Origin of the sequence: Gracilinema caldarium (assembly GCF_029265695.1) — a bacterium.
Classification (GTDB): domain Bacteria; phylum Spirochaetota; class Spirochaetia; order Treponematales; family Breznakiellaceae; genus Gracilinema; species Gracilinema caldarium_A.
Genome location: NZ_JAJUHW010000009.1, coordinates 1 through 57,030, shown reverse-complemented (window position 1 = coordinate 57,030; position 57,030 = coordinate 1). Strand labels below are relative to the sequence as shown.

The 57,030-nt window shown below is 51.8% G+C and carries 51 protein-coding genes (1 of these 51 only partly in view); 21 read left to right on the top strand and 30 right to left on the bottom strand.

The genetic code is table 11. The annotated features are described in order from the left end of the window. Positions 1-1,231, top strand: partial view of an MFS transporter gene (locus Q7P68_RS04815; protein WP_304223497.1) — the 3' portion only. It extends 218 nt beyond the left edge of the window; 1,231 of the gene's 1,449 nt are visible here — the last part of the coding sequence; the start codon falls outside the window, past its left edge; the stop codon is at positions 1,229-1,231. A 198-nt stretch (positions 1,232-1,429) separates the two neighbouring features. Here Q7P68_RS04815 and Q7P68_RS04810 read toward each other — a convergent pair whose 3' ends face one another. The 9 genes from Q7P68_RS04810 to Q7P68_RS04770 all read right to left on the bottom strand — a co-directional run bounded on the left by Q7P68_RS04810 (position 1,430) and on the right by Q7P68_RS04770 (position 11,126). Further along, positions 1,430-1,888, bottom strand: a complete 459-nt coding sequence (locus tag Q7P68_RS04810) for a MotA/TolQ/ExbB proton channel family protein (RefSeq protein WP_304223494.1) — start codon at positions 1,886-1,888, stop codon at positions 1,430-1,432. Positions 1,889-2,038: 150 nt separating this feature from the next. Beyond that, positions 2,039-2,422: a hypothetical protein gene (locus Q7P68_RS04805; protein WP_304223491.1), complete on the bottom strand. Its 384-nt coding sequence runs from the start codon at positions 2,420-2,422 to the stop codon at positions 2,039-2,041. After that, positions 2,406-2,951: an RNA polymerase sigma factor gene (locus Q7P68_RS04800; protein ID WP_304223489.1), complete on the bottom strand. Its 546-nt coding sequence runs from the start codon at positions 2,949-2,951 to the stop codon at positions 2,406-2,408. The genes Q7P68_RS04805 and Q7P68_RS04800 overlap by 17 nt, the downstream gene beginning before the upstream one ends. Before the next feature lie 51 nt (positions 2,952-3,002). Next, positions 3,003-4,319: a fucose isomerase gene (locus tag Q7P68_RS04795; RefSeq protein WP_304223486.1), complete on the bottom strand. Its 1,317-nt coding sequence runs from the start codon at positions 4,317-4,319 to the stop codon at positions 3,003-3,005. A gap of 7 nt (positions 4,320-4,326) precedes the next feature. Next, positions 4,327-5,220, bottom strand: coding sequence for a carbohydrate ABC transporter permease (locus Q7P68_RS04790; RefSeq protein ID WP_304223484.1), 894 nt, complete (start codon positions 5,218-5,220; stop codon positions 4,327-4,329). Further along, positions 5,217-6,113: a carbohydrate ABC transporter permease gene (locus Q7P68_RS04785; RefSeq protein WP_304223481.1), complete on the bottom strand. Its 897-nt coding sequence runs from the start codon at positions 6,111-6,113 to the stop codon at positions 5,217-5,219. The genes Q7P68_RS04790 and Q7P68_RS04785 overlap by 4 nt, the downstream gene beginning before the upstream one ends. A gap of 1 nt (position 6,114) precedes the next feature. Beyond that, a complete protein-coding gene (locus tag Q7P68_RS04780) occupies positions 6,115-7,380 on the bottom strand; it encodes an ABC transporter substrate-binding protein (RefSeq protein ID WP_304223479.1) in 1,266 nt (421 codons plus the stop codon). 123 nt (positions 7,381-7,503) lie between these two features. After that, positions 7,504-9,804 carry a hypothetical protein gene (locus Q7P68_RS04775; protein ID WP_304223478.1) on the bottom strand — a complete coding sequence of 767 codons (2,301 nt, stop codon included), beginning with the start codon at positions 9,802-9,804 and terminating at the stop codon, positions 7,504-7,506. A gap of 101 nt (positions 9,805-9,905) precedes the next feature. Next, entirely contained in the window at positions 9,906-11,126 is a 1,221-nt protein-coding gene (locus Q7P68_RS04770; protein WP_304223475.1) for an ROK family transcriptional regulator, read from the bottom strand. A 291-nt stretch (positions 11,127-11,417) separates the two neighbouring features. On the opposite strand from Q7P68_RS04770, the gene Q7P68_RS04765 reads away from it, so the two are divergent. Continuing rightward, on the top strand, positions 11,418-11,663 hold the full coding sequence (locus tag Q7P68_RS04765) for a type II toxin-antitoxin system CcdA family antitoxin (protein WP_304223473.1): 246 nt from the start codon (positions 11,418-11,420) through the stop codon (positions 11,661-11,663). After that, the gene (locus Q7P68_RS04760; RefSeq protein ID WP_304223470.1) at positions 11,663-11,980 is read left to right on the top strand and encodes a CcdB family protein; all 318 of its coding nucleotides are present in this window, start codon (positions 11,663-11,665) and stop codon (positions 11,978-11,980) included. The genes Q7P68_RS04765 and Q7P68_RS04760 overlap by 1 nt, the downstream gene beginning before the upstream one ends. A 12-nt stretch (positions 11,981-11,992) precedes the next feature. Here Q7P68_RS04760 and Q7P68_RS04755 read toward each other — a convergent pair whose 3' ends face one another. Next, positions 11,993-12,715: a tRNA threonylcarbamoyladenosine dehydratase gene (locus Q7P68_RS04755; protein WP_304223468.1), complete on the bottom strand. Its 723-nt coding sequence runs from the start codon at positions 12,713-12,715 to the stop codon at positions 11,993-11,995. Positions 12,716-12,887: 172 nt separating this feature from the next. On the opposite strand from Q7P68_RS04755, the gene Q7P68_RS04750 reads away from it, so the two are divergent. The 5 genes from Q7P68_RS04750 to Q7P68_RS04730 are packed head-to-tail and all read left to right on the top strand — an operon-like array spanning position 12,888 to position 17,387. After that, positions 12,888-13,799: a transketolase gene (locus tag Q7P68_RS04750; protein ID WP_304223467.1), complete on the top strand. Its 912-nt coding sequence runs from the start codon at positions 12,888-12,890 to the stop codon at positions 13,797-13,799. Continuing rightward, positions 13,799-14,740: a transketolase family protein gene (locus Q7P68_RS04745; protein WP_304223465.1), complete on the top strand. Its 942-nt coding sequence runs from the start codon at positions 13,799-13,801 to the stop codon at positions 14,738-14,740. Before Q7P68_RS04750 ends, Q7P68_RS04745 begins: the two co-directional genes overlap by 1 nt. 60 nt (positions 14,741-14,800) lie before the next feature. Then, entirely contained in the window at positions 14,801-15,289 is a 489-nt protein-coding gene (locus Q7P68_RS04740; protein WP_304223462.1) for an RpiB/LacA/LacB family sugar-phosphate isomerase, read from the top strand. Beyond that, positions 15,286-16,614 carry an iron-containing alcohol dehydrogenase gene (locus Q7P68_RS04735; RefSeq protein WP_304223460.1) on the top strand — a complete coding sequence of 443 codons (1,329 nt, stop codon included), beginning with the start codon at positions 15,286-15,288 and terminating at the stop codon, positions 16,612-16,614. The genes Q7P68_RS04740 and Q7P68_RS04735 overlap by 4 nt, the downstream gene beginning before the upstream one ends. Continuing rightward, positions 16,611-17,387, top strand: coding sequence for a sulfite exporter TauE/SafE family protein (locus tag Q7P68_RS04730; protein WP_304223457.1), 777 nt, complete (start codon positions 16,611-16,613; stop codon positions 17,385-17,387). Before Q7P68_RS04735 ends, Q7P68_RS04730 begins: the two co-directional genes overlap by 4 nt. Positions 17,388-17,392: 5 nt before the next feature. On the opposite strand, the gene Q7P68_RS04725 is transcribed toward Q7P68_RS04730, so the two are convergent. Both Q7P68_RS04725 and cysK read right to left on the bottom strand, forming a co-directional pair. Continuing rightward, a complete protein-coding gene (locus Q7P68_RS04725; protein WP_304223455.1) occupies positions 17,393-17,827 on the bottom strand; it encodes an RrF2 family transcriptional regulator in 435 nt (144 codons plus the stop codon). A gap of 15 nt (positions 17,828-17,842) precedes the next feature. Next, positions 17,843-18,778, bottom strand: coding sequence for a cysteine synthase A (gene cysK / locus Q7P68_RS04720; RefSeq protein ID WP_304223452.1), 936 nt, complete (start codon positions 18,776-18,778; stop codon positions 17,843-17,845). A 163-nt stretch (positions 18,779-18,941) separates the two neighbouring features. Here cysK and Q7P68_RS04715 point away from each other — a divergent pair, with 163 nt between their 5' ends. The 3 genes from Q7P68_RS04715 to Q7P68_RS04705 are packed head-to-tail and all read left to right on the top strand — an operon-like array spanning position 18,942 to position 22,515. Further along, complete coding sequence (locus Q7P68_RS04715) at positions 18,942-19,862, top strand: phosphatase PAP2 family protein (protein ID WP_304223450.1); 921 nt, start codon at positions 18,942-18,944, stop codon at positions 19,860-19,862. A 21-nt stretch (positions 19,863-19,883) separates the two neighbouring features. Continuing rightward, positions 19,884-21,170, top strand: coding sequence for an HD-GYP domain-containing protein (locus Q7P68_RS04710; RefSeq protein ID WP_304223447.1), 1,287 nt, complete (start codon positions 19,884-19,886; stop codon positions 21,168-21,170). Then, complete coding sequence (locus Q7P68_RS04705) at positions 21,163-22,515, top strand: M18 family aminopeptidase (protein ID WP_304223445.1); 1,353 nt, start codon at positions 21,163-21,165, stop codon at positions 22,513-22,515. The genes Q7P68_RS04710 and Q7P68_RS04705 overlap by 8 nt, the downstream gene beginning before the upstream one ends. A gap of 95 nt (positions 22,516-22,610) precedes the next feature. Here the strand turns inward: Q7P68_RS04705 and Q7P68_RS04700 are convergent, their stop codons facing one another. Beyond that, on the bottom strand, positions 22,611-25,295 hold the full coding sequence (locus Q7P68_RS04700) for an SUMF1/EgtB/PvdO family nonheme iron enzyme (RefSeq protein ID WP_304223443.1): 2,685 nt from the start codon (positions 25,293-25,295) through the stop codon (positions 22,611-22,613). 274 nt (positions 25,296-25,569) lie between these two features. Beyond that, positions 25,570-26,415 carry a UTP--glucose-1-phosphate uridylyltransferase gene (locus tag Q7P68_RS04695; RefSeq protein ID WP_304223440.1) on the bottom strand — a complete coding sequence of 282 codons (846 nt, stop codon included), beginning with the start codon at positions 26,413-26,415 and terminating at the stop codon, positions 25,570-25,572. Between Q7P68_RS04695 and Q7P68_RS04690 the strand changes: the two genes are divergently transcribed. Beyond that, the gene (locus tag Q7P68_RS04690; protein WP_304223437.1) at positions 26,414-26,584 is read left to right on the top strand and encodes a hypothetical protein; all 171 of its coding nucleotides are present in this window, start codon (positions 26,414-26,416) and stop codon (positions 26,582-26,584) included. The genes Q7P68_RS04695 and Q7P68_RS04690 overlap by 2 nt on opposite strands. Here Q7P68_RS04690 and Q7P68_RS04685 read toward each other — a convergent pair whose 3' ends face one another. Next, a complete protein-coding gene (locus Q7P68_RS04685; RefSeq protein ID WP_304223434.1) occupies positions 26,585-27,946 on the bottom strand; it encodes a hypothetical protein in 1,362 nt (453 codons plus the stop codon). A gap of 119 nt (positions 27,947-28,065) precedes the next feature. Here Q7P68_RS04685 and mnmE point away from each other — a divergent pair, with 119 nt between their 5' ends. From mnmE to Q7P68_RS04670, 3 genes are all read left to right on the top strand, one after another. Beyond that, the gene (gene mnmE, locus Q7P68_RS04680) at positions 28,066-29,577 is read left to right on the top strand and encodes a tRNA uridine-5-carboxymethylaminomethyl(34) synthesis GTPase MnmE (RefSeq protein ID WP_304223431.1); all 1,512 of its coding nucleotides are present in this window, start codon (positions 28,066-28,068) and stop codon (positions 29,575-29,577) included. 9 nt (positions 29,578-29,586) lie between these two features. Beyond that, complete coding sequence (gene mnmG / locus Q7P68_RS04675) at positions 29,587-31,497, top strand: tRNA uridine-5-carboxymethylaminomethyl(34) synthesis enzyme MnmG (protein ID WP_304223428.1); 1,911 nt, start codon at positions 29,587-29,589, stop codon at positions 31,495-31,497. A gap of 114 nt (positions 31,498-31,611) precedes the next feature. Next, positions 31,612-31,842, top strand: a complete 231-nt coding sequence (locus Q7P68_RS04670; RefSeq protein ID WP_304223426.1) for a glutaredoxin domain-containing protein — start codon at positions 31,612-31,614, stop codon at positions 31,840-31,842. On the opposite strand, the gene Q7P68_RS04665 is transcribed toward Q7P68_RS04670, so the two are convergent. Genes Q7P68_RS04665 through Q7P68_RS04655 form a run of 3 tightly spaced genes read right to left on the bottom strand, consistent with a single transcriptional unit; the run spans position 31,839 to position 34,725 of the window. Next, a complete protein-coding gene (locus tag Q7P68_RS04665; RefSeq protein ID WP_304223422.1) occupies positions 31,839-32,546 on the bottom strand; it encodes a hypothetical protein in 708 nt (235 codons plus the stop codon). The two genes, Q7P68_RS04670 and Q7P68_RS04665, sit on opposite strands and share 4 nt — an antisense overlap. Before the next feature lie 30 nt (positions 32,547-32,576). Beyond that, on the bottom strand, positions 32,577-33,914 hold the full coding sequence (locus Q7P68_RS04660) for a DUF8086 family protein (RefSeq protein WP_304223420.1): 1,338 nt from the start codon (positions 33,912-33,914) through the stop codon (positions 32,577-32,579). A gap of 22 nt (positions 33,915-33,936) precedes the next feature. Then, positions 33,937-34,725 carry a hypothetical protein gene (locus tag Q7P68_RS04655; RefSeq protein WP_304223417.1) on the bottom strand — a complete coding sequence of 263 codons (789 nt, stop codon included), beginning with the start codon at positions 34,723-34,725 and terminating at the stop codon, positions 33,937-33,939. Between the two features lie 66 nt (positions 34,726-34,791). Here Q7P68_RS04655 and Q7P68_RS04650 point away from each other — a divergent pair, with 66 nt between their 5' ends. The 6 genes from Q7P68_RS04650 to Q7P68_RS04625 are packed head-to-tail and all read left to right on the top strand — an operon-like array spanning position 34,792 to position 40,422. Further along, entirely contained in the window at positions 34,792-36,210 is a 1,419-nt protein-coding gene (locus Q7P68_RS04650; protein WP_304223414.1) for a TP0584 family protein, read from the top strand. Between the two features lie 23 nt (positions 36,211-36,233). Next, on the top strand, positions 36,234-37,979 hold the full coding sequence (locus tag Q7P68_RS04645; protein WP_304223412.1) for a peptide ABC transporter substrate-binding protein: 1,746 nt from the start codon (positions 36,234-36,236) through the stop codon (positions 37,977-37,979). A 13-nt stretch (positions 37,980-37,992) separates the two neighbouring features. Next, the gene (locus Q7P68_RS04640) at positions 37,993-38,493 is read left to right on the top strand and encodes a CarD family transcriptional regulator (RefSeq protein WP_304223410.1); all 501 of its coding nucleotides are present in this window, start codon (positions 37,993-37,995) and stop codon (positions 38,491-38,493) included. A 3-nt stretch (positions 38,494-38,496) separates the two neighbouring features. Beyond that, positions 38,497-39,222 (top strand): IspD/TarI family cytidylyltransferase, encoded by a 726-nt coding sequence (locus Q7P68_RS04635; protein ID WP_304223407.1) that lies wholly within the window; start codon positions 38,497-38,499, stop codon positions 39,220-39,222. Continuing rightward, a complete protein-coding gene (ispF, locus tag Q7P68_RS04630) occupies positions 39,219-39,701 on the top strand; it encodes a 2-C-methyl-D-erythritol 2,4-cyclodiphosphate synthase (RefSeq protein ID WP_304223403.1) in 483 nt (160 codons plus the stop codon). Before Q7P68_RS04635 ends, ispF begins: the two co-directional genes overlap by 4 nt. Next, the gene (locus Q7P68_RS04625; RefSeq protein WP_304223401.1) at positions 39,688-40,422 is read left to right on the top strand and encodes an endonuclease III domain-containing protein; all 735 of its coding nucleotides are present in this window, start codon (positions 39,688-39,690) and stop codon (positions 40,420-40,422) included. The genes ispF and Q7P68_RS04625 overlap by 14 nt, the downstream gene beginning before the upstream one ends. A gap of 2 nt (positions 40,423-40,424) precedes the next feature. Here Q7P68_RS04625 and Q7P68_RS04620 read toward each other — a convergent pair whose 3' ends face one another. The 12 genes from Q7P68_RS04620 to Q7P68_RS04565 all read right to left on the bottom strand — a co-directional run. Next, a complete protein-coding gene (locus Q7P68_RS04620; RefSeq protein ID WP_304223398.1) occupies positions 40,425-43,553 on the bottom strand; it encodes a SpiroCoCo family coiled-coil protein in 3,129 nt (1,042 codons plus the stop codon). Between the two features lie 7 nt (positions 43,554-43,560). Continuing rightward, entirely contained in the window at positions 43,561-44,229 is a 669-nt protein-coding gene (locus Q7P68_RS04615; protein ID WP_304223395.1) for an HAD family hydrolase, read from the bottom strand. Next, a complete protein-coding gene (locus Q7P68_RS04610) occupies positions 44,226-45,227 on the bottom strand; it encodes a hypothetical protein (RefSeq protein ID WP_304223393.1) in 1,002 nt (333 codons plus the stop codon). The genes Q7P68_RS04615 and Q7P68_RS04610 overlap by 4 nt, the downstream gene beginning before the upstream one ends. Positions 45,228-45,245: 18 nt before the next feature. Further along, positions 45,246-45,650, bottom strand: a complete 405-nt coding sequence (locus Q7P68_RS04605) for an ExbD/TolR family protein (RefSeq protein WP_304223391.1) — start codon at positions 45,648-45,650, stop codon at positions 45,246-45,248. Positions 45,651-45,652: 2 nt separating this feature from the next. Continuing rightward, positions 45,653-46,270 carry a MotA/TolQ/ExbB proton channel family protein gene (locus Q7P68_RS04600; RefSeq protein ID WP_304223548.1) on the bottom strand — a complete coding sequence of 206 codons (618 nt, stop codon included), beginning with the start codon at positions 46,268-46,270 and terminating at the stop codon, positions 45,653-45,655. A 12-nt stretch (positions 46,271-46,282) separates the two neighbouring features. After that, entirely contained in the window at positions 46,283-47,920 is a 1,638-nt protein-coding gene (locus tag Q7P68_RS04595) for a hypothetical protein (RefSeq protein WP_304223390.1), read from the bottom strand. Next, positions 47,917-50,877, bottom strand: a complete 2,961-nt coding sequence (locus Q7P68_RS04590; RefSeq protein ID WP_304223389.1) for a tetratricopeptide repeat protein — start codon at positions 50,875-50,877, stop codon at positions 47,917-47,919. The genes Q7P68_RS04595 and Q7P68_RS04590 overlap by 4 nt, the downstream gene beginning before the upstream one ends. A 43-nt stretch (positions 50,878-50,920) precedes the next feature. Next, positions 50,921-52,306, bottom strand: a complete 1,386-nt coding sequence (locus Q7P68_RS04585; protein ID WP_304223386.1) for a hypothetical protein — start codon at positions 52,304-52,306, stop codon at positions 50,921-50,923. Between the two features lie 30 nt (positions 52,307-52,336). Continuing rightward, positions 52,337-53,395: a LacI family DNA-binding transcriptional regulator gene (locus Q7P68_RS04580; RefSeq protein ID WP_304223384.1), complete on the bottom strand. Its 1,059-nt coding sequence runs from the start codon at positions 53,393-53,395 to the stop codon at positions 52,337-52,339. Beyond that, complete coding sequence (locus tag Q7P68_RS04575; protein WP_304223382.1) at positions 53,388-55,313, bottom strand: alpha-amylase family protein; 1,926 nt, start codon at positions 55,311-55,313, stop codon at positions 53,388-53,390. Before Q7P68_RS04575 ends, Q7P68_RS04580 begins: the two co-directional genes overlap by 8 nt. 19 nt (positions 55,314-55,332) lie before the next feature. Further along, complete coding sequence (locus Q7P68_RS04570) at positions 55,333-56,190, bottom strand: carbohydrate ABC transporter permease (protein WP_304223379.1); 858 nt, start codon at positions 56,188-56,190, stop codon at positions 55,333-55,335. Beyond that, positions 56,187-57,030, bottom strand: an 844-nt coding sequence (locus Q7P68_RS04565) for a carbohydrate ABC transporter permease (RefSeq protein WP_304223376.1), incomplete at its 5' end; no start/stop codon positions are given. The genes Q7P68_RS04570 and Q7P68_RS04565, both read right to left, overlap by 4 nt.

Below are 57,030 nucleotides of genomic sequence, written 5' to 3'. Positions count from 1 at the left end.
AACGAAGAGCCGTTTTGGAAGGCGCCGAGTTTATTTTCTTGCCGGCATAGTTCCGGTCTTTGTCAGTTTTTGGATGCTTTGGATAAACCTTCGGTTTCCGAGCCAAGTAACAACCTTTGTGTATTACCTGGCGAGCTACATTGTATTCTGCACTGTCTATACCATAGTGATGGTACCCTATTCTTCGCTGCCGGCGGAAATGAGCGGCGACTACAAGGAACGGGCCCGGCTTTCCGGTGCGCGGATGCTCTTTTCTCAGCTTTCTGCCTTGATTGCAGGAACCATCCCAGGCTTTTTAGTAAAAAACCTGTATCGGGATAATCCGTCCCAGGGCTTTTTTTTAGTAGGCCTTCTTTTTGGTATACTCTACGCCCTCCCCTGGATTGTTGTGTTCCTGGGGACCTGGGAAGAACCTGTGCCCGATGCTCCAGGGGGAAAGGGACGAAATGGGGCTCAAAATACCGCAGGGCTCCTCCAGTCCTTTAAGGATCTTAAAAGTCTCCTTGCCTGCCGTTCATTCAGGCTCCATATCGGCATGTATCTCTTGGGGTACACTGCCCTGGATATACTTTCCGCTTCCTTTGTCTATTTTGTTACCTACTACATCGGCCGGGGCAGCATCTACAACCTTTGTCTTGGGTCCATGCTGATTGCCCAGCTCATTTCCCTGCCGCTCCATATTATGCTGGCAAACCGGATCGGCAAGGGAAGGTCCTACGCTGTCGGAGCGGGAATCGTATTTCTTGTAGCCCTGTTCTTAATTACCTTAAGGCCCGAAAGTCCTGCCATACTGCTGATTATCGCCTCAGCCATACTCGGCTTGGGGCTGTCTCCGGTGGTAGCCATGCCCTGGGCTATGCTGCCAGAGTCTTCCGATGCGGATGAACTCACGAACCATATTGAACGGGCAGGCAGTGTGGCCGGCGTGTTTACCCTGTGCCGTAAGCTAGTCCAGGCCTTTACGCTGTGGGTCTTTGGGCTTTTGCTGCAGGGAATCGGCTACAGCGCTGGGGCAGCACAGCAGTCATCCGCCGCAATTGAGGGGATTAGACTCATTTTTGTGTTCGGGCCCCTTGTCTTTGTCGGCCTTGGAACCATACTGGCCATTCGCTACCCGATAACCCCACAAACCTTTGCCCTTATGCGGAAGGCTCTGGAGGCAAACCGGCTCGGCCAAGATTTTTCCTGCACCGAGCTGGAAGGGATGAAACTTAAAAAAATAACAGGATAGTCGGCTGTGCACGCAGCTGTGCGGCTGTGCAAGGTTGTGCGCGCGGCTGTGCAAGGTTGTGCGCGCGGCTGTGCAAGGTTGTACGCGCAGCTGTGCGGTTGCGCGCAGCTGTGCGGCTGTGCAAGGTTGTGCGCGTGGCTGTGCGGTTGCGCGCGGCTCCAGGCAATCACAGATTGGCCAAGTTTCCGCTATAATTCATCAATCTGCTCTAGAAGCGCTCAATTTTTTCTGCAGCAACGCTCTCATGGGAATAACGATGATAAGCTGAAATAAGAGAGCATACAGCACCGAAAGAAGGGCAACCGCCAGGTTCGGCCCAATCATGGATTTATCTGCCAGGTATTTCAACATGATAATGATGCCCAAAAAGAATCCGCCGAGTCCTGACATGGTAAAATACCGGCCCATGGCGGTAAAAAACGCGTCAGCCCAGGCCAACTCATCTGTTCCGGCCTTATCTGCAAAGGCCAGAGCAAAGGCCTTGCCCATTTCGCGGAAGGTCCAGCCGGTTCGCAGCAACGCCAAGGTTCCCAAACCGACAATGATGAATGATAGCACATCCAAAAAAATCCAAAGGTTGCCTCCGCTCCCCCATACGCAGAAGGATAGGATCGTAAAAAATACGATTAAACCAACCAGATACCGAATTATATTCATACTCCGCTCCTAAAAAATAAAAATTGAGTCAATTTCAAAAGTCGGTCACAACGCTTCGCGTTTTGAAATTGGCTTTGCAATTGCGCGCGGCTGTACACGATTGTGCAGCCACATGCAGTCGCGCGTAACCGCTGCGCCTAATCGCAGCTTTCAAGGTCTCATTTCTATCCGCCGCTGAGATCTGTTGTTTTCTATGATGAACGTCAATCCATGATCCAGCTCCTGTGATAGTTCAGAAAACATTTCATGGACCCTCTGGAACTCTCCTTCATCCCGTAATTGTTGGGCAAGGGCTCCTGAGGAAGTATTGCCGGTCCAGTAAACGATAAGAAGCGAAGCGGCTACCGCTAAAAGGGCCTGCAGTGCCCCTTCGAGGACTGCCGTTGATTTCTTTCCTTGGTCTTTCACCTCCTTGTGCATGGAAATAGTATCTAATAACATATGCGGTGGAGCCGCTTGAGATGCATCCTGTACAGCCTGACAAAAATAGGCCTTGAGCGCCTCTTCCGCTTTGTTGTTATATGCCGAATTCATCTTGCCACCTCCGCGCAAGTTTTTTGCGAATAGCATGGAGCCGCCATTTAATCGTGCCTTTTGGTAGACTGAAAATACGAGCCAGCTCTTCTATGGGCAGCTCTTCGTAATAAAACAGGTAGGCCAGTTCCCGATCTGGGTCAGATAAGTCTTTTAGAAAGGTCTGAATAAATTCTAGTTCTTCATTTTTTATAAGTTGATGTTCGGGCTTAACATTTTTTAGATCCGGCATCATATCCAATTCTGCGGATAAGGCCCCATCTTTTTTAACATCATGGGATGAGCTTTTGCGCAGCCTATCAATGGCGGTACGGCGGGCAATGGTAAAAACCCAGGCCCTGCAGTCCTGGCCGTCCAAAACCTTGGCCCTATTCTGCCAGACCTTGTACAATGTATCTGCGGCGATTTCTTCCCGGTCTTCATAGTTTAAGGCAGCAAAGGACCGAAGATACACACATATGCGGCCATAATAGCTGTTCCAGACCGCTTCCGGTGTTCGAATAGGCGCTCTATCTAGCACGTTTTTCATACACTAGTATATACGTAAAAAATGAGCGCCGGTTGGAGAAAAAACGAAAAATTATCGCACTATTTCCCAGCCTTCGATGTGGGCTAAAATTTCAAAGGGTTTCACAAAGGTGCCGTATACCACCGATGCATGGTGGGCGATGCCGTTGTTCACCACCGTGGCAAGCACATCTGCTACATTGCGGTCAAAAACGACCTTCATGTAGGTCCCTTTAAGGAGCTTATCCATGGGGACCGCCCGGGCGGTATCCAGAAGCATACGGAATTTGCCGTCACAGGTATCGAGCCTCAGTATGGAGAGGTCCCCGCTTTTCAACACAAAGTCGGCAGTAACGCCCTTGCCCCCTGCAAAATAGGTATCCAAAGAACGTACACAGCGACCGTCCCACAGGTTGCAGGGGGCCACCCCACAGTGCCAAAAGAGGGCAAAATTCTGTTCCAGGTCTATCTGAGAAAAATCAAAGAGGAAGGGCGTCTCGGCCCCCACAGCCCGGTGGGCCAGCATGGAAAGGGCCCCCTCCACATCTCCCTCGCAGGCGAGGATACGGTCCTCAGCCTGGAGGAGACTCATGGCCGCACAGGGGCTAATACCATAGGTGGCGGCAAATTCGGGCCAGCACCGTATAGCCAGGGCCGTAAGCCGCTTTGCAGTAAGGAACGCGTCGAGTTTTGCTGACAGGGCCGCCACCTTATCAAGTTGGGTATCGCTAATGCCTGAGACATCAAATAGACCCTGCAGCTGGGACTTTCGCCGGGCGACTTCTTTATCTGGCACCGGATAACTAAACACCTCATCCAGCTCAAAATGATCGACCAGCACTCCCAGCTGGTTATAAAGAGCCAGGTCTGCGGTGCTCAGATTAAAGAAGCCGTGGGCCCGGTACCCGATAATACCTACCCGGGCGGTCGAAAGGGCCACGCGGACCCGGATAGCATCGAGCCAGTCCTGGTCCATATCGGGCCGGACCACGACCCGGTAATTCCGGATGCCGCCCTTGTACAGGTTCGACGCATTGAGGTTCGCACCGCAGACCGAATTGAGCCTGATTTTACCGCCGTCGTAGGGCAGTTCCGGCAGGGCCCAGAGCAGTATGGGCTTTTTTACCTGTTTGGCGATTAAAAGCGCCAAATGCCCCAAATGGAAGGTGCCGGAAATGATTGCCACCGCATCAACCCGTTTTTCCGCTAAAAGGGCCGCAGCTGCCTCGGCATCTTCCACTTCTATAATTAATTCTTCGGGGGCCACAAGGGTAACCGCTTCCAGCTTTGCAAGCTCCTGCCTGAGCTGTTTCCAGATTTCCCCCGCTGCTTTCCAGTCATAGGTCTTCCGCGCGAGGCAGACCACACCGAGAGTAATATGTTGTTTCATGGTACTACTATCCTTTGACCGCTCCGGCGGTCAGTCCAGAAATAATTCGGTTGTGGAGCATCGTATAGAGGGCGATGCTCGGAATGATCGATATCATAATGGCGGCATACATGGAGGTATAATCCGTCACGAATTGGCTTGTAAAAAAGCGGATACCCAGCTGCAATGTCCGGCTTGAAGATGAACTGGTGAGAAGCAGGGCCATAATAAACTCGTTCCAGGCATAGATAAAACAGAAGGTTCCGGCGGTCACAAGGCCTGTCTGGGCCAGGGGCAGCACAATCTTGGTATAACGCTGCAAAATTGAGCAGCCATCGATCACCGCAGCTTCTTCCATTTCTTTTGGAATGGAGCGCATAAAGGCGGTTACCAGGAACATGGATACGGGTATGTTGATGGAACTATACACGATGATGAGGGCTAAGAGGTTGTCGTAGAGCCTTGCTTTGGTAATGAGGGTAAAATAGGGCACCATAAAGGAGATGATGGGAACCAGAACTCCTGCGGTAAGCACGGTATGGATCGCATCCCTGCCCCGGAACTGTTCCCGGGAAAGCACAAAGCCCGCAAGACTCGTCACAAAAAGGTTCAGGAACACCGCCCCGAAGGCTACATAGATTGAGTGGAGAAACAAAGCCGGCAGGTTTGCCATTTTAAGAGCGTTGCCGTAGTTGCCCCATTGCGGAACCTTTGGCAGGGTAAAGGGCGAAACCTGGAGTTCCAGGTTTGTTTTAAGAGAAGAGATAAAAAGCCAAATAAGCGGAAAGGCTGCGATAAGAAAGAAAAAAACCAGAACAAGGATAACGCCAGCCTTGCCGAGGGCAGTACCGATCATTGTAAGAACCTGAGAGTTCCTGATGCTCTGTTCTTCAGAACTGTGATGTGTTTGCAAGGCCTTCATTGAGCAGCCTCCGACATGGGATCATTTTTAGAGAGAAGTGCCCGGATGGCCACAATAAGCACCGTGCCAAGAAGTATTAAAATTGCACCAATAGCGCTCGCTTCGCCATAGCGGAAGGCGTCCATTTTATTGTAAAGCTGGATACCCATGGTGGTGGTCGCATAGGCTGGCCCTCCTCCGGTCATCAGAAAGGTAGCTTCGAAATGCCGCATCCCGTAGGCCATGGCCAGGGTAATGCTCGTGACCAGGGTCCCCGTAATCATGGGAATCGTAATTTTAAAGGTCTGTTGAATGACTGAAGCCCCGTCGATCTCCGCTGCCTCATAAAGACTGTCTGGGATAGTGGTAATGGCGGCGAGAATGATGATCATAAAGTAGCCGATGTACAGCACCGATTGGGTAATCACCGCGGGCAATGCGGTAGCCGTATCGCCGAGCCAGTTGTGGGGCCCCAGGCCCGCAAGGGCTAAGAGCCCGTTGAGGAGCCCATAAGAGGGGTTATAAATGGCCTTCCAGAGCATTGCCAGGGCTACCGCAGAAATAACGTTAGGAAGGAAATAAAGGGTCCGCAGGAACTTCCAGAAGCGGACCTTGCGGGCCAAAATGAGGGCCACCAGGGTTGCCAGGGGAATTTGAATGAACCCTGAGGCAAAGGCCCAGATAAAGTTGTTTCGGATTCCCAGCTTAAAGGTCGCATCGGAAAAGAGGCGGCCATAGTTTTCTAAGCCCACAAAACGGGCTGATGAAATGCCGTTCCATTCCATCAAACTGGTAAATCCGATAAAAAACAAGGGGTAGATAAAAAAGGCAGCATACAAGACCAGGACGGGAGCGAGAAAAACCACTATTCCCAGTCCGTTGCGGCCTGAAGGACCGCTCCCGCCCCGTCTCATATTACCGTTTCTCCTTTGCAGCGACGGCTTTCATGAATTCTTCGGGAGTAGCCTGGCCCAGAGCCATTTTTGCAAGCTGCTGACCGAACTCGGCAACCACCTCGGCCCCCCGGGCACCTTCCAAATGCATCACATTAAAGGATGATGAATTTGATAGTTCGTAGAACTGCTTCATGAGGGGATCCACCGCATCCGCATCGGTGAGATTAAAGGATACGGCGAACATGGCACCGGATGAAAGGGCAATCCGCTTTACGTTTTCCGGTTTGGTCATCCACTTAAGAAAGGCAATCTGGGCGGCTTTTTTAGCCGGATCCTTGGTGTTGCCCGCGGCAATATTCGCCTGAAGGAAACCGATCATAGCGTTCTTGTTAGGCCCTGCCGCAGGGGCGGGGGCGACCTTTGTATTCGCAAAAACTTCGGGGGCTTCTTTTTTCACCCTGCCGATATACCAGGGGCCGTTGGAAAACAGGGCTGTCCGGCCAGCCAGAAAGTGACCGCCGGAGACACCCGCATCGCCGCCCACCGCATCGGCAGTGGTATAGCCATTTTCGTACATTTTTTTAAGAAGAGCCGCGGCTTTAACAAAGACAGGATCAGTCAGGGGCTTATCCCACACTTTTGGGCCGCCGAGGGAGGCTGCAAAATGGGAGAACCAGAGCATGCTGGTCCAGGCATTGGTACCGCCGGTCATCTGGCTTGCGGGAGTAATGCCAGCAGCCTTTAATTTATCAAAGGCAGCCCACATTTCATCCACCGTCTTAGGATAGCTTACCCCTGCTTTTTTAAGGAGCGCTTCGTTATACCAGATGGGAGTAATGGCTATTTCATAGGGGATAGATTTCATCACACCGTTGATGGTGGCCTGTTCCAGGGTACCGGACTTAAAAGATGCTTTCCAGTCACCGCTAATTTCTTTAGAAAAATCCATGAGCAGGTCAGACTTATAATATTCTGCGGTGGTTGGATTAAGTTTGAGGGTGAATATATCAGGTACTACCCCCGCGGCAATGGATGTTCGAATTTTCTGTTCATAGCCATCGTAGTCAGGCTGGGGTTCAATTTCAACCCGGATCTTGCCCGCATTAGCCGCATTAAATTCGTTAACCAGTTTTTCCACTTCTGCGGCCTTGGAATCCTTGCCGACCCAGATGCAAGGCCACTTAAGCACCACTTCCTTGGAACTCGAGTCTTTCTGTCCCTCTGCCATGGCAAAGAAAGAAACAGCCAGCAAAAGGATGCCTATGATTCCTACCGTTCGTTTCATACCGAACCTCCTTTGATTACTTTCACTAAGTAAGTAAAACACGGATATGGCTAGCTGTCAATAAAAAAAGGCCGCCCGGCGGTTTATCCGGGCAGCCTGCCTTTGTTACAGTTCATCAATCTATTAAATATCCTTGCCCGCACCGCTGCTGAGCCTGTTACCCGCCGAATCCCAGGCGTCCACAGCATAGGTACGGCCAAGTTCGTCCTTATACCACCGTATATGAGCAGCACCGGAATAATCATTAATGAGCTTGCCGTCGGGACCATAAAAAAACAGTTCTTCTAAATATCCATTTTTATCATATTTGTACACCTGGCGGTGGATGCCATCCATGCCAAGCACCGGCTTATTTCGTGCGTCAAAATAGGATAGCTCCGCAATATCCCCGCGGTCAGTATAGGACATTTTTCGTTTATGATAGCCCGCAAGACTGTTCACCGCTTTTCCGGCAGCATCGTAAAAGGCATCCGCCACAATCATGCCATTTACAATAGTACTCTGTATCGATGCATACCCAAACAGAGACACGATGGGTTTACCCTCACGATCGAGGTTTTCATAGACAAATAGGTCTTTTCCGAACTTTTTTCTTTGCATCCAGCTATTGTCAAAAATTTTACTGGGCTGGACTTGTGCATTTATATATGATATTTCGACACTATAATTAGAGCCATTCTCGGTATGCTGTTCCAGAGTTCCATGGACACCCAAAAATTGGGAACATGCCGGATTCCCGTCCTTATCAAAATAGCGATACTCGTACCGGTTTATACGATTTTTACTCCCCATAGCAGTACCGGCTGTCTCGGAATACCAGACTTTTGCATAGCCAAAATAATTTTCGCTTAACTGGCCTCGGTCATCATAATAAGAATCTTCGAATCCCTGGGGTGAAATCCTTCGCTCTATACTCCAGGCACCAGAAGAATGAAACACCCTTCTGCCATCCCGGTCATAGAACGTAAAGGTAAGCCTGCGGAGACCTTTTGCTTGTTCATCTTCAGACCCTTGTAAGGTTTCTACTTTCATGAGGGCAAAACCGCTGTCATTGGAGACTAAACGTCCCGATGCATCCTCCCACCGCCATATTTCTGTTCTGCCTTCTCGAATAATGATAATTCGTGCAGCATCCTGCAGGGCATAGCCCACCTGCAGATGCCCTTTATTAAAATACTCAACAGCCATAAGGGATCCATCAGCGCCGTATGAAAACCGGTATGCCGCCGTTGCAAGGGCCTCTTGCTCAGGTAACGGAATATAGCCCCTATATTGGTTACCGGCAAAGGAATCGCATTCACGATACCAGATCGTTTTGACCGCCCCTGGCACAGAAAGCGCTGCGGCAGTCCCTTTTTCTATTTTAGCTGGCTCCGTATAACTGAGCATTGACGGTTCGGGAGCCCAGAATGCATTGCAATCAAGCTGTGCCTGGCGGTGATCGAGAAGTGGCGGCTCCAAATGTTTATAATAGCTCCGAACAAGATCCATTGTTTTATAGGTACTATTAACCAAATTTTGAATTTCCTTGTTATTCGGCGGTATTACCCGGCTGATAACCAATAATATCCACGGATCTGTCATCAGGATGGTCCGTGCAATGATGCCGTCTTCTACCTGTTTTGGAGTCAAAGCAAAGCGGGTAAATAAGCCCTTTTTTATATTATCCACCAAATCCACAGGTATATCATTCATCGTATTGAGCATGCTCATGATCTGTTGGTAGGAAGAAAGTTTGCTAAGAATTGAAAGAAAATGATAGGCGTAGTTCATGGAAAAGCCATACAGATTGCGCGCAATACTAACAAAATTGTCGTTTTTAGCAGAATCAATAAGCCAAGTATGCCAATTATTTGCAATGGGTGAATTGTTATTAAAGAAAACTATTTCATTTAAGTAGATAGATTCAACGAAGTTTCCTGTCATAAGGGCAGAAAATTCGTATAAGACATTTCTGCCGTTAAAGTACAATGTAGGGAATGCAGCTTCTTTCAGATAGTAGAGAGCGGCAACGGCTCTAAGAAATGAAGCTTTGAGCAAAGCCGGTTCTTTGGCTAGATATTCAAGATCGGCGGCGTTAATAACCAGGGCAGACTGAGTGTCATCGATCCTGGCAGGCCAAAAACCGGGGCTGGGGGGCCGAGCTTCTATAATGCGGCATACCAAATTTCCTTTGTTTTTATTTTCTTTGTAATAGTTAAAGAGGTATTCGAATTCCTTATATCGGCCAGCCTCAGTAATATCCTTAGACAGCTCGGTTACGAGCGTTTCAGCATCGAAATTCGACGTGACAGGGACAGATCCCAAGCTGAACCAAGGAACCACCTTATCCCACATTTCTATACTTTGCTGAAGATAGGCAGCTAATTCCGGGCTTGTCTCTGCGGCAGGAAAAGCAGTTACAATAAGCCATAATAAGCACATCAAACCCCATACTTTTCTGTTCATCGATTGTCCCTTTATGAATTAGATTCTAACACCCAGCGGTCAGTATAACAGGAACAGAAAAGGGAACAAGATGGGTATCAGGGTTTTAGAAACTGTTCGATTACTAAATCGGTGGCCCCCCGGCCAATCCGGTGGGAATCATACACATCGGCCACAATTGTAATGGCCTGGTCCGATCCCTGACAGAGGTCCACCAGGCGCCGATTTAGTTCCTCCTGTAAAAGCCGGGCATAACCGGAGAATCGGCTGATGATAAGGTACCGTTCGGGAGAAAAAAGGGTATGAATGTTACGGACCGCGAGTTCAAAGATGTGCAGGGGCTCTTCCAGGGCTGAGCGGATTTTTGGACCTATTTCCGAATCAATAAGCTTGTCCAGTTCGGAAAGAGACTCTATCGGGTATACCCGGCGGATAAAGGGAAGCACCGCATCCTCGGCAATATAGGCTTCTAGGCAGCCCTGACCGCCACAGGTACAGTGGGGGCCCTCGCAATTAAAGGAAAGGTGTCCTACTTCCAGGGCTGTTTTCCCGAGCACCGTAAAGGGTTGGGAACCTTCCAGGTAGGCGCCGCCGACTCCCGAACGGACGAGGAATGCAAAGAGGCTTTTGGCGCCCCGGGCCGCGCCGTACTTTAATTCTGCCAGTGCGGCAAGGCTTGCGTTGTTATGCATATAGACAGGAACGTCATAACGTTTCTGCAAAACCGAAACCAGGGGAAAATTGGCAAGTTTGGCGATCCGCGGATAAGAGAGGATGAGACCCTTTTCCAGGTCTATGCGGCCCGGGGCGCCAATGCCAAAGCCCAGGAGCCGCGACGCATCGATACCACTCTTTTTAAGGGCCCGTTTTATGAGCGTCTGAAGGGCCGTAACAAGGGTGTCTGCATCCAAAGGATCGGGGAATTCAAGTTCATCAATAAAACGGATCTCTCCTGAAAAATCGCTTACCGCGAGGGTAGCCGAACGGGACCAGAAATCAATGCCAATGCTGTACAAGGCATCGGGAACTACTTCGAAATACTGGGGTTTTCGTCCTTTTTTTTCTTCACCGACGAGGGAAGATGAGCTGTTTGGGTCCTTGCGATTTTGAGCCAAGGGCCGGGAATCTTCGGCTTGCACAGGCCGGATAAGACCCTCTTTTTCTAGTTCGGTAAAAATACGGAATACCGTAGGAGCCCGTAATCCCGTTAAGGCCACCACTTCCGACTGGGAGATATACTTGCGGCTTTGGACCAGGGCGAGTATAATTTTGGCATTGCGCTCCCGAATGTCGGCGCTTCGTAAGGGAACTCCACTCATAGTTACTTCCAGTAAATAAGTATAAGCCTATAGTAAATCTCTTTTCGCAAAAAGTACAGCCTTCTAGCCAATTGCAAAAGTCGGTCACTTTTGCAATTGGCTTTGCGATTGCTTGCGGTTGCATGCTATTTCATATAAAAAACATGCAACCGTCGCGATAAATCGCAAACTTCAAGGTAGTTCTTTCAAAACTTCCTGAGTTTTGAAAGAACCTCTTATATAAGCCAATTTCATTGACATATATATATTATGCGCATATATTATATACATCTAGAGCCAAGGGAGTTTGCAATGTCTTTAACGTATAACATTCATGCACCCAAAAAACCAACAAACCTCACCGTTAATAGCGATTTATTAAAACAAGCAAAGGAATACAAAATTAACATATCCGCAATACTTGAATCCGCTCTCGCGGAGGCCCTAAAAGAAAAAAAAAGAGAGCGTTGGAAAGAAGAAAACAAAGAAGCTATAGCCTATTATAATTCTGCACTTGAAAAGTATGGTTTATTTAGTGATGAAATGAGGACCTTTTAATGTCCCAGTATCATATATATGCAAATTTGAATGAAACGTCCAAAAAAATATACCCTTATTTACTTGATGTACAGTCATCAATCTTATCTGACCTGGAAACTAGAATAGTTATTCCGCTGGCAAGTAAAGAGATATTTGAAAAAGGCATCATAAAAAATTTAAATCCAATAATTTTTATTAACAATAAAGAGTTTATACTTTTGACACAACAGATGGCAGGTGTCCCCGTATCACAGTTAGGTTCATCAATCGGGGAGTGCATATCATATCGACAGGATATACTTTCTGCCATAGATTTTTTAATTACAGGCATATGAGCTACCAAACCTTTACCGAGATACAAGGTCCCGGACAACCCAGGAGGCCATGAGGAGGCCTGCAGCAGGGGGCACAAAGGCGGTGCTGCCTGGAAGGTGCCGGCCTGGAGTGCCAGATTCGGTAAAGGCCCGCTCTCCGTTTGCAAGCTGTGCCGGCATCTCCCGGGAATAAACTACCCGGAGGGTCTTGACTCCCCGTTTTTTAAGTTCCCTCCGCATAACCCGGGCCAGAGGACATACACTGGTTTCGTAGATATCAGCCACTTCGAGCCGTGAGGGATCGAGCTTATTGCCGGTCCCCATGGAGCTGATAATTGGGATGCCCAGCGTCTGGGTACGCTGAATAAGATCGAGCTTGGCGCTTACCATATCGATGGCGTCGACCACATAGTCGGGCTTTATATCAAAAAAGGAAGCGCCGTTTTCGGCTGTATACTGTTCATGCCGTATTTCCACCTGGGCGGCGGGATTGATATCGAGGATTCGTTCCCGCATGACCTCCACTTTCGGCTTACTAATAGTAGAATATAGGGCCAGCACTTGCCGGTTAAGGTTCGTTATGGAAACGGCATCACAGTCAACTAAGAGAAAGGAGCCGATGCCTGATCGTGCTAAGGCCTCTGCGGCCATGCTGCCTACCCCGCCGAGGCCGAATATGGCGACACGGCATTTTGATAAAAGTTCTAGTGCATCGGAGCCTAAAATCAATTCGGTGCGTACAAACTGTTCACCCATGGGGCCGATGCTAGGGAAAAAGCAGCGTCCGGTCAATAGTCGCTTTGCAACCGCAAGCAATCGCAGTTTTTAAGTTGGCTCTTTACAAACTCACCAAGCGATGATAGGCTACTTTTACTTACTTACTGTAAGTAATTGAAAAGCGAACATAGCATATCATTGGAGTACCTATATGACACATGAGGAACGGCGGGATCTGGAAGCCTTTGCTCGGAACATCCGCTACCATACAATTAAGTCTATTGGGACACTGGGGGTCGGTCATATTGGCGGTGCCATGTCAATCGTAGAAGTGCTGGCTGTTTTGTACAGCGGGCATTTGAAGCATGATCCAGCAAATCCCACCTGGCGGGAACGGGACCGGCTTGTCCTTTCTAAGGGCCATGCGGGACCCGCCCTCTATGCAGCCCTCGCGCTGAGGGGCTTCTTTCCCCTGGACTGGCTCTTAACACTGAATCAGGGCGGGACCCGCCTTCCAAGCCACTGCGACCGCACGAAAACCCCCGGCGTGGACATGACCACAGGGTCCCTCGGCCAGGGCCTTTCCGCCGCCTGCGGCATTGCCTACGGTAACCGGATGGACCATATCGATGCCTATACCTTTGCCATTATCGGCGACGGCGAAAGCGACGAAGGCCAGAATTGGGAGGCTGCCCTTTTTGCGGCCCACAACAAACTAGACCGGCTCATTGTGTTTACGGATTACAACAAAATGCAAATAGACGGTTATACGGCGGACATCCTCGACCTGGGGGATATAGAAGGCAAATGGCGGAGTTTTGGCTGGCGGGTGCTCCGGGTCGATGGCCACAATGTGGATGCCTTGGATGCGGCCATCACACTGGCTAAGATCGGCAGAGACCAGCCCACCATGATTATCCTCGATACCATCAAAGGCAAGGGATGCAGCTTTGCCGAGGGAAACCTGGGAAATCACAACATGAATGTGAGCAAAGAACAGATGGAAGCCGCCCTGGCAGCCCTCACAGCCATTTCGGACTTCGCAGCCCTTGAAACACCACACGGACCGCAAGGGCTGCAAAACAAGGACGCTCAGGCCGTGACAAGCCAGGAGGGAAAGTAATGGACACAAAAGAAATGCGCACCGTTTTTATTAATACGCTTGTCGAATCTGCGCGAAAGGATGAGCGGATTGTTCTTATTGATGCAGACCTGGGTAAGGCCGGCGCCACGGCATCCTTTGCCCAGACCTTTCCTGAGCGGCACATCAACGTGGGGGTGTCGGAGGCCAATATGATCGGAGTTGCCGCGGGCCTTGCAAGCATGGGAAAAATTCCGGTAGCCCAAACTTTCGGCTGCTTTGCAAGCCGCCGCGTCTTTGATCAGTTTTTTATTTCCGTCTCCTATGCAAAGCTGCCGGTAAAGTTAGTTGGGACAGATCCGGGGATTTCCGCCGCCTTTAACGGCGGCACCCACATGCCCTTTGAGGACCTGGGAACCATGCGGCTCATACCGGGCCTCACCATTGTGGAGCCTTCGGATCCGGTCTCCCTGGCAGCCCTGCTGCCCCAGCTGCTTGATCTTGATACTCCAATCTACCTCCGGCTCTACCGTAAGCCCCTGCCGGCCCTGTACCCGGAGAACGCGCCTTTCCGTATCGGGAAAAGTAAGGTACTGCGCCAGGGAGGTCCGGGCTCCATTCTGATTATCGCCCTGGGAGGCATTATGGTGAACGAGGCCCTTGAGGCTGCCAAAATCCTCGAAGGCCGTGGAATTTCAGCCACGGTTATCGACACCCTGACATTAAAGCCCCTGGACAAGGATGGCCTGCTATCGGCGATGAAAGGCGCCCAGGCAGTGCTGAGCTGCGAAAACCACCAGATTCACGGCGCCCTGGGGAGCGCGGTGGCGGAGCTCATGGCCGAATACCGGATCAGCCTCCCCTTTGCCCGTGTTGGCATTCGGGACGAGTTCGGTCAGGTCGGGACCGAGCAGTGGCTTAAAACCCACTATAAACTGGATAGCGCTTCCATCGCCGAGGCAGCGGCAGAACTACTTAAATAGAAAGAACGGCAGGATCCGTTCATCAATATGGATCATCAATATGGATAAGGAGTACCTACTATGAATGAGAAAATTACCCTGGCCCTTGCAAGCGATCTTTCAGGATTTCCCCTTGCCCGGGAAATCGTAAAGCACCTTACAGAAAACCATCCGGAGATTCACCTTATTGATTATGGCATCATGAGCGCTGACAAGCCTGAACCCTACTTTATCCAGGCCCCCAAGGTTGCCAAGGCAATCCAGCGGGGGGAGGCCCAAAAAGGTATCCTCATCTGCGGCACCGGCCAGGGTATGGCTATTGTGGCAAACAAGCACAAGGGTGTTTATGCTGCGGTGGCGGTGGATATTTTTTCCGGAGAGCGGGCAAAGATTATCAATAATGCAAACGTCCTGACCATGGGGGGCTGGATTACGGCGCCATTCCTGGGCTGCCAGATCGTGGATGCCTGGCTTTCCATGTCCTTTACCCAGAAAATGGAATTTAAAAAGGACTTCCTTACCAACGCTTTTAACCAGGTAGTGGCTCTGGAGGAAGAAAACTTTAAATGATAGGCGCCATTGCTTCCCCGACAAAGATTATTGAGACCCCTTGTTTTTCCGCCGAAGGGCTGGATGAGGCCCTGGTTTACTGTACTGCGAGCGCCGGTTCTGAACCGGTGCTTTGTATCGTAGATCCGCGGCCCTTCCCGCTGCGGGACCGGGCCTTGGCCGACTTAAACCGGCTTTGGAAACTCCAGATTCTGGACCAGGTGGTCCCGAACCCCACCAGCGCTGACATTATGGATATGGCGGCCAAGGCCCGGCGGGAGCGGCCCGCTGCGGTCATCGGTATTGGGGGCGGATCCACCCTGGATTCGGCCAAGGCGGTGGCCATGCTGCTGGACAGCCCTGGCGATCTGGATGAATACCTGGGCCCCGAAGCGCCCCTTAAACCCCAGGAACGGAAGGTGCCGCTGATCCTTATACCAACCACCACCGGCACAGGTTCGGAGGTTACCCGCTTCGGGGTATACACCGCCCGGTCTGGCAGGAAGTACACCCTGAACAGCCCGGTCCTCCAGGCGGAGGCCGCCATCCTTTCGCCTGACCTCGTGGCTGACCTGCCGCCCCCCCTCGTGGCCGCCACGGGCTACGATGCCTTAACCCACGCGCTGGAAACCCTCTGGAACAAAAATGCCACCGCCCTGTCGGACCGGCTCGCTCTCGAAGCCTCCGCGGCGGTGCTTGCAAGCCTGGAACCGGCCTGGCGGGCCAGTGTGGCACGGGAAGCGGAGCGGGAGAGACATAAGGAGCGGCCACAGCCGGAAGCGGGAGGCGGCACAGGAGCAGCGCCGGCATCAAAAGAAGCGTCCGCTTTGGCTGACCTGCAGCGGGCAGCCACCCTGGCGGGCATTGCATTTAACAAAACCGGCACCGCCGCGATCCATGCCCTGTCTTTTATTCTTTCAGAAGAATGGCACCTGAGCCATGGTGCAGCCTGCGCTTTTTTTACCCAGAACATTTTTGACCTCAACATGGGAGATCCGGCGGTACGGGGAAAATTCCTCATCCTGGCTAAACGGGTATACCAAGAAGCGCACCAAGAAGCAAACGCTGGCGGCCGGCCGGAGAGCCCCACATCTCGATTAAGCGACGAAGCGTATATCCAATATCTCAGGGACCGGCTTGTGGAGCTTAAATACCTTATGGGCCTCCCGGATCGGTTCTCAGACATTCCCGGCTTTACAGGCGCCGCAGGGCCAGATGGTTCGGTGGATCGGGAAGCGGTGGCAGCTCTCTTTGATAAGGCTCAGAGCGATTTTAAGCTTAAAAACAACCCCGTGCCCTGTACTCAGGACCTGGTGCGGCAGCTTGTACGGGAGAAGCTTTCATGAGCCCCCTCGTGTTTGCCCTGGTGGGCCTTACGGTACTTATCACCCATGCCCTGGAAGCGATCACCGGCTTTGGCTGCACGGTCCTCGCCCTGCCCTTTGTTACCACCCTCGTGGGGGTCAAAACCGGTGTGCCCATACTTGCAACCCTGGCATGGATACTGGCCCTCTATATTGTCATAACCAAATGGAAGTTCATCAATTTTAAGGAATTTTTTGTCATTGTTTTTTTTGTGGGGCTCGGCCTTCCCTTTGGCATCATGGCCTTTAAGAGCTTTGATCCGCGGCTTCTTAAAAAACTTTTAGCCCTCTTTATCATCGCCAGCGCTGGCTGGCAGGTCTACCGCCGCTTTACTCGGCCAAACCAGGAAAACGAAAACTGCCCCGCTGCCCCGGAAGGAGCCCTTGGGAAAAGGCTCCGGAGCCGTATTACTTACTACCTGCTCCTCTTCGCAGGCGGCATGGTACACGGCGCCTTTGCTTCAGGGGGCCCCTTGGTGGTGCTTTACGCTTCTAAAACGCTCCCCGACAAGGGAAGTTTCCGCGCAACCCTCTGCCTGCTCTGGACCACGCTCAACACGGTGCTGCTTATCAATTACATCCGATCTGGCGTTTTTACAGCCCCAATTTTGAGCGGAACCGCAGGGATGCTCCCCTTTCTCGCAGCGGGCATTTTTATCGGGGAAAAGATTCACCATAAGGTTGATGAAATTCTCTTTGGTAAAATTATTTTTCTCGTGCTTCTTGCCACGGGCTTTTTTATGCTTATTGCATAAAAGCGCTAAATAACCCAGTCACCGTAGCCCGCATAGTGCTGCCCCTCCTGGACAAGATCCTGGAGGGTTAGCCCTTTAAGCGTTGTTTCAAGCCTTCCTGCAACAAGACCCTGCAGGGTCTTAAGAGCATTGGAAAGCACCTCTAAAGAAGCGGAGCCTGAAAGGGCTTCCATCTGAAGGAGTTCCCCTTCGAGGGCAGCCAGGGCCTCGAAGAGGTTGATTTCCTCAGGAGAACGGGAGAGATAGTAGCCCCCCTGGACGCCCCGGCTTGCAAGGACAAGCGGAGAAGCCCGGAGGGTCAGCATAATTTGCCCGATATATTTTTCCGTGGTCCCCGTTACCCTGGCAAGCTCCGCAGCCTGAACCGGCTCGGCCCCATATCGAAGCGCCAGGTAGCACAGTATTTTAAGACCAAATTGGGTACGGGATGAAAGCTTCATGAGGCTTAATACCAGCTATAGGTCTTGGAACAGAACAGTGGAAAGATACCGCTCCCCGGTGTCCGGAAGCAGCACCACCACCCGTTTCCCCGCATATTCAGCCCGCTTTGCCACCTGGGTCGCCGCAAAGGCCGCTGCGCCGCTTGAAATACCCACCAAGACACCCTCGGTTCGGGCCAATTTCCGGGCTGTCCCCACCGCCTCTTCGGTCTTTACCTGGATGATTTCATCTATTATGGAGCGGTTCAGCACCTCGGGGACAAAACCGGCTCCGAGGCCCTGGATCTTGTGAGGCCCCGGCTTGCCTCCTGAAAGGACCGGTGAATCGGCAGGCTCAACCGCAACAATTTTAATTGCCCGATTATGCTGCTTAAGCACTTCCCCAACGCCGGTGATGGTCCCTCCTGTACCGACACCGGCCACAAAAACCGCCAGGTCTCCGTCCGTATCGGCCAGGATTTCCCGAGCGGTGGTTTTCCGGTGGATTGCTGGATTTGCAGGATTGCTGAATTGCTGCAGAATAAGGCTATTGGGCATAGACTTGTGCAGTTCTTCCGCCTTGGCGATGGCCCCTTTCATGCCTTCTGGTCCGGGGGTCAGCACCAGTTCGGCCCCCAGCATCTTAAGGAGGGCCCGCCGCTCGATGCTCATGGTTTCCGGCATGGTCAAAATGAGCCGGTAGCCCCGGGAGGCCGCGACAAAAGCTAAGGCTATACCCGTGTTGCCACTTGTAGGTTCTATCAACACCGTATCCTTTTTCAGGAGCCCCCGCTCCTCCGCATCGGCGATCATGGCATAGCCAATTCGATCCTTAACACAGGACAGGGGATTAAAGGATTCTAGCTTTGCCACAAGCTGGGCCTTAAGACCCTCCTGGGAAGCGTAATTCCCCAGTTCCAATAAGGGGGTATTGCCGATAAGATCCGTCATTTTAGCAGCTATCTTTGCCATGGGCTCCTCCAAAGACTAGTATAGTTATAGTAATACTATTTATTACTATTATTGTCAACAATATTTTTATGCCCCATGAGCCTTGTAATATTCGCATTTTCCATTTTAATTATAGTGGAGCCCATTTCAAAGGCTGTACATCTCAGCAACAGAGGGTAGAACTATGGAAAATGTGTATCAATGGGGATTAGATGTAATTCGATTTGTTCAGCAGATTGAATCTCCGGCTATGACGGTAATCATGAAAACCATTACCAGCCTTGGAGCCGAATTTGCCTATTTGGCGATCCTTCCTTTTATTTTCTGGTGTATTGATGAAAAACGAGGAATCCGGCTGGGGACAGCAGTGCTCCTTTCTGCCTGGTTGAACAGCACCGTTAAGAACCTGCTGCGGCAGCCCCGCCCCTATGCACTGGATCCCTCGGTAGGCCTTGATGTTGAAAACTCCTACGGTATTCCCTCGGGGCATGCCCAAGGCTCAGTTACCCTGTGGGGTATTATTGGCGGCTGGATACGCCAGCCCTGGGGCCTTGTCCTGGCGATCGTCCTGCCCCTCCTCATTAGTTTTAGCAGAATATACCTGGGGGTTCATTTCCCTACCGATGTGTTTGCAGGCTGGCTGCTGGCAGGTCTTGTACTCTTGGTCTACTACTTTGGGGCCTCCAGTATAGAAAAACTCTTTTTGTCCCTTAATATTCGCTTCCGTATTCTTGTGGTAGCCCTCATTGCCTTTGTTATGAATGGCCTTAACCCGGAAGACACCAGCATGGGCGGCGTATTTTTCGGTATGTCCGTTGGCTATATTTTTATGGCCGAATGGTTTACATTTTCGGCATCACGCACTGCCAGCGGGAAGCGGCCTGGATTCCTCGTTCTTTTGGCCCGCTATATACTGGGCATAATCGGCGCCGTCATTATCTATGGGGGACTTAAAATGGTATTTCCCCCGGAAGGGTCTCCCTGGTATGCCCTGGGCCGCTTCAGCCGTTATGCAATTCTGGGGGCCTGGGTTTCCGCCGGTGCTCCCTGGCTGTTTCTGAAACTGAAACTCGCTGGATCCCGGGAAATCGCGGTAGAAGAGTAAGCTGTTTCCAGGGCAGCCATTATGAATATACTTTCCCAATACAACTTGCTGCTCGCAAAATACAAAAAGGTGGCGGCCTATGCCCAGAAAGCCGGCAGGGTTAACCGCCGCCTGTATAATAACTATTTAAAACTCCAACACTATCATAACAGCGTTATCAAAAAAACCACTAACCAGGCAAAATCTATTCTGGAAATCACCATTAAAGAAAAATACCCGCTTATTGTGGACCACCGGAAAAGGGTAATTCACGTTTCGCCTAAGTTATTAAAAGCCATTGAAATGACCAAGGATGAGTTCACCTCATCAATTTATATTGATCTACTCTTTGAAAAATTTCTCCCCCGCAATTTTACAGATACGAAAGATCAGATCATTAAGGATTTCCATTTTCCTATCCTGCTCAAAGAACTGGAAGACAAAACTCAAAATCCCGAACAAAACCAGGCCGAAGATCCCATTCATCTCCACTCGTTCCTGCATCTAGGGATAAGCGGGAAACGGGTCTTTAACCACCGGAAAAAACTCTTCTTGTATCTCCTCTCTGTGAGGGACATTAGTCCCGACATTGAACTCTTGTATTACCAAAAGACCGATTTAATTATCGAAACCCTATCGGCAACAAATCTTCGTTTGCTTCAGGCGCAGAAAACCATCGAAGCCCACAAAATTCTTTTAGTGTCCCTGGTCTGTTCCCTGGTAGAAGAGCATAACCGGGAAACATCTCGGCATCTTCAAAACATCAGAACTATCACAACCTGCATGATAGAAGAAATATACCGGCTCAAATTGCTTAAAAACGCTCCCTACGAGACCTTTCAGTACCTCAAGGACATAGCCTATACATCATTGCTGCACGATATCGGCAAGGTGCATGTTTCTAAGGAACTGATCGGCAAGGGAAACGAGCTTTCAGAAGCAGAATTCAAAAAAGTGCAGAGTCACACAGTTGCAGGCGCGGCGTATATAAAAAAAATCATTATCCTTTTCCAGAATGATCCTACCTTTTCGCGTTATATTGATTTTCTCATGATTCCATACAACATATGCCTCTATCATCACGAACGTTGGGACGGTTCAGGGTACCCAATAGGGCTTTCGGGCTCCCGTATTCCCCTCCCCGCCCGTATTGTGGCTATCGCAGATGCCTATGATGCCATGAGGGCTCCCCGTTCCTACAACATTCCCCAGAGCCATCAGGAAGCGGTGGCAGAAATCAAACGCTGCAGCGGGACCCAGTTTGATCCAGTATTAGTTAAGGTATTTCTTAATATAGAACGACAGTTAGAGGATATTCATTATGATTGATGAACTGCAAAGCGGCCTTATTGCACATCTTATCCAGTTTATAAAGGATTCGCCTACGGCCTATCATGGGGCACAAACGATAGCGAAGGCCCTGAATGCCCAGGGAGCTATTCAGCTTGATGAACGGCAGCCCTGGCAGCTTAAAAGCGGGCAGATTTATTATGTTATCCGAGCAGAGGGGTCTCTCATTGCCTTCCGATGCGGCCTCAAGAGGCCTGCGGAGGCGGGCTTTATGGTAGCCGGAGCCCATACGGACAGCCCCGGACTCAAGGCCCGGCTCGAAAAGAGCCTCACCGGCAAGGGCATGGAACGGGCTGCGGTAGAGCTCTATGGGAGCCCCATTATATCCACCTGGCTCGACCGCCCCCTGGCGCTGGCAGGAAGGGTGTTCATAAAAAATCAGGACGGAAAAGCGGAAAGCCGCCTTATACACAGTACGGAGCCCATCGGAGTAGTCCCAAATCTGGCTATCCACCTAAACCGGGACCTCAATAAGGGATTTGAATACAATGCCCAGAACCACCTGCCGGTGCTGCTTTCCGCTTCGGGAAGCGCGGCCCCAGAGGCAGGGAAAATAGCACTAGACAGCGGAGCGGCAGAAGCTCTTGCCGCAGACCTTTTGCATCGCGTGACTGCCCAGCTTGGCGTTCCCGCTGATGCAATTTTGGGTTCGGACCTGTATTTTGTCGATGCCCAGGGCCCGGTACGCTTCGGCCCCCTGGGCGAACTTATTAACGCCTACCGCCTGGATAATCTATTAGGCTGCCACGCAATCCTGGAAGCCTTCCTGGCCGCACAGAGCGCCGGGCATACCCAGGTGGCATGTTTTTTTAACCATGAAGAAATTGGGTCCCTTTCGCCCGAGGGGGCCGATTCGGCTTTTCTGCGGGACATACTGGGCAGGATTTCTGCCCTTTTGGATAAAAACGCCGAGGACCTGTACCGGGCCCTGGCCGCATCGTTCTCAATCTCGGTGGATGTTGCCCAGGCCTACCACGGTTCATACCCCGAAAAGTTTGATGAAAGTTTTGCGCCGGTCCTGAACGGAGGGCCAGCCCTTAAGGTGAACGCCAACCTGCGCTATGCCACCGATGGCGAAGCGGAGGCCCGTTTCCGGCTCTACTGCGATGCGGCAGGTGTCCCCTGCCAAAAATTCATGAGCCGGGCCGATATTACCCCGGGGACCACCATCGGACCCCTCTCTGCAGCCTTTACGGGCATTAAAACCGTCGATGTGGGAGCCCCCCTCTTATCCATGCATTCCATCCGCGAAACCGCAGGGACCCTGGACCATGAAATGATGGTCCAGGTACTCAAGAAGGGCTTTGAACAATTGAACAATTGAGTTAAGTTGACAAGCCGCGGTTGCTCTTGTGCGGCACAAGCAGGCCCGCGCACCCCGGCGCATCATAACTGCCCCGCACGGGGCGGCCGCCTGCCCTACTCGGACTGGGGGCGAACAAGCCGGAACCCGCTGTTGTAGTAGCTGATAGACGGGCTACTATTGCTCCGGTCAGCGACCCGCGTGCCCGACGCGTCGTAGCCCCAGCCTCCACCCTGAAGAACCCGGCTCGTGCCAGAACTCGGGCCCGCGGGATTCGTTACAGAGCCCGCGCCATAACCCCCATACCAGTCCCAGCACCACTCCCAGACATTCCCCGACATATCATAGAGCCCTAGTTTATTGGGCTTTTTGGTTCCCACGGGGCGGGTGCTTCGTGAATTACTACTATACCACGCAACCTCATCGACAGCGGCGCTCCCCGCATAGGGATAACCCCTACTCAGAGCGCCGCCCCGGGCCGCGTACTCCCATTCCGCCTCCGTGGGGAGCCGATAGCCGTTAGCGCTCCGCTTCCAGTACACCGCGTCTCCCCCGGTATACACCTTTTTATAATCTGCATCGCTATAGTAGGCCGGTTCATAGCCTTCCTTCTGACTGAGCTTATTGCAAAAAAGAACCGCGTCATACCAGCTCACATTTTCTACCGGCCGCATGGGGACATCGCTTCCGCCTGTAAAATTACTTGGGTTTATCCCCATCACCTCCTTGTACTGGGCCTGGGTTACCTCCGTGGCGGACATAAAAAAGGAGGATACCGTTACTCGGTGGACCGGGCGCTCATCGTTTTCTTCATTATTTGAACCCATTTCGAAACTTCCGCCAGCGACGGGGAGCATGAGGGGTAAAGGTTTTACAACACTCCGCGAGACATTTGCACCGATTTCTAAAGCTCCGGAAATGCTCGTTGTTCTGTCGCTCCAGCGAATTTCAAGCCCGTAGGGACCTGCTGGTAAGCTTAGGCTTATGGGGAGGGGGCCCATGTCTACCCCATCCCGGTACAGGCGGCCCCCAGCATCTGGGCTTGTGAGCCTGAGCGTAGCCCGGGCAAGGCTGGGGCTCTGGCGCTTTCCGGGAGTAAAATAGGCAGTTGTAACTTCCCCCTGCCATGCGGCGACGGTCGCGCTCGTGGTTAGGTTTTCCACCGATACCCGCCGTATCACAAGCTCGTACCAGCCCTTGTCCCGGTTCCGCCTCAAGGCCCATTCAATGCGCCCCGCCAGGGCCCCAGCCTTGACCGCCGTGTCCAGGTCCACAATCGCCTTCCGCACATCAGGCGCACTCGCAAGATTCACAACAAAGGTGCGAGGCTCCATTGGAATAGTTGGATCAAAAGAGCTTACCGTAAAGGGCCAGGTGCGCTCATTCCGGTCAAACTCGCCGATTTGTAAACCCACCGACTGCCTCTGGAGCACCCAGGTTTTGCGAGCCAGGAGGGCCAGGGCGTCTTCGTACTGTTTACGCATTGCAGCAGTCTGCTTTACTTGCTCCGCCTCAAGCTCCGCCTTGCGGGAAGCTACGGCCTGTTCCATCTCCCGCTCAAGGCTTGTCCTTTCCTTTTTGATGCGGGCGCTAAACTCCGCATCGGTCTCCCAAAGCTCCGGCTTAGCAGCCGAAAGGGCCACAAACCGGGGCGTGTAGCCCTCCCGGAGCTTTGCCTCGATGCTCTTCCAGGTACTTGCGTATTCCTTAGCCACATCGGCAAGCACCCTATCAAGCCGCTCAATGGTCTCGATAAGCACGTCGGGGTTGTCGCTTTCCGCATCCCGGGCAAGTTTTTCTAGCTCCGCCCGCCGGGAAGACGCAATAGATGCTAAAACCGCCTGCTGCTTGGCCTGCTCTGCAGCAAGCGCAGCCCGCTCCGCCGCAGCCCGGTTTGCCTCCTCGGCAAGTTTCCGCTGCCGTTCCGCTTCCCGGGCGAGCCCCTCTGTCTCTAGCTTTTTTGCCGCCGCCAGGGCCGCCTGGCGCTGCTGCTCCACCTCCAGGGCCTGCTTGGCCTGGGCGTCCCGGGTCGCGTTTATCCTTGCCTGCCGCTCGGCAAGCTCCTTTTCGAGCCGGGCTATTTCTTCCTGGTTCGCCTTAAGGGCTGCCTCGGCCCGGAAAGCCATCTCATCGGGGCTTATAAACCAAAAGGGCTCCTGCATACCAAAGTCGACCCGGGGGTTCTGTTTACCCCCCGTAGCGGCCGCAACATCGGCGCTCACCTTCCGCATAAGCTCCGAAAGCTCCTGGCCGGGAATAGCCACCTGGGCGATAAAGGCCGCAGAAAAGACCCCGTTGCGCCCCGTCCCATCCGCCGCCACCTCCCCCGGGGCTGTGGCGTAGGCGATAAGGCTGTTCCGTGTCTTAGGTGTGGGCACCACCGCAAGGCCCCTATTCGTTGAGCGCGAAGCGCCAGGGAAGGGATTGTCCCGGCAGCTATCCAGGAACACCAAGGCGGTCTTTATGCCGCTCTGTTCCATACGGGCCACGACACTGTCCACCGCCATGGCCCGGAGCTTTACATCCGCCACATTGTCAAGCCGGGGACTCACCGGGATAAGGTAGTTTACCCCCTCAATCTGTACCCCGTGGCCTGCGTAGTAAAAGAGCCCCGTATCCGCCCCGGAAAGTCGGCTTGAAAAATCCTTTACCGCCTTTTCAAAGGTGGTCTGGTCCGCATCTTTAACAACCGTAACCTCAAAGCCTGCGTCCTTAAGGACCTTCGACACGTCGTCCGCATCGTTGGTGGGGTTACGGAGGGGGTTATCCTTATAGGCCCCGTTGCCTATCACCAGGGCCACCCGGCGCCCCGGGGTCGTCGCGGGGGTCGCTACAGTCGCGGGAGCGGTGGTAGTAGGGGCCGTCGTCCCGGTTCCTTTGCTTGTCCCGCTTGCCCCTGTGTTCTGGCCAAAGACGGAACACTGAGCGCAAGGGCAAGATATAAAATCGAAAAAAATCGATTTATGAGTAGTCCTTTTTGTCTAGGCATACGGAGCCTCAATATTATTATTGTAGTTTTAAATTGAGTATAATAAGGACCAAAAAGAACTGTCAATTAAACCAGTTTCAAACCGCTTAGTTTCCCCTTCGTTCGGCCATATAGGCATCCAGGACCTTGCGGAGCGAGGGGACCGTGTCGGCATAGCGCAAAATTGCGTCCAGGTAGCCCTCCGGCTCGCCCGTATCAAGCCGCTGGCCCGAAAGGCGGCGGTACACCACCTTGCCTTCGTTCATAAGCTTGTTGAGGGCGTAAATATGGTAGTATTCGCCCCCCTCATGGCGCTGCCAGCCCTCTTCCAGATAGTTAAAGAACTCAGGCGTATAAAGGTAGCGGCCAATGGAGACCTCATGGCTCGGTTCGGTGCCCCGGCTGGGTTTTTCTACAATGGCCCGGACATGCTTGCCGTCGGCGGCAATATCCAGAACTCCGTAGCGGCTTACATCTCCCGGTTCGTACACGCTGGCCATGACCGAGCAGCCCGTTTCCCGCCAGGCGGCAATAAGCTGGGAAGCCAGTGGCGGTTCCCCTAAATGGAGGTCGTCAGGATAGGCCACCACACAGGCATCGTTACCCACAAGGCCCTTAACCTGTAAAAGGGCGTGGCCCGTACCAAGCATTCGCTGCTGGCGGACAAAGGCAAAACGGACGTTGGCCGGCGGCTGGATCCGCTCAAGCCGGTCTAATTTGCCTTCCTTTTCAAAGACCGATTCAAGCTCTATCTCCCGGTCAAAATAGTCTTCCAGCACCTTTTTACGGCGGGAACTGATAATAATGATGTCCTCGATACCGGACTTTACAAATTCATCAACAATAAAGGCGATAGACGGCACGTTGACCACCGGTAACATTTCCTTAGGAATGGTCTTGGTAACAGGCAAAAAGCGGGTGCCGTAGCCCGCGGCAACAATAATTCCTTTCATGCAGGGTATAGTAGCAAGCCCCGCCAGTCTATGCAAGCTTGATAAGCTCCTTTCCCAGCAAGAGGTCTTAGCCCGGCCAGTCACAACAAGGCCGTATCCTACACACATAAAAGCACAAAAAAAAGCTGCCCGGCACAAGACCGGACAGCCCTTCATCAACGTGTATTAATTACAACTTAAAGGCGATTCCCGCGGCGATTCCGTAGCCGCCGTAGCTCTGGAATGGACCGCCGACACTGCCTGCCACACCAAAGAGGTAATCCATGCCACCGTTCGCAAAGATCCGCATATCCCGGCTGATAAGGTAGCTTACCCCCACATTGAGCTTAATACCGTAATGGGTAAACCAGGGGTCATCGCTTGTAGAATAATTTTCTTCCAGAATCCGCACAATGGCGTTGCTTGCGCCGGCAAAGGCCGCAGTACCGGTCAGGGCGAGGCGGCGGAGGTATATGTTGTACTCCACACCCGCATAGGCGATCACCGGGAGCCACAGGGCGGTATCAAAGTTGATCTGCACACCAACGATTGGCCGCACATCATAGAAGCCGCGGCTCACCGCAGCCTTAGCGCCGATGGCCAGGGCCCCCTTGGTGGGGGTAAGATTGGTAGTCCCCAGATCCCAGCCATAGACATTGTTAAAATAGGTGAGGTAGTAGAGGTAGGGCTCCACATCCACACCGAGCCGGGGTACTTCCCGCAGCTGGGCCCCTTCCTTAAGGGTAGGACCGGCGTAGCGGACCGCGGCGGTGCTGATCTGGGGCCCCACATCCTTTATCACCAGGAGGCCGTCTTCCCGCTCGTCCACGAGGCCGCCGATGGTGCTGCGCTTAACCACCACATATTCATCCCCCACCATAACGCCCATGTCGGTGCCGAACTGCATTTTTACTTCAAAGGCGTTGGCCTGTAGTACCTGGGTCCGCAGGGTAAAGGCGGGGATTTTCCGGACCTCGTAGGTAAGCTGCACCGGAATGGCGTTTATGGCATCCGCCACAGCCTTGGTCTGGGTCTCCTTAGAGGTTCCCGTGGTTTCAATGTTTGCCATGCCAATGGTGGTACCTTCGGCTACGTTCAGAAAGGCCACCGACGTTTTAATCCGGGCCTGATATTCGTTATTAGGCTTTTCGACCTTAAAGTCCACGATGGTAGGAATTACCACCACGAAGGCGCCGTAGAGTTTTTTAAGGAGCCCTTCGGTCAGCTGCACATCGCCGAATTTAACCTCATCCGGAAGCGGCGTGTTGTTTTGCTTAGCGGTCTGAATCAGGTTGATGAAATCCTGCACGTCCTTGGACGAGAACCGCTCGGTTTGGCCCAGTACGTTAAAGCGGCCTAAATTAACAAACACGCCCTGTATTTCCGCGTCCACATTGGCCAGGACCTCAAGCGGAATATTATACCCATAATAACCCAGGGCAAAAACTGCCACATCCTGTTTTTTGCTTATTTCAGCCTGCTGGGCCGTTACGGTCCCCGCCGCAATCAGCAAGGCCAAAAGCGCGAGCACTATTGTACGCAATTTTCCCATAGTATCCTCCTCATGGGGTCTCCATAATTTCATCTTTGCTTGAAGTATACCGCGTCAATTTCGTTCGTCAAGCTCGGCTTGTTTTTTCATAGGATTTTCGCTATGCTCCCAAGATACCTATGATTCGTCCATCCTACGGCAGCAACGATCCCATTGCAGCCCATGCAACTCCCCTGGCAGAAAGCGCCCTCGCGGTCATTCGCAGTTCCGGTCCCGGCTGCATTGACCTTGTGGCAGCCTGCTTTTCCCGGCCAAAAAAGCTTTCAGAAGCTCCGGGCAACACCATAGTCCATGGCTGGATAGTGAACAAAGGGGGCGAAAAGGTTGATGAAGTGTTAGTTTCGGTGTTTCGCGCCCCCCGGAGCTACACCGGCGAAGATGCCGTTGACATATCCTGCCACGGCGGCATTGCCACCGCCCGTTCGGTGCTGCAATGCCTCCTTGATGCGGGCTTCCGCCAGGCCCTGCCCGGCGAGTTCACCTTCCGGGCCTTTATGAACGGTAAAATCGACCTCACCCGTTCCGAATCGGTTGTAGAGTTGATAGAAGCAAAAACCGACGAAAGCCGCCGCCATGCCCTGGACCGGCTTTCAGGCGCCCTGGAAGCAGAAATCCGGGCTATAAAAGAAGACCTTGTTCAAGCCCTGGCTGCCACAGAACTCTTTTTAGATTATTCAGAGGATGACGGTGTATCGGCTATCGCGGAAGACGGCCTCGCACTGGATTGCCAAAACCCGGATCAGATTCCCCTCCCTGCCGCGGAAGCAGCGGGAATCCTGCCGGACCGAAAACGGGTAGAAGAGGCCTTGGAAACCCTGGAAAGACTTGCAGCGTCCTACCGGATCGAAAAACTCTACCGGGACGGGGCTTTGGTGGCCATTGCGGGGCGTCCTAATGCGGGCAAATCGAGCCTCTTTAACCGGCTTTTAAAAGAAGAACGATCTATTGTAACAGATATCCCCGGTACGACCCGGGACTATATAGAGGCCTGGATATCCCTGGAGGGCATTCCGGTCCGGCTTGTAGATACGGCGGGCCTGCGCCGCGCAGAAGATCCGATTGAACAAATCGGAGTAGAACGCAGTAAAAGCATTGTGCAGAGCGCGGACCTTATTCTCTATATTGTAGACGGCAGCCGGGGCTTTGAATCGGAAGACCTACAGCTTCTTGATGAATACCGCCGGAGCGAACTGTGGGAAGGCCGGGATGCGGCTCCCCTCCTTGTGGTCTGGAACAAGGCCGATGTGGCCCCTCATATCAGGCCCCTTCCCGAAACAGAGCCAATTCGCTTACCCATGGTGCTGCCTGTAAGTGCCAAGACAGGGATCGGCATACCAGAGCTTGCCCATGCCATGAAAGAAGCCCTGAGCGGCGGATCAGATTCGGCGCCCCCAGCAGGCAGTCAAAGTAAAGCGGTCGTCGGCATTGCTTCGGAACGGCAGAAAGCCCTGGTGGACCGGGCTATAGAAGCCCTGAAAGAAGCCCTGACTCTGGCGGACCAGCGCGCCCCGCTGGATCTTATCGCCCCGGAACTTCGGGAAGCGGTGGAAGCCCTGGGAGAAATTACCGGCGAAGTATCCACCGCAGAAATACTAGAAACCATGTTCAGCCGCTTCTGTGTCGGCAAATAGGATCACACTATGGATTACGACATTATCGTGGTAGGCGGAGGACACGCGGGAATAGAAGCATCCCTGGCGGGGGCCCGCCTTGGACTTAAAACACTTCTTATTACCCAGAATCCCGATAAAATCGGGGCCCTTTCCTGCAACCCCGCCATCGGCGGGCTTTCCAAGGGAAACCTGGTCCGTGAGGTAGACGCCTTGGGCGGCCAGATGGCCAAACTGATCGATGCGACCCTGATCCAGTACCGGGTACTGAACCGCTCCCGGGGGCCCGCGGTGCAGGCGCCCCGTGCCCAGGCGGATAAGTGGCTGTATCAGGCGGCGGCCCGGTCAGCCGTCGAAGGGCAAAAGAACCTTCATGTGTTCATGGACACCGTGGTAGACCTTATCGTGTCAGAAGACGGCCAGCGGCTCGAAGGGGTGGTGACCGAACGGGGGCACCGGATCGGCTGCCGGGCCGCCATCCTCGCCACCGGTACCTTTATGGAAGGTAAGATTTTTATCGGCGAATACGACGCGCCCATGGGCCGCCTCGGCGAAGGGGCAGCCATCGGGCTCGGCACCAGCCTGCGCCGCCGGGGTTTTCCGGTGGGGCGTCTTAAGACCGGAACCCCCGCCCGCATCGCCGGGGAAACCATTGATTATAGTCGGCTCGAACGGCAGGACGGCGAAGAAGCCCTGCCCTTTACCTTTGATATCGAAGCAGACAGCCGCCTGAGCCGGCCCTCGGTTCCCTGCTGGATAACCTACACTACCGAAAAAACCCACGAGATCATCCAAAGGAACATACACCGGTCTCCCCTCTACGGCGGCAAAATAGTCGGTGTGGGCCCCCGGTACTGTCCCTCACTGGAAGACAAGGTGGTTCGCTTTCCCGACCGGGAGCGGCACCATATTTTTATTGAGCCAGAAAGCCTCGAAACCAATGAAATGTACCTGAACGGCGCTTCCAGTTCCCTCCCCGAAGATGTACAGGTAGCCTTTATCCATAGCCTCCCCGGCCTGGAAGAGGCCCGGGTAGTCCGTCCCGCCTACGCGGTGGAATACGATTACCTGGATCCCCAGGACCTCTACCCCTCTTTGGAATCCAAGCGGCTTTCGGGCCTCTTTGTGGCAGGACAAACCAACGGCAGCTCAGGCTACGAGGAAGCGGCGGCCCAGGGTATCGTGGCGGGCATTAACGCGGCCATGAAAATCCTTGGCAAGGAGCCCCTCATCCTTGAACGCTCCGAAGCCTATATCGGCGTCTTGATAGATGACCTCACGACCCTGGGCACCAAGGAACCCTACCGTATGTTCACCAGCCGGGCCGAACACCGGCTCATGCTCCGCCACGATACGGCAGACTCCCGTCTCACCCCCCGCGGTCGGGCCCTGGGCCTTGTTGATGACCAGCGCTGGGAACGGTTCCAGAAAAAGGTGCAAACTTTGGATGAGATTACGGAGCTCCTCCGTTCCCGGAAAGTCAGTTCCGCACCGCCTGCTCCGCCTAACCAGAGCGGGGAGATCGGGCAGAACCAGGAGAATTTCATCAATCTGGATCCAGTCCTTACTCCCCATATCGGCGAATCTTTGGAACGGGCCCTCACTAATTCCCAGGTTCAACTTGAGCACATTAAGATCTTTGCCCCCGAACTGGACCGGTATCCCCGGGAATGGGTAGAGCGAGTTAGCCTGGACATTAAGTACGCAGGATACATCGAAAAGGAACGGCGGGCAGCTGCCAGGACCGCGAAAATGGAGGCCATGAAACTGCCGCCGGATTTAGATTACAAGACAATTTTGGGTCTTTCCGCAGAAGCCAAAGAAAAACTCATGAAAATAAGGCCCCTCACCATAGGTCAAGCGAGCCGCATTAACGGGGTGCGGCAAGGTGACATCGCGGTCCTCATCATGACCGCCAAACGATACGCGGAAGAAAGCTAAAATCTGGTTGGCTATTTCAATCTTGTCGTTTCGATTCCCCTTGACTATTTTTTATATATATTATATTTTATATGTATAAGAATTGCAATTTAAGAGCATTCAAGGAGGATTGATATGGCTGTTAACGTATATTCCACACAGAGTTGTCCCTACTGCACTATGGTAAAAAACTATCTGCGCCAAAAAGGCGTTCCCTTTACCGATTTTGATGTGGGCCGGGACCAGCGGCGGGCAGAGGAAATGGTCCGCAAGTCCGGTCAGATGGGAGTCCCCGTGGTAGACATCAACGGAAAGATAATTATCGGCTTTAATAAGGCCGAAATCGACCGGGCCTTAAACCGCTAAAACGAAACCCTCAGCCCTGCAGCGACGCGCCAGCCTTCTGCGGCTGGTGCCGTATCCCCTGACCATGTGCGATACAGGGGATACCAAACCCTTCCTTCCACACCGATCCAGGTGTTTCCCAGCTTTACAAAATCGATTCCAAAGCCGGTAAAGGGAAAGAACCAACGGCCATGAGACCAGAAATAGCTAGTAACTTGCGCGGTTTGGGCTGCGGCGTCTTCCAGATCAGCGCCTTCGAGGCCATCTGCGATAAGGCAAAGCCGGGCATCCACACTGAATCCGCTGGAAAACCTAAGCCTGAGCCCAGAGGCTGTCAGGGCCGGAATGTTCATTACATAGGAAGCATAGAACGAAAGGAGGTTACCGAGTACGAAGGTGGACCGGTTTTCTATAGCAACCGGAACAGCCCTACCAAGGGTAGAACTGTATCCGTAATAGGTGGCGTATAAATCATAGGCAGTGCCGAGAGAGAGGTTATAGGGCAAGGAAAACTCAGCGCTGAATCCCGGCATGGGAAGCACCGGCATAGGATCCCCTTCTAAGCCGTTGTCTTCAGGAATAAAAAATATCGAGCCCTTTACCGACCAGTTTATATCCGCAGCATGGAGAACAGGAAGTCTCCCCCACAGAAGGAACAGTGACAGGGTTAGAAAAAAACCTATCCCTGTATAGCAAGGGGACAGGCGTTTATATGTTCCGTTCATACCTTCAGTATAGCCCACTCCTGGAGCGAATTACAGCGGTAAAACAAGAAAACCCGCAGCCCCGACTGCAAAGCTTTCCTGTTCTTCCCAGCTTGCAATCAACCAACGGTTAATTAGTACTACTCCGGTATAGGCAAAGCCCTCAGGCAACGAGGGGAGCTCGAAGGCCTCTATCTTAGATCGCCGTATAACACCCCGGCCATCGGGAAGTATTACGAGGGCCTTTTCAGAATCCGCATAGCCTAAAAATTTTACAATTTCTGTTTCTCCGCCGGAGAGGGGAACTGTATTTTTAGTCTCCGGATCTGCCACAAATGTCTCCAGCCCATAACTGTCTTTTTTAAGGAGCTGCAAGACCGGGTAATGTTTTTTTCTTTGGGAATCGCTAAAGGCTCTCATGAGTGTCTGTACAGCCCGAGGCATATTTCCAAAGGGCTGCGGATAGAGCGCATTCTGATAGTCTCCCCGGCTGATCCGTGTCGCTTCCTTGTTCAAAGCCGGAGCTGCATAATAAAACTTTGAGCTTTCTGAGCCTGCCGAAGCAGCAGCCGGCGAGACAAGACTTGCCGAGGCAGTGCCCGGCGAAACAGAATCTGCCGTAGCTGCACGCGCAGTAGCGTTCGACTGGGCAACCTTCATATACCATCGGCCGTCACTGGACCTGGTCAGGGCTTCTACATTGGCCAGCCCTATGCCAAAGGCTGCAGGCCGTACGGCCTGCGGCCGTATTGCCTGCGGCAATTTGGCCTGGGGTGAGAAATCGGCCCAATCAAGATAAACAAAAGGGTTCTCCGGAACCGAAGGGGATGAAACACCGGAGCCAGCAGTAGTACCGCTGCCGTTCAAGAGATCACCAAAATAAGGATCCCGGGCAACCAGCAGAGCCGGCACAGATCCGGCAGACAAAGACTGTCCAAGATTTTGAGCGGTTCCCAACTCAGCAGAGGGAACCAGCATAAGCGCCAGAGCACAATAGGGCTCTACAAAGGCGCCGCCATCAATCTTATACAGGGCCAGATCTCCCGCTGGGGTTTCTTCGAACACAAGAAAACCTTCCCTGTTTAGTCCTGCAAAAGCGTTAGAGCTTCTTGCCACAAAGCCCACTATACGGCGCGCTGCGGTCCAGGGAGCATAGGGGACCACCTGGGAATTGGCGGGATCTTTAATCGGATTAAGATGCCCAGGAGAGATTTCATACCATTGGCCTTGGTTAGAGTCCTGAGAGTCTTGCCCTTGCTTATAGGTAAAAAGGCGAAACGGTTCGGGCCGAACGCTTTTTGTTTCCCTTGTTTCGATATTTTTTTTTGAACAGCCTAATACCAGAAACAGTATCGGCAGGACATACAAGCAGCGCTGCAGTACAGCCATGGAGTACTCCGTACTAATATGATTAGGGAAAATAGGCAGCCCCATCCCACGAATAGGCTATTATACCATGGGTTGATAAAAAGGTATCCACCGTAGCCCCTGCATTTATCAATATATTTTGCGGTTCATAAAGGTCAGAGAACAGCACCTGAGCTCCAAAGGGCGAACCAGAGACCCAGGGGCCCGGGGGCTTGAAGCGAATCATAATTGGCCGCTCAAGCATAGGCACAAGCCGCCGCCTGTCAAACCCGCTGGCCTTTGTTTTTTTAGCCACGGTAAGCCAATCCACACACCACGGGTCTGCCAGGACCTCTTCAGGGAGGGCTGCTTCATGAAAGAGGGAACGGAACCGGGGCCAGTTAAAATATTCTGGTCCATAACGCGGGTCTCCGAGACTTTGGCGCAGCAAGCTAAAAAAAGCCGCCTCCACACCTCCAAACCAGGTAAGCCTGCAGTGCCTGTCTTTTATATCCAGCGGAACCAGGGCTCCTGCAGGCCGGGCGCGGTATGGAACTATGCCGTACTCTGGCCAATAGGGCCATCCCCAAAAAGCTTCATATTGATGAATGTTTAACCTCACTGAGACCTGGTTTGTGTCCTTTGGAACAGTTACAGCAACCTTGCTACCATCCTGAGCGGCCCATTCCAGTAACCAGCAGGGAGGGCCCAAAACTATGCACCAAGACTCGGGCACTGGAGGCAGTTCAAATACAATATCAACGGTATCTAATCCGGCTGCAACAGAGTCCATATTGCAGGATGACACTATTATTATTACCAATGATAAGAAGAGGACTGAGGCGCTTTTCATAGCCAAATTACAGTTGCCCCTCTGCGGATTGCTTTAATAGAGAAAATGGGGCATACTTATTTAGTAATGAAAGATGCACTCCAGTTTCAAAACGATCTCGCAGAGGCTCTGGAAAAACGAAAGCTCTGGATGGATCGCAATCTGCTGCCCCAGCTAAAGAATGAATTTAACCTCTTTAAAGCAGCATTCGGCAGCCTGTACCAGCTTTTATTACGGAAGGGCCTGGTCCAAGAGGACCCCTACAAAAACGATATCAAAATCGGAGAACTGGAAATTCCCAGCGAAGCTCCTTTTACCGAAAGCGAACGGATGGAGCAGATGAGCATACGGCTTTCCAATTTTGACAGCCAGCTCGATTTTCTCATCACCTTTTATCAATTCAGTGTAGATTTCCTAACCCTGGAACGGATCAAACGGGTTGCGGGATTGGTTAAATACTTTAACTGGCTTCAGTTCACCGTTAACTCCCAGCATATCAACACCCGAGCCCTGGCAGAAATCGTCAATATGGCCAAGGGCGGCAATGACCAGCTTGGGACAGGACTCATCGTCGACTCCCTCCAGCGGCTCGAAGCGTCCACCAAGACTATCGTAAAAATCCTTAAGGACATTACTGACTTTCACCGGCAAAATTACAAACTGGAAGCCCGCCTCCGATTTTTTGATGCCCTTGAATTGGACCGCAATACGGTATTCATGAAAAAAGATGAAACCTTGCAGCTGGTAAAGCGCAAATTTGCCGAATCCATGTCGGACCGGCCTTTTTATCCTGAATTATTCGAAGAGCTGCTCAAAGAAAACTACAGCGCCGAAGGAGAGGGGCTTAAAAACGACCTCATCAAGCGGCTTTCCATACCAGAAGAAACCCAAACTAAAAAGACTGCCGTCGTTTCTTTTCGTCCTGTGCTTGTGGATGCGCTGAAAGGTCTGGGAAACCTGTCTTACATCCTCACAGATACAATCAATAAGCTCGATGACAACAAACTGCTCCTTGACAGCGAGCAAAACGGATTTTGGCAAAAGGTTCGGCAAATTATTCTTAAGATGCTGAACAAAGACTTGGAAGAAGTCTTCTATGACATTGAATACCTGGATCCGGTTCTTGGGACTACCAAATCGGAAAAACTCAATTTTGGAGAGTTTAGGCTGGAATTGGACAAAAAGTCCCGGTATTTTGCATCCCTCAGCAGCCGCAGCTCGAGTGTAATGACTAAAATGGAAAATGCTTCAGAAGAACAGCTTCTGTCCATCCTTTCTAAAAACATAGAGGAATTGCAGCGTTTCCACCGGGTCCTTTCTGCCCTAGACGAGTTCTTTAAGACCGAGATTTCCAAAGAAAATCGAGAAAAAGTCCGGGGCATTAAACCTGAAATTTCTGCTATTAAAAATGCCATAGTCAAGGCAAACCAGAAGCGCCACGAATACATAGCCCAAAAGGAAGAGCAGGAACAACTAAAAAAACTCGGCATCCAGGATGTGGTGTAAAAGACTATTAAGGAGCTATATTGATGAAACGTACCCGGTATGTTTATGTAACCGCATATATTATTCTATTAGCCTCTGCCTGTGTTTCTAACCAGAGCGGACTTCTCGCCCCAGCATCAGCTCCAGAAAATTCTGAAAGCCCAGCCCCATCCAAGGATGCCGAAATTGCAGAACAGCCATCCATTGGAGAGGAAACAAATCCAGAACAGGATCCGGCTCCCTTAGCTCAGAGCAGGCCCGATCCGGCGAACAGGGAAGAGCTGACCATCGTATTCTCATCAAGCTCCCTCCAACTGGATCCCCGAAAATCTTTTTTAGCCTCTGAAGCGCAGCTTTTCACCGGCCTTTATGAGGGTCTTTTTTCTTACAATCCCCTAACCTTGGAACCGATTCCTGCAGCTGCGGAATCTTGGAAATTATCGGAGGATAAGAAAACCTGGACCTTTACCCTGCGCAGCAATGCCCGCTATTGGAACGGCGACAGCCTTAAATCCGAACATTTTAGGGATGCATGGCTTTCCCTCATAGATCCGGCAGGCAACACCCCCTATTCGTCTCTGTTCGATATTATTGCGGGCGCTCGGGAATACCGTACGGGCCAGATGCGGGATCCAAAACAGGTGGGCATTGAATGTCCCGATTCTAAAACCCTCGTGGTGCGCTTAAACGCCCCCGCAGCCTTTTTCCCGAGCATGCTCTGCCACCACTCTTTTAGCCCTATTCACCCGACTATGCTTTCTATAACTGACTGGTCAAAGCAGGCTCCTCTTTCAAATGGCCCCTATTATCTTCTGGAACAAAAGGACAACCAACTCGTACTGGCTAAAAACGAACTATATTGGGACGCAAAACGGGTAAAAATTAAAAAAATCACCATCCGTTTTGCCCAGGACGGTCAGGAAGCGGCAAGCCTTTGGAACTCTGGAGAAGCCCGGTGGATAGCCGGCGATGTGGATCTGGAAGCCATTCAGGACAGGAGCGGCATTGTGATCAATGCAATGTTTGCCACCTATTATTTTTATATTCGATCTTCCCGTGCACCCTGGACAGACAGCAAGGTGCGGCAGGCCCTGAGCCTTGCCTTGCCCTGGGAAACCATCCGGCAGGGTTATTATCTCCCGGCCGATACGCTCATCTATCCTATACCGGGCTATCCTAAGCCCAAGGGCCTTGCGGAAACCAACATAGAAAAGGCTAAAAGCCTGCTTGAAGAAGCGGGATATCCCAACGGCGCAGGGATCCCGACCCTGGTTATAAAAATAAGCCAGTCCAAAGAAGCATATCGGATTGCGAGCCTTATGGGCAATGCATGGGAAGATATTCTTGGGATATCGGTAGAAATAAAGGTAACCCCCTATGATTCTTATATTGAGGATCTCAAAAAGGACGATTATGTGGTTGGATCTTCCACATGGATAGGAGACTTTGCAGATCCCTACACATTCCTGCAAATGTGGCGCTGGGACTCCAATCTGAATGATGCCCGGCTTAACGATCCGGTATACGAAGCGCTCATCAATCAGTCCATGCAGGAAGCGGGGGAACAGCGCTGGCAAACCCTTTCCAAAGCGGAGGAACAGCTGTTACAGGGCGGCACCGTGCTTCCCATCGCCTATACACCGGCACTAAATATTATTGACATGAACGAAATTGACGGGTGGTACCCCAATCCGCTGGATATTCATCCCTTTAAGTACCTGTCCTATGCAGCTTTCCGGGCGCTGCCAGGGGTTGCATGGGGACCTATTCACCAAAAGAATAATTTATGATATATATAGCATAATGAGCGAACAGTTCACTACCTTTCAAATTGACCAGAAAGTGGTCTATCCTAGTCAGGGCGTCGGCAAAATAGTTGCAATCCAGGATAAAAAATTCAAGGATCAGACGGTTCCCTATTATGTTATCTATCTGGAAGTGTCGGACATGACCGTCATGGTTCCCACGATAAAGGCCGAAGAACTCGGTATCCGGGCCATTGTTCCCCAGGAAGAAGCCCAGCGGGCTTTGGATCTTATTGGGGAAACCTTTGAACCCATTCCTTCAGATTGGAAACTGCGATACCAGATGAATCTGGACCTTCTTAAAAAGGGCAGCGTCATCGATATTGCAACTATTGTGCGGTCCCTTTACCACCGCAGCAAAATAAAAGAGCTGCCTATACTAGAACGGAAGCTCTACGATTCAGCCTTAAAGCTTCTGGAAGATGAAATCAGCTTTTCCCTTGGTAAAAACAAAGAGGAAGTGGAAGCCCTCATTTTTGCCAAGCTCGAAGCCAACTAAACCATGGAGGGCAGAACCATTGCGGCAGTAATTACCGCCGCAGGGGCTTCTACCCGCATGGGTGGCCTTAAAAAGGAATACCGTCCCTTAGGGGATGGTATATACGACAGTGCGGGCAAGCCCCTTTCCGTCCTTGGGTCCACAGTTCTTGCCTTCGCAGCCTGTTCCGAAATAGATCTAATCGTCATAACCGTTCCAAATAACAGTGAAACCGGCGAAGCTGCCGCAAGAGCCGTTTTACCAGCTTTTCCCGCACACATAGTAAAAAAACCAAAAATACTCTTTATTCCCGGCTCCAACACCCGCCGTGCCAGCGTGCATCATGCCTTAGCTTTGCTTTCCGCATACCATGTTGATTATGTTCTGATTCATGACGGAGCCCGCCCCTGGGTACAGCCAGCATTGATCCAGCATATAATTCATAAGGTGCAGGAACACAGGGCTGTTATTCCCGTTATGGGCCTTGTGGAGACCCCCAAGGAACTGGATGAACAGGGGTTTATTACCAGGCATCTTAAAAGAACTCGTATCGTGACAGCCCAGACACCTCAGGCATTTGCTTTTACCGATATACTTGCGGCCCATGAAAAGGCCGCTCAGATAGAACTGGAAACGGGAAGGGAATTTACCGACGACGCGGAAGTATGGGGACAATTTATTGGTCCGGTGTATACTATACAGGGGGACATGAAAAATAAAAAAATAACCTTTCCGGAGGATTTACCATGATTCGTATCGGCTTAGGCAAGGATCTGCACCGTCTTGTAGAAGGCCGGCCTTTTATTCTCGGCGGGGTGACTATTCCGGCCGAAAAGGGAGAATTGGGACACTCCGATGGGGATGTACTGTGCCATGCAATTATAGACGCCCTTTTAGGCGCTGCTGGCCTTGGAGATATCGGCGAATTTTTCCCCCCCAGCAGCCCCCAATGGAAAGACGCCTATTCGTTGGAACTCCTTAAACAATCGGCCGAACAGGTATACCAGAAGGGCTGGAAGATCATCAACATAGACTGTGTCATTACCTGTGAAAGTCCGAAGCTGCTCCCCTTCAGGCAGGCTATCAGGGATTCTCTTGCGGGGGCCCTGCAAATCCCTGCGGACCGTATTTTTATAAAGGGTAAAACCAACGAACGGATCGATGCTATCGGCGCTGGTATGGCCGTAGAAGCTCTGGCGGTCTGCCTGCTCGAACATGTCCAACACTGACATTTACTGGGATGCAATCTTTGCCATACTCCAGGAGTGGCACGCACAGCTACGAAGTTCAGGAACAGAACTCCCCTCCGTCAGCACCCTTGCACTGGAGGCGGCCGCAGGCAAGAGTAACAAAGATACAAAGCAGGAGCGAGATGCTGAAAAGTCTCCATCTCAGGCCTGGATTGTATTAGTTTCCACCCTGATAAGCCTCAGGACCAAGGACGAAGTAACCCTGGCGAGCTCTCGGCGACTTCTTGCCCATGCGCCAACACCGGAAGCCCTGCTGGACCTTGAACAAGAAGAAATTGCCCGCCTCATATACCCCGCTGGATTCTACCGAACAAAGGCAGCGAACCTGCTTAAAATTGCGGATATTCTGATTCGGCACTATGAAGGAAGGGTGCCGGACACCATTGAGGCACTCCTGGCCTTACCCGGCATAGGCAGAAAGACCGCAAACCTTGTCTTGTCCGAGGGCTTCGGTAAGGATGCGATCTGTGTAGATATCCATGTACACCGGATTTGTAACCGTGCAGGCTGGGTCGATACTAAAACACCGGAAGAGACTGAAACAGCGCTCCGGGACCAGCTGCCGCTCAAGTATTGGCGACCTATCAACTGGCTTTTAGTTTCCTTTGGCCAGCATGTCTGCCGGCCCCAGAGTCCCTTCTGTTCCCGCTGTCCCCTGGCAGCCTATTGCCTGCGCCGGGGGGTTAGCAAAAACCGCTGATATTAACCTTTAGGAGAAACTTCCAAAATCAGCTCTACTTCGCCCTTTGAAATTTTTACCGTCCGGGCAATCTCATCCACGGTCCAGCCCTGATGGGCCAGCTTTACGACCGTTTCCCGCACTCCTATGGGAGGAGCGCCCCGGTCTTTGGACAGGCCCTTCTTTCCCTCCTCCTTAAGGAGGGTTCCCATAATTTTAACCTGCTCCTGGGCCTGTTTGGACAGTTCTTCGAGCCGGGTTTCTGTCCGCGCAAGCCATTCACGGGCTTTCTGCATCTGGGCAATCCGTTCTTCCAGTTCGGCCATAAACTTGTCCACATCGGAGACCTTTTCGGCCGCTTCTAGAGCCCGGTCCCGGTCTTTAGAAAGGGTATCGATAGCGGGTTTTATGCTTTCCAGGGATTGCTGGAGTTTCTGTAATTCTTCGTTATACCGTTTAAGAGCGGTCTCCATATTCTGCAGAGCTTGGAAATTCCTGTCTATGCCGTCATTAGTAGCATCAAGAATTTGATTTTTCCGCTCAAGCCTCTGGTATTTTTCTTCCCCATCTTTAACTGCGTCCTCGAGGCGCCTCAGCTGGGCTTGCAGGGCTTGCAATGTATCGTCAGAGGCGGTTACCTGAACAAGCTTTTCATCCACTGCCTGGGCGGTCTGTATGAGCCGCTTAAAGTCAGCTTCCATAACTTCGATCCGGTGCCGCTCGGAGAGGAACCGGGTCATTTTGGCGTTTACCTCATCTTCAAGACGTTTAATTTTGATAAATTGGGCTTCCAGTTCGGCGGCCTCGCTGCGCCGCTGATCCAAACTGTCCAGGTCGGAGCGCAGGTCTTCGATCTTCCGCTCCAGAGCGGTCTTCAGCTCCTCGGTTTTTTCGAACAGCTTGGTCTGGGCAATAAATTCCTTGATACGGCGATCCGCCTCTTTGATGGCCATATCCAGATTCTTGGCCTGTTCTTCGGTCCGGGTAAACAGTTCGTTCCGGAAGTTTTCCGCATCCTGATGGGCTTCCTGAATGGCAGTCCTTGTCGCGGCAAGCCGTTCGTCGCTTTCTGCGGCCAGATCCCTGCCCCGCTTCCGGGTTTCTTCCAAGGCGCTTTCCGTTTCCCGCAGCTGCTGGGTAAAGCGGGCCTGCCAGGTTTCCAGGCTTTTCCGCTGGCTTTCCACCAAATCGGTAATTTCCTGTCCCCGGCTTTCCACCTGATCGGTGAGATTTTTAAGGGCCGTCTCGAGCTCCCGCTGGTCCTTTTTAAGCAGCTCTGCCATAGCCAGGGCATGACGGCCGATTTCCGCCTTGGTGGCCGCCGCTGCGGCATTCCTGGCTTCTTCCAGATCCTTGGAAAGCTGTTCCTTAAAGGCCTGCAAGGACTGATCGGCCTGTTCCATTTGCTCCCGGATACCCTCTTCGAATGCACCGGTCTGAATCTTGAGCCGTTCCAGATCCGAACTGAACCGTTCGCTCTGCTCGGCAAGTTTTGTCTTAAAGAGTTCTGTATAGGTCTGTTCAAGCTGCTCCCGCTCGTTGCGGCCCGCTTCTTCGAGGCGGAGCAGCTGGCTGTCCATGGCGGACTTCCATTCCGCAAGCCTGCTGTCGATTTCTTCGCTCCGTTTTGCAAGGTCCGCAAAGAAATCGTCCTCGAAGAGTTTGAGTTTTTCCGATACGTTTTCGTATGCCCTGGTCTTGAGGGCACTGAGTTCGTTTTCGAGATCGGCCATTTCTTTTTTAAGCTGCTGCACCGTTTCGGCAAAGGAAGCAAGCACGGTGTTTCGGCGGTTTTCGCTTTCTTTTTCAAACAGGGCAAAGGCCTGCAATACCCGCTGTTCCGTTTCGTTCATATATGAACGCAGTTCGGCTTCGAGACGGCTGACTTCGTCCGCAGCGTTCTCAAGCCGCTGGAACTGAACCGCCTGGGCAGCGCTGTACTCTTTAAGCCGGCCATCTACAGACTCTATTGTTTTAGTCTCTGTTTCCAGCACCTTCTGCTCAAGGTCCTTCAGTTTTTGCTGCATGGTCTGGCTCAAAGCCTTAAGGCCTGCATCGGTTTGGGACGCAATATCGGTAATCTTTTTCTGCAGGTCCGCTGCGGCCTGATCGGTTTGCTGAGTAATTTTTTCCTGGATTGCCTTTGCTTCCGCAAGGGCTTCGGCCAAATCCTTTTTCCACTCTTCTTTCTGGGACTTGGCAAGACTGTTTAGTTCGCCCACATCCTTTTTCCATTCTTCTTTGTAAGCCCTCTGTTTTGCTTCCAGATCTGCCGCGTCTTGTTTCCATTCATCTTTAAAGGCTTTAACAAGCCCCTGAACTTCGAGCACCTTGGCCTTGGTTGCGTCCTGGAACTGAAGGAGCCGCTCTTCCACCGTGGCTTGAAACTTTCGGGCCCGTTCTACCGCCTGTTCCTTAAGTCTTACAAAAGCCGCATCTTCCAGCTTGTCCGCTTCGCTGCGGGCCTTTTCGAGAGCATCCTTTAGGACAGCCTGCACCTGAGCGAGATCTTGATGCAGGGTTTCTTTTCGTTGTTTTTCGACCGCCACAATCGCATCCCGATGCTCTTCTACCCTCCGTTCTATGGTCTCTGCAGTTGCCTGCAGATCCGAAACGGTAGAACGAATGGCAGCGAGCACCTCTTCTTCTGCCCGTTCCAAAGCCTGGGCATTTTGACGCTCAAAGGTCGTTTCTATATCCGACAGATGCTTCTCCAGCCCCTGCAGCTGGTTTTTAGCCTCCACAACACGTTTCAGGACCGTCTCGGTAAAGGGAGACTCTTCTTTTATCCGGTTAAGGTTTTCCTGTACCAGGGCGGTCATGCGCATCAATTCTTCCAAAGATGCGTCATAGGCCGAGATTCGTTCATCAATTTTAGTGACCGCCGCTGCCTTGGCCGCCAGGTCCTCTTCTGTGATAACAAGCCGCTTAAGGAGCTCCTTAGCTGCCTTCTGCTGGACATCCAGTTCGACCGCATAGTCCTTGACAGCCGCTTCCCGTTCAGCAACAAAGGCTGCCAGGTCTTCTTTAAGCTTATCACCGTATTTACGGACCTTGTCGAGGGAACGATTATTTTTATCCAATTGTCGGAATAATACCAGGGCAATCAGTACAATGCCCAGGGTTATAAGGTTGCCTGCAGTGAATATCATTTGCTTACTAACTTAACACATAACGGCGTAATTGGCGATAGTCTTTGAAAATAAAATCTGCTTCGGGAATATTTCGGGGAATATGAGACCAGGGGTTTCTGATAAGCGCGGTCTTGAATCCGGCGTTTTTTGCCCCCTTTATATCATATTCAACGCTGTTTCCCACATACAGGATGCGCTGCGGCGCTGTTTTAAGGGACTGAGAAAGGGCCATGAATGGCAGCGGGTCCGGTTTGAGCCGCCCCGTCTCTTCGGAACAGAGCACCACATCCCAATAGTCTGCAAGACCTAGATACTCAAGCTTTTTGAGGGGCGGGAAATCAGAGAGGAGCGCCAGCTTTAAGCCTTCAGACTTAAAGTCACTTAAGGTTTCGTGAACATGGGGAAAAAGACGGACCTTCTTAAACAGGGGTTCCCAGCCCCGGTAGATGAGCTGTTCTGTTTTTGTATAAATTTTCTCTGGATCATCTTTGAGAATATCCGCCATAATCCGCGCTTGGATATCGTAAAACCGGCCCTCTTGGGCAGCTGATCTGAGGGTATCCCGGGCGGCGCCCATGGCCCTAAGAAGCCGGTGTTCCCGGATAATAAAGGGAAGAATACGGATATAAAAGCGGTAATTCGGATATAAGGTGCCGTCCAAATCGAAGGCAACCGCGTCTAAGTCTTGTCTCACTGTGTATTTATACTATATTTGAATCTTACCTGTCCATCAGAATTTGAAGAAGAGAAGATCCAGCGGGAAAAAACATAGGTTTTTAGGTATTCTGCAATATCCAGAGGCAGGGGCGGATCAAACTGAATAGAAAGAGCGATGACAGCCCCGCCCTTATCTATACGGAACCGGACGGTTGTTTCAATCAGTGAAGGCTGACCTTCTAAGAGCCGGGCGGGGATAGTCGGCTGGGGTGCTGAGAGGAGCCTTCTCCTGGGCCCGTCACCAAAATCAAAGGCACCGACAGGGCCTTTGCTCCCTGAGGTACTGGCTGCCGCACTTTCCTGGCTCCCGCCAGAACCGGCTGCTGCGGGAGACCGGGAAGCCAGTGTGTCGCTTACATTCTGTATACGCCCCGAAAGAGAATCGGTAGAGCCTGCAGTGCTTTTTTGGTTTTCCGCAGCGCTACTTCTTGAACTTGCAGAGGGACTTTGGGAAGGCGCGGCGGGCAAAGGTTGATTATCTGATGTTGCTGCGGCAAGATCCGCTTCGGAAAGGGGCGCAAAAGGATCCTCACCTCCCCGGCTCTGGTAGGGACTGCTCCTTGAGGGGGCAGCGGGAGACCTTTGCGGTGCAGGACCAGATACAGATGAGGCGGCCGCCGCAGCTGTGGGCGCGGCTGCCTGGGGCGCAGCCTTAGGTGCTGCTGCCTGAGGAGTAACTGCTGACCGGGGCCCCGCGGCAGTAGCAGCTTGCAATGTCGCGGTTTGGGACGCCGATGTTTGCGATGCTGCTTCTGAGGGCTCGCGCACCGGTTCTAGGACCGGTTCTGGTTCCTGCTCTCTCGCAGCGGCGAGCTCAATATAGACCGGATTCATGGTCGGTTCGGCAGGCGGTGTTGAACGAATCGGTACAATAGCCAGAATGCCAAAAAACAAGAGCCAAAAAAGGGATGAAATAAGAAGGCTCTGTTCCAAGCGTTTTTTATCTCCCCGGTATTCTATTGTTCCGTAGGTCATGATTCCGTCCTGGAATGCTTACTGCTCAAGGGTATGCAGGTTAATGCCCCGGAATCCGCTTTTCCGCAGCACATCCAGCACCGAAATGATAAGCCCGTAGGAAATACTCCGATCCGCCTCCAGGGTAACGCTTTTTATTTCCGCCCGCTCGGCTGCGGAAAGCCTCGTAAGCCGTTCCTCCAGTTCTTTAAGGGTTACCCGATCCTTGTTAAGGTAAATCTCGTCCCGATTGATAACCGCCACGGTAAGCCGGGTCATGGCGGTGGGTTCTGCGGTACTAGAAGCGGGCAGCTGCAGGGTAATGCCGGGCAATATGGCAAAGGTGGTAGAAACAAGGAAAAAGAGTATCAGCTGAAATACCACATCGATCATGGGAACGAGGTCAACGACCGATCTGGACTTGAGCCGCCGTTTAAACTGCATGGCTATTTCCCCTCGTTTCGAGCAACCAACAGCAGCACCAGGTCCCCGACGGTGCTTTCCAGATCCACAATAATGCTATTTGCCTTGCTGACAAAATAATTGTAAAACACCGTGGCCGGAATAGATACGATAAGACCCGCAGCGGTAGTAATGAGGGCCTCTGCAATCGCGCCAGCCAGAAGGGCCGGGTTCCCCATGGCGCCCGATGCAGCAAGGACGCCAAAGGCCCGGATATTGCCGGAAACGGTTCCGAGCAGACCCAGCAGGGTAGATATATTTGCAATAGTTCCCAGGGCGCTGATGTACCGCTCCACCCGGGGCACCTGACGGTTTGCAGCATTTAGAACCGCTTCTTTAATGGAAAGTTCATCAAGACTGCGATGTTCAAGGCCTGCGCCAGCAAGATGCGCCAGCGGTGCATCAGTAGATTTGCAGAGAGCCTCAGCCTGCTCAAACTGTCCGGCCTTAAGAAGCTGCCTCAGTCTAGGCAATAGTTCCTTCTGTTTTTTTGCCAAGGAGGCAAAAAAGAGAAAACGCTCGACGATGATAACAGTCGCCCCCATGGCACAGAGGGCGATAACATACATAACAGGTCCGCCTTTTACAAACAAGTCCAGCATCACTCTTACCTCTTATAGTGTAAATTGGAGGCGCAGCCCAGCCTGGAATCCTGTTTCCAGATAGGGCTCCCACATCATCCTGCCCTGCGGTCCCCGAAAGGCCATAAAGATATCCTGGGCATCCGCATTGAGCCTGATTCCGTTTCCAAGATGCAAATAGGCGCTCATATCTAAAGTCGGAATATCTATACCTGCAGCATCAAAGGCTAAGCGAGCAGATCCGGCTGCCCCGAAACGGTTATTGGTATCATGATATTCAAGGGAAGTATAAAATGCCTGTGACCGCTTGTCCCATTTGTCCAGCCACTGGGAAGCGAGTCCCACCGCAGCGTTTACCTGCTGCCCCGTGTGCCGTGCTTCGATACTGGTGTTAAACAAGTTATATGAACGGGTTTCATAACTAAAAAGGCCTCTCGTGCCACTTGCTGCAGCTTCCTGCGGCCATATCCGCCCTGTCCCTCCAAAACTGGACTTCCAATCAGCGGAAAAACGCAAGGTAATAGCCTTCCAGGGATACAGATTGATGACCCCTCCGGCAAACCAGTGGGTGTCCGCTGTTTGTACCGGGCCTATATCCGTATAAGGATTAAGGGTCCACAATTCCCGCAGGGACCTGGTCTCCGATTCTAGCCCGCCTTTTGCTGACACAGAGAGTACATCCCCAAGGCCCGCATCAAACCAGACGGAAAAAGGCACATACCACAAAAGGGAACTATTGGTGCCAATACCAAGGGATGCCCCGGTCTGGAAAGCAGGAGAGATGTCAAAGCTCGATGCAAGTCTGAGTTCTCCTTGCTGCACCAGCCTGTCGGAAACCGCTACGGAGGATGGATTATTGATAAGCCCGTAAAAGATATAAAGGCCTTCGAGGCTAAACTTCATAACCTTTCCAGCCCATTCAATGCCGAGAGAAGGCTGTATTCCCAGTTCCTGGGCGCGGACATCGGTGCTGACCGTACTCTGGCCCCTCTCTAGAGACAGGGCTGCGCTGGAACCTTCTAGCTCGGAATAGACCGTAAAGGCACCCAGGGGAAAACGAAGGGCCGGAATAAAGGAAAGATACCGGTGGGAAATGCCAGAAAAGTCCTGACTTTGTCCCTGCAAACCGTTGAATTGGTCAGCAAAGGCAGCGCTTATGGACCAGCGCGGAGCATTGTCCTTGCCTCCGCGGAAATTGCCCTGTAAAGAGGTTTTCCGCAGAGAAAAACCAGAGCCAGGCTCATGAAAGGCAAAACCGTCCTGGGTTTCATGGGAAAAAATAATACTGAAAGAAGGATCGCTTCCCGGCCTGTACAATGAAAGATGGGCGGTAACACCGTCCCACAAAAAGGCACCGACCATGGCCTCCCCCATGGCTTTGCCAAAGGCGTCATCGGATAGCTGCCGGGAACGAGCATCAAGGGCGCCTGCGGTGGAAAGGGCAGATTCGGGAATCGTTATGGGTTGTTCCGTGGGGAGCGGCGGAGCCGCAGCGGGTACAGGAATAGGGAGCAAATCCGGTACAGGGACGGCCACCGGGGTGTTTTCCACAGCCCTGACATCTTCGGCGACATCCGGCAGCGTAAGCGAGCCCTGTTCTGTTTGCTGGGCCAGTAACATGAGGGGACTAAAAAAGAGTACAATGATAGATATAGCTATGATTCGTTTCATCGATTAGCCTCCAAAAGCCGCTCTGCCTGACGCGTCCAGGGAGAGGCCGGATACTGCTTGGTAAGGGTTGCAACAAGCTGTCGGACATCTTCAGTCCTGCCAAGCCTCTGGGTGCTGCGGGCGGCTTTAAAGAGAGACTCGGGGATTAAGTCCTGCCGGATTTGCCCGCTTCGTATCTGTTCTGGCTTGAGTGTTGCTGCAAGCTCTACCGCCTCTAAGTACGCAGCGAGAGCCTTATCCCAGGCTTCTAGGAGGCCAAAATATTCACCTTTAAGATAGTAAGCCTCAGATGCGGAACCAGGGTCTTCTCCCCGGTATGCAATTATTTGATCCGCCAGAACAGTTCCGGCTTCCCGCTGAGAGGTTTCAAGAATATAGTACCGCGCAAGCTCGAGGGCTGTTTTTCGGCCCCCAGGAGTACTTACTCCCTGCTGTTTAACAAGCTGGACTTGAAGCCGGGCAGCCTTCTCACTCATTCCGGCAATGAGGTAACGCAGCATAGCTACTTCTTCTTCAAGGCCGGAGGACTTTGCCGCTTCGCCGAACTCCACAATGGCATTTGTTGCAATCCGCAGGGCGCTTTCCCAGTCCTTTTTTGTCCAATAGGCTTTTTCCAGAGCAATCATCGCAGGGAGCCTAAAGGAACTGGCGGAATATTCCCGCAAAAGGCGTTCCCATAGCAGTATGGCTCTATCCGGCTGGTCTAGTTCCTGCTGAATAGATCCACTGAAATACAGGGCCCCGTCGACCTTAGCACCCCGGGGGTAGGTATTGCGGTAGGCATCAAACCTATCCAAGGCTTCTTTCCACTGTTTGGCACCGTAATAAAGCTCTCCCCGGCGGTAAGCCGCTTCTTCAGCCAGGGGGTCCTGGCCAAAATTGCGCTGCACTAGAGCAAAAGCTGCATCGGCTTCGCGAATATTCCCCATACGGAAATAAATGTTTCCCTTTTCAAAGGCTGCCCGTGCGGCATAGGATAGATGGGCTGTTCCAGCCTGATCCATGGCTTTCAGGGCCCCAGACCAGTCTCCGGACAGGCTCCGCAACAGGCCTTCTAAATACCGGGCCCGGGCCGCTGCGTCGGGAGCAGTGTTTAATTCAGCTGCCCGTTGGGCCAGCCTGGCCCCATTGGCGTATTGCCCCAGCCGGGCATAACTCCAGGCGCCTAGGTAGGCTGCAGCGTAGGTCTGGCCATGGGCCGGGAAACGGCTCACAAGAGAGTTAAACTGCGCGGCAGCTTCGGCAAAGCGCCCTGCACGGTACAAAGCCCAAGCACTATAATACATTGCCCAGGGCAGGGCGCTTTCGCCCGCTGGGGCAAGCTCACTGGCCCGAGCAAGCAGCTCCGCAGCGGCCCGGTAGGCCTCAGGAGCGCTTGCAGTCTGCGCCATGGCAATCCCTTTCATATACATAAAACCAAAGCGGTAGGGAACGCTCAGTTTCGATAGATCAGTTTTTGATTCGATTTCCTGGCTTGAAGATAGAACCTGCGTATATTGGGCCTTTTCAAAAAGGAGGCTCATCCGTTCAATCGCCAATTCAGGATTATTGGGCACCTGTTGTAAAAGCACATTATAACTTTCCAGGGATGCAAGGGGTTGACCCGTTTTCTGCAGCAGCCTGCTCTGGAGCCGTTTTGCCAGGTCCTTCGGGCCCGGAGGAACCGTATCGGTACCGAGAGTTTCCAGGGCTTCTGTAAACTGGCCTTTCCGGTACAAACCATAAGCAATATAAGCCCGTACCATAGCGGCTATGTCATCCCGTTTTTCCCGCTCAGCCTGTACCAGTGCCGTTTGCCCGTACAGTACCGCATTATCCCAATCCTCTCCCTGCAGGGCATACCACTGGAGCCTGCTCAGAAGCAGGGCCTTGTCGCCCTTGATAAAAGGTTCCGCATCCAACAGCGTTTTAAGAGCCTGTTGAGCATCCCCTTGGCGCCAGCTTATTTCCGCCAGATATATGGGAACATCCTGGTCTATATCACGGGTACCCAATATGACCTGAGCTCTCAGCAGGTATGAGCGGGCTAATTCCAGTTTTCCTTCGTAAAAAGTAGCCGATCCTACTTTTGTCCAAAAGGAAGCCAGCGCTTGGGGATCGGTTCGGAGGAGGTTTTCCGCCTTAATGATGACCGAAGCAACCCCCGCATCATTTTCCCTTTTTTGTTCGTAGCTGAGTAAATACTGCAGTGCCTTGCCGGCAATTTCGCGGTTAGACGACGTGCTGAGACTTTCCAAAAGGGGAAGAGCCTTATCATTGTTCTGGAGTGCCAGGTAGGCTTCTGCAGCGCGAAGGGCGAGCGGCTCCCGAATATCCTGCCGTAACGCGTCTTTGGAAAGGGACTCCCAGAGCTGACTCTGCTCCTTTTGTTTTCCTAGCCGGCTGTATAGGTCTGAAAGGTAGATAAGCACCGCCCCTTGAGTTTCTGCCTGGAGGGGAACCCGTGCCAATTCCTGGTAGAGGGATTCGAAGGCCTGTAAAGCCTGGTCAGTGTCTTCCAATGCGAGGGCAGACTTTCCCTTGTAAAGCAATACCTGTTGAGCCGTCCATTCATCAAGTTTTTTATTAGATAAAGCGGACAGCCGTTGGAAAGCTTTGCGGTAATCACCCCTGTCATATTCAATAAGTGCTTTCCAGAAAGGTATATAATCAAGAAATTTGGTAGATCGGTAGCGGCGTTCAATGGTTTCAAAGGCAAGATATGCTTCTTGGGTCTTCCCCATCCGGTAAAGGATCACTGCCTTTCTAAACCGTGCATCCGCATTATAAGAAGATTGGGGCCATTTACGGATCAGTTCCTCATATTGTTCAAGAGCAAGAGCGTAGTTGCCACTTTGGAACCGGGCTTCCGCGTCCAGAAATAAATCCCTGTCGGAATTTTGTGCATAAAGGCTGCCGTTTATCAGAAATAAAAGGGCTGCCAATAAAACGACAATAGGTCTATCGTATGCTTTCATATACATTAACAATATCTCGCCCACCAAAAAGTTACAAAGTGAGCTAATTTACTGCTGGAGGATCGAAGGTACCTTGGAAGGGGATGCGGACTAAATGAACCTGGTATCCTGGATAACGGCGTACAAAGGCATCGAAAGACGTCTCTGCTGCACTCTCAAAGACACTGACCTTAAAAACCCCGTCTTCGGTAAAATAGGGAATGAGGACTGCCACATGAAAATGGCGGCGTATCCCTGATCCTGCACTAAAGGGAAGCGGTGCATTTGTTGGATATTGTCTGAGTACCGCAGCTTTATCGGTATTTACAGACACAAGATAGAACCATGAGGGATAACGAACCGCAAGACTATACATTATTGAGGGAAGCCCTTCTATATTAAAACCGGCGTTCTTCATATATGCAGGGAAAGAAATAATTTGACTTTTATTATCCCTTTTTACGATAAGCTGAGAAACCGGCACATCGACGATGTCTATTTCATCCAAGGATGTATAACTGGGGGATCGCAGTATACGGTTTACCGCCAGGGCAAGATTTCGTGTCCAATCAAGGCCAAAAAAGGGATCCAGTTTACTTTCCACCGGTTCGGTAAAACTGGAACCTCGGTTGCCAATAGGTGTTTTAAGCGGCTCTATGGGGAGGCTGGTTCCGGTCATGGGCCGTACGAGTCCATCGACAACCCATTTTGCAAAACCAGAGCAATTTAAGCCCCAGGGCTGCTTTTGGTTCATCAAACTGGCTATATACACCGGCCGGCCCTGTTCGTCCAAAGCGCCGTCATCCGCATAGGATAAGGCGGGAACAGAAGCTTTAAGACGGGAAATAAAAAAACGCAAGTCCCCGTACATCCGGGGATCCACATCAAAATACTCTTTTGGAAATACATTGCCCAGGGCTGTGAGCACCTGGTTTGTTGAAGACGAATAAAGGTTCTGAAAAGCCAAAGGAACCGGCCGGGAATAAACCACATAACCACTGTAGGCTACCACATCAAAAACACTTTTATTGGATCCGGCAGGACGGAATTCTACATACACATAGGGATCGGACCGTAAATAAATGCGGATTTTTTTAGGGGATCCGTCATTCAGGCTTCGGTAGAGGATCCAGGAACCTTGCACCCAGCCGGGGTAGAGCCCCTGCCGCTCGCGGGCAAGGACAACGAGGACATCGGAGACCCCCTTCTCTATCCGGACTTCTACCAGTTCTCCCGTATCCAAGGTAAATCGGGCTGACTGCTTTTTAAGCAGCTGTGAAACCGGAAGAGTGAAATAGGATTCTATAAGGCTGCGCCTGAGGGCTGCATCGTCGCTGATCCGTGAATAGGGGCGGTCTTCTGCGCTATAGGCTGCGGCATGAACAAGGGGAGTAATAGAGACGCAGAGTATAAGGACGCAAAAAGCAAAAATCTTAAGTAGTTGAGTCATTTCACTACAGATATCGGCAAAATGGGAGCTTTAATCAAGCGATACAGGGGCTACCGAAGCGCCTATTTGGAGCTCAACCGGCAAGACCAGGTCTTGTCCAGACAGCCCCCGCATAAGGTTAACCACCAGGGACGCGGCAGCCTGCCCTTTTTCATATCCGGGCTGGCTTAGGGTGGTCAGGGCCGGTTCAAGAAGCTTTCCGAAGAATATGCCGTCAAAACCAGCGACGGATATATCCTTTGGAATAGAAAGATGAAGATCGTGGCAGACCTGATAGACACCCAGGGCAGCCACATCGCTTAAGCATACAATCGCCGTGGGACGATTTGCTTCGGACAAAAGAGGAGTCACCGCTTCAACGGTGGATTCCACGCTGGCATCCACGGGATACACCCGTATTTGTCCCGATTGCTTCGGGATTCCCCGTTCAGCAAGGGCACGGTACACACCCTGCAGCCGGAGCTCGATAATTCGGGAACGTATGCCGTCGGGGGAATCGATTAAGACCTGGTGCAGGTTTTTAAGACTGATAATGCTGATATCCCGGTGTCCCATTTCTAGAACATAGGACATAAGCTCAAAAGCAGCAGCCTCATCATCGATGCCTACATTCACCGAACCGACAAGCCCTGCGCCGTCTACGGTTACAAAGGGTATTTGCCGCTTTCTGATAAGAGATAGTATTTCGTTATCGGGCTCAATCCCGATAGTAATGATACCGTCTACCAATGCGGTACGGACCGTATGGGAGAGGAGCCCCTTAACGGGGGGCAATATGGTGAGGGAGAGATCCTCTCCATGACAGACCGTACCGATACCCTGGAGTACTTCGAACATATAGGGGTTCTTAAAGGCTTCCTGAATAGGATCCGGAAGGAGCAGCCCAATAGAGCCAACCCGTTTTGTGGCCAGCGTTCTTGCAAGGGGATCGGGAATAAAGTCCAGCTCTTCCGCGACCTGCATGACCCGGGCTCGGGTTTCTTCAGAAATTTTCCAAGGCGCATTAAATGCAAAGGATACGGTAGCTTTGGAAACCTGCGCCTTTTCGGCAATATCCTTTATGGTAATGCGCCTGGATTGTTTATTCATGATTCAGTATCCATAGCAGTTCACAGGCCTTAAGTTCAAGTGCTTCCTGGGCTAAGATAAGCCGTTCTGACAAAAGATCCTGGCCATTTCGAGCCGCAAGCAGGTTGTTTATCCGTTCTGAACTCAGTATTACCGGCTCTTCAGCAAAGTTACCAATAACCGTAAGAAACTGTCCCGGGGCCTGTTTATGAAACACCAGTACCGAAGGATGGCCTGAATCGGCCACCGAAAGGCTCTGGGTGCCAAACACGGGATAAGCTTTCCGCTGGGAGGCAAGCCGCTGCATGGCGGTGAAGACCCGGCCTTCTACGGTTGAAAGATCATGGCGTTTCTTAAAGGCATCCTCCGACCACAGAGGCCGATGGACCCAGCGGCTGTCCTTTGCCTGTGCGGGATCCTCCGCATACTCGTAGCGGTTCAGCGCAGCAACCTCGTCGCTGAGGTAAATAAGCGGTATACCCCCTGCGGCAAATGCAATGCCATAGAGTAACACCAGTCTCCGAATGGCCCGATCCAGATCTTTTCCAGTCCCCTCATCCATGGCCTGTTCTATGCCAGCAAGTGATGCGGCAGTACCGCAGATCCTGCGGTCCCCCGTGCTGGGATTATATTGAAAGCTCACTCCTCTGCTAAATGAACAGGGGAATTCGCCCATATAAAAGGCATTTAAGAAATCTCGGTGATCCTTGCCTTTAATACCCAGTTCTGCCGCATCTTCGTCGGCAAAGGTCCAGCCAATGTCATCATGGCAGCGTACGTAGTTGACCCAGGCGCAGCCCTGGGGCAGATGGTGCCGCTTCCTGAGTGAATGGGCCAGGAGGCGGACCTCTTTGGTAGCCGAGGCTTCCCACAATTCTGCCATAAGAAGCGGGTTGTAGGATATCTGGCACTCCCGTAAATCAATATATTTTTCTATATCATCGGGATGTACAATTGCTTCCGATTTAAACAAAAGCGAAGGGGCTGCAAGCCGGCTCGCCGCCTGAAAGGCTTTTATAAGCACATGAGCCTCATCGAGGTTTTCACAATTGGTGCCCTCCTTTTTCCAGGTAAAGGCAACGGCGTCGAGCCTCAAGATGGAGATACCCGCATTAGCGAGAAAGAGCATCTCCTGAACCATGGCGTTAAAGACCTCAGGGTTTCGGTAATTAAGGTCCCACTGGTAAGAATGAAAGGTAGTCCATACCCATTTCTGCAGCTCTTCATTAAAGGTAAAGGACCCACGGCGGACTTCGGGGAAAATGTCCCGGAGATATGCCTGGTATTTTTGGGCTTCGCCATAGTCAGAAAAAAGCCAATAAAAGTCCTGGTATTTTTTATCCCCCGCTTTAGCCCTCTGAGCCCATTCGTGTTCGTCCGAGGTGTGGTTAAAGATAAAGTCTGCTACCAGGGCAATCCCCTCTTCGGAAAAGTCCCTGGCCAGTTTGGAAAGCTCTTCCATGGTACCAAGCTTCGGATCGGTCTCCCGATAACTCGATACCGCATAGCCCCCGTCATTTTCCGGCTGGGGAGCCCGGAAAAAAGGCATGAGGTGCAGGTAGGTAATGCCCAGTTCCTTTAAGTAGGGGAGCCGATCTCGGAGACCAGCAAAGGTGCCCGCAAAGCGGTCCACATAGGCCACCGCTCCAACCTGTTCCTGGGAAAGGAACCAGCCCGATTCTGGGGGAAATTGGCGGTCCCTTTCTTTAAGATAGTCGCTCCTGCTTTGATAGGCGAAGAACAGATTTGCAATAATGGTCTCTACTTGATAGGCAAAATCTGGCCGGGACCCATAGAGGCGCCACAATAGTTCAGCAAAACGTTGAAATTCCTTTTCCAGCCGTTCGTTAAATTCAGCCCAGCCAGCCTGGCTTGTTAAACCACGGCTGGCCCACCGCTCCTGGCACTGGAGAAAGAGGGCCTTCCATAATTTTTCCATTTTAAACTTCCTGTCTCCGCTATTTTATAGAACCAGCGACCATTCCTTTTACTATGTACTTCTGGGCAAAAAGGAAGAAAACAATGACCGGAATCATGGCAAGCAAAATTGCAGTAAGAATCAGGTCCCATTGTTTTACGAAGGCCCCTGCAAAGTTGGAGACCGCCAAAGGCAGGGTCATAATAGCGTTCCCTTTGCCAAGAACCAAAAGGGGCAACAGGTAGTCGTTCCAGATCCATATACCATTAAGCACCAGCACGGTTGCCTGAATGGGGGTTAAAATCGGGAAAATAATTTCATAGAAAATCTGAGCCCGGTGACACCCATCAATAGTTGCAGCCTCTTCGAGTTCCAGTGGAATACTCTTAATAAACCCATGAAACATAAAGATGGACAGGGACGCCCCGAACCCAATATAGGCAAGCACAATACCCTGATAGGTCCGTAAAAGCGGAATACCCGTCGCCACCGTTGTCATCCTGAACCAGCTTAAAAGGGGGAACATAACTATCTGGAACGGAATAACCATAGCTGCTACAAAGATAAAAAAGATAATGTTACTGACGAGGTTTTTAGTACGAACGAGGACCCAACCAGCTTGAGCAGAGAGCAGATTGATGAGCACCAGTGATAGGGCTGTAACAATTGCAGAAGCTACCAGAGAACTGGGGTAGCGCACCGCTTCGCTGGTCCATATTTTTACAATATTGTCGATCAGATTTCCCCAACGGTCTGGCCATGCAAGGGGATACTGGGTTACCTCAAAGGCGGTCTTGGCCGAGTTGATAATTACGAGATTAAAGGGAAACATGAAGAGTATAAAGGCAACCGCCGTTATGAGTTCGGCAATAAATATTCCAATTCTTCGGTTGTTCATAATTCAATTTCCTTCTTTTTATTCACATACACCTGGATAATCGAAATGATTGCCAGTACCAGGAAGAACACCACAGCCCGGGCCTGGCCCTGGGCAAGGTTGTTAGAAATAAAGGCCGTATTGTAAATATTAAGGGCGATAAGTTCAGTTCCCAGAATTGGTTTCCCGAACAGCATGGTAGAAGGGCCGCCAGAGGTGAGCGAAACATTCACATCAAATTGTTTAAAAGAGTTAACCAAAGTGAGGAACATGGTCACCGTGAAGGCCTGAGCCGCCATAGGAATGGTGATTGCCTTGAGCCTCATCCATGGCGTAGCACCATCTATCTTTGCAGCCTCATGCAGTTCCTGAGGAACGTTTTCGATAGCCGCGATATATATCATCATTATGTACCCTGCATATTGCCAGGTCCCTACGATGACCATGGCAATGAGGGCCGATGTATTTTTTCCGAGCATTAAGTTATTAGGATCTGCAAGAAATTTGAGCGAAGGAATCAGAGACCCCAGAGAAGGGATTGCGTTATTAAATATAAACTGCCAGATATAGCCAAGAATAAGACCGCCGATAAGATTCGGTACAAAAAAACCAACCCGGTACAGGTGTTTAAACCGCAGCTCGCTTGTGACAAGCAAGGCTAAAGAGAAGGCGACCAAATTGATGAACAGCATATTCAAAATGGTATACACAAAGGTTATACCAAAGGCATATAGGAAGGATGGATCCTGAAAACTTTTAATAAAATTCTCAAAACCGACAATACGGAATCCACCGTCAAGTTTTGCAGAACTTGACCAGTTGGTAAACGCGTAAAAGGTCCCCATAAAGAAGGGTATTACC

What these genes read in the sequence shown, in the direction of transcription:
- Q7P68_RS04810 (WP_304223494.1), bottom strand. Translation starts at nt 1,888, where the DNA reads ATGAATATAATTCGGTATCTGGTTGGTTTAATCGTATTTTTTACGATC.
- Q7P68_RS04805 (WP_304223491.1), bottom strand. Translation starts at nt 2,422, where the DNA reads ATGAATTCGGCATATAACAACAAAGCGGAAGAGGCGCTCAAGGCCTAT.
- Q7P68_RS04800 (WP_304223489.1), bottom strand. Translation starts at nt 2,951, where the DNA reads ATGAAAAACGTGCTAGATAGAGCGCCTATTCGAACACCGGAAGCGGTC.
- Q7P68_RS04795 (WP_304223486.1), bottom strand. Translation starts at nt 4,319, where the DNA reads ATGAAACAACATATTACTCTCGGTGTGGTCTGCCTCGCGCGGAAGACC.
- Q7P68_RS04790 (WP_304223484.1), bottom strand. Translation starts at nt 5,220, where the DNA reads ATGAAGGCCTTGCAAACACATCACAGTTCTGAAGAACAGAGCATCAGG.
- Q7P68_RS04785 (WP_304223481.1), bottom strand. Translation starts at nt 6,113, where the DNA reads ATGAGACGGGGCGGGAGCGGTCCTTCAGGCCGCAACGGACTGGGAATA.
- Q7P68_RS04780 (WP_304223479.1), bottom strand. Translation starts at nt 7,380, where the DNA reads ATGAAACGAACGGTAGGAATCATAGGCATCCTTTTGCTGGCTGTTTCT.
- Q7P68_RS04775 (WP_304223478.1), bottom strand. Translation starts at nt 9,804, where the DNA reads ATGTGCTTATTATGGCTTATTGTAACTGCTTTTCCTGCCGCAGAGACA.
- Q7P68_RS04770 (WP_304223475.1), bottom strand. Translation starts at nt 11,126, where the DNA reads ATGAGTGGAGTTCCCTTACGAAGCGCCGACATTCGGGAGCGCAATGCC.
- Q7P68_RS04765 (WP_304223473.1), top strand. Translation starts at nt 11,418, where the DNA reads ATGTCTTTAACGTATAACATTCATGCACCCAAAAAACCAACAAACCTC.
- Q7P68_RS04760 (WP_304223470.1), top strand. Translation starts at nt 11,663, where the DNA reads ATGTCCCAGTATCATATATATGCAAATTTGAATGAAACGTCCAAAAAA.
- Q7P68_RS04755 (WP_304223468.1), bottom strand. Translation starts at nt 12,715, where the DNA reads ATGGGTGAACAGTTTGTACGCACCGAATTGATTTTAGGCTCCGATGCA.
- Q7P68_RS04750 (WP_304223467.1), top strand. Translation starts at nt 12,888, where the DNA reads ATGACACATGAGGAACGGCGGGATCTGGAAGCCTTTGCTCGGAACATC.
- Q7P68_RS04745 (WP_304223465.1), top strand. Translation starts at nt 13,799, where the DNA reads ATGGACACAAAAGAAATGCGCACCGTTTTTATTAATACGCTTGTCGAA.
- Q7P68_RS04740 (WP_304223462.1), top strand. Translation starts at nt 14,801, where the DNA reads ATGAATGAGAAAATTACCCTGGCCCTTGCAAGCGATCTTTCAGGATTT.
- Q7P68_RS04735 (WP_304223460.1), top strand. Translation starts at nt 15,286, where the DNA reads ATGATAGGCGCCATTGCTTCCCCGACAAAGATTATTGAGACCCCTTGT.
- Q7P68_RS04730 (WP_304223457.1), top strand. Translation starts at nt 16,611, where the DNA reads ATGAGCCCCCTCGTGTTTGCCCTGGTGGGCCTTACGGTACTTATCACC.
- Q7P68_RS04725 (WP_304223455.1), bottom strand. Translation starts at nt 17,827, where the DNA reads ATGAAGCTTTCATCCCGTACCCAATTTGGTCTTAAAATACTGTGCTAC.
- cysK (WP_304223452.1), bottom strand. Translation starts at nt 18,778, where the DNA reads ATGGCAAAGATAGCTGCTAAAATGACGGATCTTATCGGCAATACCCCC.
- Q7P68_RS04715 (WP_304223450.1), top strand. Translation starts at nt 18,942, where the DNA reads ATGGAAAATGTGTATCAATGGGGATTAGATGTAATTCGATTTGTTCAG.
- Q7P68_RS04710 (WP_304223447.1), top strand. Translation starts at nt 19,884, where the DNA reads ATGAATATACTTTCCCAATACAACTTGCTGCTCGCAAAATACAAAAAG.
- Q7P68_RS04705 (WP_304223445.1), top strand. Translation starts at nt 21,163, where the DNA reads ATGATTGATGAACTGCAAAGCGGCCTTATTGCACATCTTATCCAGTTT.
- Q7P68_RS04690 (WP_304223437.1), top strand. Translation starts at nt 26,414, where the DNA reads ATGCAGGGTATAGTAGCAAGCCCCGCCAGTCTATGCAAGCTTGATAAG.
- Q7P68_RS04695 (WP_304223440.1), bottom strand. Translation starts at nt 26,415, where the DNA reads ATGAAAGGAATTATTGTTGCCGCGGGCTACGGCACCCGCTTTTTGCCT.
- Q7P68_RS04685 (WP_304223434.1), bottom strand. Translation starts at nt 27,946, where the DNA reads ATGGGAAAATTGCGTACAATAGTGCTCGCGCTTTTGGCCTTGCTGATT.
- mnmE (WP_304223431.1), top strand. Translation starts at nt 28,066, where the DNA reads ATGATTCGTCCATCCTACGGCAGCAACGATCCCATTGCAGCCCATGCA.
- mnmG (WP_304223428.1), top strand. Translation starts at nt 29,587, where the DNA reads ATGGATTACGACATTATCGTGGTAGGCGGAGGACACGCGGGAATAGAA.
- Q7P68_RS04670 (WP_304223426.1), top strand. Translation starts at nt 31,612, where the DNA reads ATGGCTGTTAACGTATATTCCACACAGAGTTGTCCCTACTGCACTATG.
- Q7P68_RS04665 (WP_304223422.1), bottom strand. Translation starts at nt 32,546, where the DNA reads ATGAACGGAACATATAAACGCCTGTCCCCTTGCTATACAGGGATAGGT.
- Q7P68_RS04660 (WP_304223420.1), bottom strand. Translation starts at nt 33,914, where the DNA reads ATGGCTGTACTGCAGCGCTGCTTGTATGTCCTGCCGATACTGTTTCTG.
- Q7P68_RS04655 (WP_304223417.1), bottom strand. Translation starts at nt 34,725, where the DNA reads ATGAAAAGCGCCTCAGTCCTCTTCTTATCATTGGTAATAATAATAGTG.
- Q7P68_RS04650 (WP_304223414.1), top strand. Translation starts at nt 34,792, where the DNA reads ATGAAAGATGCACTCCAGTTTCAAAACGATCTCGCAGAGGCTCTGGAA.
- Q7P68_RS04645 (WP_304223412.1), top strand. Translation starts at nt 36,234, where the DNA reads ATGAAACGTACCCGGTATGTTTATGTAACCGCATATATTATTCTATTA.
- Q7P68_RS04640 (WP_304223410.1), top strand. Translation starts at nt 37,993, where the DNA reads ATGAGCGAACAGTTCACTACCTTTCAAATTGACCAGAAAGTGGTCTAT.
- Q7P68_RS04635 (WP_304223407.1), top strand. Translation starts at nt 38,497, where the DNA reads ATGGAGGGCAGAACCATTGCGGCAGTAATTACCGCCGCAGGGGCTTCT.
- ispF (WP_304223403.1), top strand. Translation starts at nt 39,219, where the DNA reads ATGATTCGTATCGGCTTAGGCAAGGATCTGCACCGTCTTGTAGAAGGC.
- Q7P68_RS04625 (WP_304223401.1), top strand. Translation starts at nt 39,688, where the DNA reads ATGTCCAACACTGACATTTACTGGGATGCAATCTTTGCCATACTCCAG.
- Q7P68_RS04620 (WP_304223398.1), bottom strand. Translation starts at nt 43,553, where the DNA reads ATGATATTCACTGCAGGCAACCTTATAACCCTGGGCATTGTACTGATT.
- Q7P68_RS04610 (WP_304223393.1), bottom strand. Translation starts at nt 45,227, where the DNA reads ATGACCTACGGAACAATAGAATACCGGGGAGATAAAAAACGCTTGGAA.
- Q7P68_RS04605 (WP_304223391.1), bottom strand. Translation starts at nt 45,650, where the DNA reads ATGCAGTTTAAACGGCGGCTCAAGTCCAGATCGGTCGTTGACCTCGTT.
- Q7P68_RS04600 (WP_304223548.1), bottom strand. Translation starts at nt 46,270, where the DNA reads ATGCTGGACTTGTTTGTAAAAGGCGGACCTGTTATGTATGTTATCGCC.
- Q7P68_RS04595 (WP_304223390.1), bottom strand. Translation starts at nt 47,920, where the DNA reads ATGAAACGAATCATAGCTATATCTATCATTGTACTCTTTTTTAGTCCC.
- Q7P68_RS04590 (WP_304223389.1), bottom strand. Translation starts at nt 50,877, where the DNA reads ATGAAAGCATACGATAGACCTATTGTCGTTTTATTGGCAGCCCTTTTA.
- Q7P68_RS04585 (WP_304223386.1), bottom strand. Translation starts at nt 52,306, where the DNA reads ATGACTCAACTACTTAAGATTTTTGCTTTTTGCGTCCTTATACTCTGC.
- Q7P68_RS04580 (WP_304223384.1), bottom strand. Translation starts at nt 53,395, where the DNA reads ATGAATAAACAATCCAGGCGCATTACCATAAAGGATATTGCCGAAAAG.
- Q7P68_RS04575 (WP_304223382.1), bottom strand. Translation starts at nt 55,313, where the DNA reads ATGGAAAAATTATGGAAGGCCCTCTTTCTCCAGTGCCAGGAGCGGTGG.
- Q7P68_RS04570 (WP_304223379.1), bottom strand. Translation starts at nt 56,190, where the DNA reads ATGAACAACCGAAGAATTGGAATATTTATTGCCGAACTCATAACGGCG.